Annotated in this window: 64 protein-coding genes and 1 other RNA gene (1 of these 65 only partly in view); 26 read left to right on the top strand and 39 right to left on the bottom strand. The window is 71.1% G+C overall.

Annotation, left to right across the window (positions count from 1 at the left end; genetic code table 11):
- Positions 1-130: 130 nt before the first annotated feature.
- A complete protein-coding gene (gene rph / locus Q1K33_RS00060; protein WP_300399635.1) occupies positions 131-847 on the bottom strand; it encodes a ribonuclease PH in 717 nt (238 codons plus the stop codon).
- 145 nt (positions 848-992) lie between these two features.
- Here rph and Q1K33_RS00065 point away from each other — a divergent pair, with 145 nt between their 5' ends.
- Genes Q1K33_RS00065 through Q1K33_RS00080 form a run of 4 tightly spaced genes read left to right on the top strand, consistent with a single transcriptional unit; the run spans position 993 to position 5,931 of the window.
- Positions 993-1,826, top strand: coding sequence for a lysophospholipid acyltransferase family protein (locus Q1K33_RS00065; RefSeq protein WP_300399636.1), 834 nt, complete (start codon positions 993-995; stop codon positions 1,824-1,826).
- Between the two features lie 6 nt (positions 1,827-1,832).
- On the top strand, positions 1,833-3,500 hold the full coding sequence (locus Q1K33_RS00070) for an AMP-binding protein (RefSeq protein WP_300399637.1): 1,668 nt from the start codon (positions 1,833-1,835) through the stop codon (positions 3,498-3,500).
- The gene (locus Q1K33_RS00075) at positions 3,497-4,924 is read left to right on the top strand and encodes a wax ester/triacylglycerol synthase family O-acyltransferase (protein WP_300399638.1); all 1,428 of its coding nucleotides are present in this window, start codon (positions 3,497-3,499) and stop codon (positions 4,922-4,924) included. The genes Q1K33_RS00070 and Q1K33_RS00075 overlap by 4 nt, the downstream gene beginning before the upstream one ends.
- Positions 4,925-4,929: 5 nt before the next feature.
- On the top strand, positions 4,930-5,931 hold the full coding sequence (locus Q1K33_RS00080; RefSeq protein WP_300399639.1) for an alpha/beta hydrolase: 1,002 nt from the start codon (positions 4,930-4,932) through the stop codon (positions 5,929-5,931).
- Here the strand turns inward: Q1K33_RS00080 and Q1K33_RS00085 are convergent.
- The 5 genes from Q1K33_RS00085 to murI form a co-directional block, all read right to left on the bottom strand.
- Positions 5,815-6,744, bottom strand: coding sequence for an SGNH/GDSL hydrolase family protein (locus Q1K33_RS00085; protein WP_300399640.1), 930 nt, complete (start codon positions 6,742-6,744; stop codon positions 5,815-5,817). The genes Q1K33_RS00080 and Q1K33_RS00085 overlap by 117 nt on opposite strands.
- Positions 6,745-6,858: 114 nt before the next feature.
- Positions 6,859-7,677: an ABC transporter permease gene (locus Q1K33_RS00090; protein ID WP_300399641.1), complete on the bottom strand. Its 819-nt coding sequence runs from the start codon at positions 7,675-7,677 to the stop codon at positions 6,859-6,861.
- Positions 7,674-8,684, bottom strand: coding sequence for an ATP-binding cassette domain-containing protein (locus tag Q1K33_RS00095; RefSeq protein WP_300399642.1), 1,011 nt, complete (start codon positions 8,682-8,684; stop codon positions 7,674-7,676). Before Q1K33_RS00095 ends, Q1K33_RS00090 begins: the two co-directional genes overlap by 4 nt.
- A 28-nt stretch (positions 8,685-8,712) precedes the next feature.
- Positions 8,713-9,480, bottom strand: coding sequence for an MBL fold metallo-hydrolase (locus Q1K33_RS00100; RefSeq protein WP_300399643.1), 768 nt, complete (start codon positions 9,478-9,480; stop codon positions 8,713-8,715).
- The gene (gene murI / locus Q1K33_RS00105) at positions 9,477-10,379 is read right to left on the bottom strand and encodes a glutamate racemase (protein ID WP_300399797.1); all 903 of its coding nucleotides are present in this window, start codon (positions 10,377-10,379) and stop codon (positions 9,477-9,479) included. The genes Q1K33_RS00100 and murI overlap by 4 nt, the downstream gene beginning before the upstream one ends.
- Positions 10,380-10,437: 58 nt before the next feature.
- Here murI and Q1K33_RS00110 point away from each other — a divergent pair, with 58 nt between their 5' ends.
- Positions 10,438-11,508, top strand: a complete 1,071-nt coding sequence (locus Q1K33_RS00110; RefSeq protein ID WP_300399644.1) for an alkaline phosphatase family protein — start codon at positions 10,438-10,440, stop codon at positions 11,506-11,508.
- Positions 11,509-11,564: 56 nt separating this feature from the next.
- On the opposite strand, the gene Q1K33_RS00115 is transcribed toward Q1K33_RS00110, so the two are convergent.
- Entirely contained in the window at positions 11,565-12,689 is a 1,125-nt protein-coding gene (locus tag Q1K33_RS00115; protein ID WP_300399645.1) for a DUF3152 domain-containing protein, read from the bottom strand.
- 46 nt (positions 12,690-12,735) lie between these two features.
- On the opposite strand from Q1K33_RS00115, the gene Q1K33_RS00120 reads away from it, so the two are divergent.
- Entirely contained in the window at positions 12,736-13,575 is an 840-nt protein-coding gene (locus tag Q1K33_RS00120) for a PAS domain-containing protein (protein ID WP_300399646.1), read from the top strand.
- Between the two features lie 19 nt (positions 13,576-13,594).
- Here the strand turns inward: Q1K33_RS00120 and Q1K33_RS00125 are convergent, their stop codons facing one another.
- The 7 genes from Q1K33_RS00125 to clpS all read right to left on the bottom strand — a co-directional run bounded on the left by Q1K33_RS00125 (position 13,595) and on the right by clpS (position 17,300).
- Positions 13,595-14,542, bottom strand: a complete 948-nt coding sequence (locus Q1K33_RS00125) for a cysteine synthase (RefSeq protein ID WP_300399647.1) — start codon at positions 14,540-14,542, stop codon at positions 13,595-13,597.
- Between the two features lie 14 nt (positions 14,543-14,556).
- Positions 14,557-15,141, bottom strand: a complete 585-nt coding sequence (locus tag Q1K33_RS00130) for an NYN domain-containing protein (RefSeq protein WP_300399648.1) — start codon at positions 15,139-15,141, stop codon at positions 14,557-14,559.
- A 23-nt stretch (positions 15,142-15,164) separates the two neighbouring features.
- Positions 15,165-15,437, bottom strand: coding sequence for a MoaD family protein (locus tag Q1K33_RS00135; RefSeq protein ID WP_300399649.1), 273 nt, complete (start codon positions 15,435-15,437; stop codon positions 15,165-15,167).
- A gap of 90 nt (positions 15,438-15,527) precedes the next feature.
- Positions 15,528-15,962, bottom strand: coding sequence for a M67 family metallopeptidase (locus tag Q1K33_RS00140; protein ID WP_300399650.1), 435 nt, complete (start codon positions 15,960-15,962; stop codon positions 15,528-15,530).
- A 77-nt stretch (positions 15,963-16,039) separates the two neighbouring features.
- Positions 16,040-16,357 (bottom strand): hypothetical protein, encoded by a 318-nt coding sequence (locus Q1K33_RS00145; RefSeq protein WP_300399651.1) that lies wholly within the window; start codon positions 16,355-16,357, stop codon positions 16,040-16,042.
- Positions 16,358-16,396: 39 nt separating this feature from the next.
- Entirely contained in the window at positions 16,397-16,981 is a 585-nt protein-coding gene (locus Q1K33_RS00150; RefSeq protein WP_300399652.1) for a DUF2017 domain-containing protein, read from the bottom strand.
- 4 nt (positions 16,982-16,985) lie between these two features.
- Positions 16,986-17,300 (bottom strand): ATP-dependent Clp protease adapter ClpS, encoded by a 315-nt coding sequence (gene clpS, locus Q1K33_RS00155; protein ID WP_300399653.1) that lies wholly within the window; start codon positions 17,298-17,300, stop codon positions 16,986-16,988.
- A gap of 28 nt (positions 17,301-17,328) precedes the next feature.
- Between clpS and Q1K33_RS00160 the strand changes: the two genes are divergently transcribed.
- From Q1K33_RS00160 to Q1K33_RS00170, 3 genes are all read left to right on the top strand, one after another.
- On the top strand, positions 17,329-18,132 hold the full coding sequence (locus tag Q1K33_RS00160) for an enoyl-CoA hydratase-related protein (protein ID WP_300399654.1): 804 nt from the start codon (positions 17,329-17,331) through the stop codon (positions 18,130-18,132).
- Between the two features lie 95 nt (positions 18,133-18,227).
- On the top strand, positions 18,228-18,770 hold the full coding sequence (locus Q1K33_RS00165) for a helix-turn-helix domain-containing protein (protein ID WP_300399655.1): 543 nt from the start codon (positions 18,228-18,230) through the stop codon (positions 18,768-18,770).
- Positions 18,767-20,020, top strand: coding sequence for an MFS transporter (locus tag Q1K33_RS00170; protein ID WP_300399656.1), 1,254 nt, complete (start codon positions 18,767-18,769; stop codon positions 20,018-20,020). The genes Q1K33_RS00165 and Q1K33_RS00170 overlap by 4 nt, the downstream gene beginning before the upstream one ends.
- Here Q1K33_RS00170 and Q1K33_RS00175 read toward each other — a convergent pair.
- Entirely contained in the window at positions 19,992-20,519 is a 528-nt protein-coding gene (locus Q1K33_RS00175) for a DUF1697 domain-containing protein (RefSeq protein ID WP_300399657.1), read from the bottom strand. The genes Q1K33_RS00170 and Q1K33_RS00175 overlap by 29 nt on opposite strands.
- Positions 20,520-20,849: 330 nt before the next feature.
- Here Q1K33_RS00175 and Q1K33_RS00180 point away from each other — a divergent pair, with 330 nt between their 5' ends.
- From Q1K33_RS00180 to Q1K33_RS00190, 3 genes are read left to right on the top strand one after another with little or no spacing between them, the layout of a single operon-like run.
- Positions 20,850-21,530: a slipin family protein gene (locus tag Q1K33_RS00180; RefSeq protein WP_300399658.1), complete on the top strand. Its 681-nt coding sequence runs from the start codon at positions 20,850-20,852 to the stop codon at positions 21,528-21,530.
- 21 nt (positions 21,531-21,551) lie between these two features.
- Entirely contained in the window at positions 21,552-21,869 is a 318-nt protein-coding gene (locus Q1K33_RS00185; RefSeq protein WP_300399659.1) for a helix-turn-helix transcriptional regulator, read from the top strand.
- Complete coding sequence (locus Q1K33_RS00190) at positions 21,866-22,405, top strand: hypothetical protein (protein ID WP_300399660.1); 540 nt, start codon at positions 21,866-21,868, stop codon at positions 22,403-22,405. The genes Q1K33_RS00185 and Q1K33_RS00190 overlap by 4 nt, the downstream gene beginning before the upstream one ends.
- Here the strand turns inward: Q1K33_RS00190 and Q1K33_RS00195 are convergent.
- Positions 22,402-23,103, bottom strand: coding sequence for an RDD family protein (locus Q1K33_RS00195; protein ID WP_300399661.1), 702 nt, complete (start codon positions 23,101-23,103; stop codon positions 22,402-22,404). The genes Q1K33_RS00190 and Q1K33_RS00195 overlap by 4 nt on opposite strands.
- Before the next feature lie 34 nt (positions 23,104-23,137).
- Positions 23,138-24,331: a 4-hydroxyphenylpyruvate dioxygenase gene (hppD, locus tag Q1K33_RS00200; protein ID WP_300399662.1), complete on the bottom strand. Its 1,194-nt coding sequence runs from the start codon at positions 24,329-24,331 to the stop codon at positions 23,138-23,140.
- Between the two features lie 66 nt (positions 24,332-24,397).
- On the opposite strand from hppD, the gene Q1K33_RS00205 reads away from it, so the two are divergent.
- From Q1K33_RS00205 to Q1K33_RS00225, 5 genes are read left to right on the top strand one after another with little or no spacing between them, the layout of a single operon-like run.
- Positions 24,398-24,880: an Lrp/AsnC family transcriptional regulator gene (locus Q1K33_RS00205; protein ID WP_363319606.1), complete on the top strand. Its 483-nt coding sequence runs from the start codon at positions 24,398-24,400 to the stop codon at positions 24,878-24,880.
- A gap of 30 nt (positions 24,881-24,910) precedes the next feature.
- Positions 24,911-25,096 (top strand): hypothetical protein, encoded by a 186-nt coding sequence (locus tag Q1K33_RS00210; RefSeq protein WP_300399663.1) that lies wholly within the window; start codon positions 24,911-24,913, stop codon positions 25,094-25,096.
- A 50-nt stretch (positions 25,097-25,146) separates the two neighbouring features.
- Entirely contained in the window at positions 25,147-26,157 is a 1,011-nt protein-coding gene (locus Q1K33_RS00215) for a hypothetical protein (RefSeq protein ID WP_300399664.1), read from the top strand.
- Positions 26,154-26,903, top strand: a complete 750-nt coding sequence (locus Q1K33_RS00220) for a hypothetical protein (protein ID WP_300399665.1) — start codon at positions 26,154-26,156, stop codon at positions 26,901-26,903. Before Q1K33_RS00215 ends, Q1K33_RS00220 begins: the two co-directional genes overlap by 4 nt.
- Positions 26,904-26,961: 58 nt before the next feature.
- Positions 26,962-27,363: a hypothetical protein gene (locus Q1K33_RS00225; RefSeq protein ID WP_300399666.1), complete on the top strand. Its 402-nt coding sequence runs from the start codon at positions 26,962-26,964 to the stop codon at positions 27,361-27,363.
- 50 nt (positions 27,364-27,413) lie between these two features.
- Here the strand turns inward: Q1K33_RS00225 and Q1K33_RS00230 are convergent, their stop codons facing one another.
- Positions 27,414-27,995 carry a hypothetical protein gene (locus Q1K33_RS00230; RefSeq protein WP_300399667.1) on the bottom strand — a complete coding sequence of 194 codons (582 nt, stop codon included), beginning with the start codon at positions 27,993-27,995 and terminating at the stop codon, positions 27,414-27,416.
- A 37-nt stretch (positions 27,996-28,032) separates the two neighbouring features.
- Positions 28,033-28,557: a PaaI family thioesterase gene (locus Q1K33_RS00235; protein WP_300399668.1), complete on the bottom strand. Its 525-nt coding sequence runs from the start codon at positions 28,555-28,557 to the stop codon at positions 28,033-28,035.
- A 64-nt stretch (positions 28,558-28,621) separates the two neighbouring features.
- On the opposite strand from Q1K33_RS00235, the gene Q1K33_RS00240 reads away from it, so the two are divergent.
- Positions 28,622-29,104, top strand: coding sequence for a helix-turn-helix domain-containing protein (locus Q1K33_RS00240; RefSeq protein ID WP_300399669.1), 483 nt, complete (start codon positions 28,622-28,624; stop codon positions 29,102-29,104).
- 48 nt (positions 29,105-29,152) lie between these two features.
- Here Q1K33_RS00240 and Q1K33_RS00245 read toward each other — a convergent pair whose 3' ends face one another.
- Entirely contained in the window at positions 29,153-29,389 is a 237-nt protein-coding gene (locus Q1K33_RS00245; RefSeq protein ID WP_300399670.1) for a hypothetical protein, read from the bottom strand.
- A gap of 72 nt (positions 29,390-29,461) precedes the next feature.
- Positions 29,462-30,331 (bottom strand): sigma-70 family RNA polymerase sigma factor, encoded by an 870-nt coding sequence (locus Q1K33_RS00250; RefSeq protein WP_300399671.1) that lies wholly within the window; start codon positions 30,329-30,331, stop codon positions 29,462-29,464.
- A gap of 282 nt (positions 30,332-30,613) precedes the next feature.
- Here Q1K33_RS00250 and Q1K33_RS00255 point away from each other — a divergent pair, with 282 nt between their 5' ends.
- The gene (locus Q1K33_RS00255) at positions 30,614-31,339 is read left to right on the top strand and encodes a sigma factor-like helix-turn-helix DNA-binding protein (RefSeq protein WP_300399799.1); all 726 of its coding nucleotides are present in this window, start codon (positions 30,614-30,616) and stop codon (positions 31,337-31,339) included.
- A gap of 97 nt (positions 31,340-31,436) precedes the next feature.
- Here Q1K33_RS00255 and Q1K33_RS00260 read toward each other — a convergent pair whose 3' ends face one another.
- Together Q1K33_RS00260 and Q1K33_RS00265 are read right to left on the bottom strand one after the other, a co-directional pair.
- On the bottom strand, positions 31,437-33,140 hold the full coding sequence (locus Q1K33_RS00260; protein WP_300399800.1) for a DEAD/DEAH box helicase: 1,704 nt from the start codon (positions 33,138-33,140) through the stop codon (positions 31,437-31,439).
- Between the two features lie 107 nt (positions 33,141-33,247).
- Positions 33,248-33,502: a DUF3039 domain-containing protein gene (locus Q1K33_RS00265; protein WP_300399801.1), complete on the bottom strand. Its 255-nt coding sequence runs from the start codon at positions 33,500-33,502 to the stop codon at positions 33,248-33,250.
- Between the two features lie 64 nt (positions 33,503-33,566).
- Here Q1K33_RS00265 and Q1K33_RS00270 point away from each other — a divergent pair, with 64 nt between their 5' ends.
- Positions 33,567-33,728, top strand: coding sequence for a hypothetical protein (locus Q1K33_RS00270; RefSeq protein ID WP_300399672.1), 162 nt, complete (start codon positions 33,567-33,569; stop codon positions 33,726-33,728).
- Between the two features lie 83 nt (positions 33,729-33,811).
- On the opposite strand, the gene Q1K33_RS00275 is transcribed toward Q1K33_RS00270, so the two are convergent.
- A complete protein-coding gene (locus Q1K33_RS00275; protein WP_300399673.1) occupies positions 33,812-34,366 on the bottom strand; it encodes a YqgE/AlgH family protein in 555 nt (184 codons plus the stop codon).
- Positions 34,367-34,433: 67 nt separating this feature from the next.
- Positions 34,434-34,997: a hypothetical protein gene (locus Q1K33_RS00280; protein ID WP_300399674.1), complete on the bottom strand. Its 564-nt coding sequence runs from the start codon at positions 34,995-34,997 to the stop codon at positions 34,434-34,436.
- Between the two features lie 115 nt (positions 34,998-35,112).
- Between Q1K33_RS00280 and Q1K33_RS00285 the strand changes: the two genes are divergently transcribed.
- A complete protein-coding gene (locus Q1K33_RS00285; RefSeq protein ID WP_300399675.1) occupies positions 35,113-35,811 on the top strand; it encodes a TetR/AcrR family transcriptional regulator in 699 nt (232 codons plus the stop codon).
- Between the two features lie 82 nt (positions 35,812-35,893).
- Here Q1K33_RS00285 and Q1K33_RS00290 read toward each other — a convergent pair whose 3' ends face one another.
- The 4 genes from Q1K33_RS00290 to Q1K33_RS00305 all read right to left on the bottom strand — a co-directional run bounded on the left by Q1K33_RS00290 (position 35,894) and on the right by Q1K33_RS00305 (position 39,688).
- Positions 35,894-36,913, bottom strand: a complete 1,020-nt coding sequence (locus tag Q1K33_RS00290) for a DUF3048 domain-containing protein (RefSeq protein ID WP_300399676.1) — start codon at positions 36,911-36,913, stop codon at positions 35,894-35,896.
- Between the two features lie 4 nt (positions 36,914-36,917).
- Entirely contained in the window at positions 36,918-37,688 is a 771-nt protein-coding gene (gene fabG, locus Q1K33_RS00295) for a 3-oxoacyl-ACP reductase FabG (protein ID WP_300399677.1), read from the bottom strand.
- Positions 37,689-37,758: 70 nt separating this feature from the next.
- Entirely contained in the window at positions 37,759-38,181 is a 423-nt protein-coding gene (locus Q1K33_RS00300) for an HIT family protein (protein WP_300399678.1), read from the bottom strand.
- Positions 38,182-38,254: 73 nt separating this feature from the next.
- Positions 38,255-39,688, bottom strand: coding sequence for a M15 family metallopeptidase (locus tag Q1K33_RS00305; protein ID WP_300399679.1), 1,434 nt, complete (start codon positions 39,686-39,688; stop codon positions 38,255-38,257).
- Positions 39,689-39,818: 130 nt separating this feature from the next.
- On the opposite strand from Q1K33_RS00305, the gene Q1K33_RS00310 reads away from it, so the two are divergent.
- Positions 39,819-42,620, top strand: a complete 2,802-nt coding sequence (locus Q1K33_RS00310) for an ATP-binding protein (RefSeq protein WP_300399680.1) — start codon at positions 39,819-39,821, stop codon at positions 42,618-42,620.
- Complete coding sequence (locus tag Q1K33_RS00315) at positions 42,620-42,970, top strand: response regulator (RefSeq protein ID WP_300399681.1); 351 nt, start codon at positions 42,620-42,622, stop codon at positions 42,968-42,970. Before Q1K33_RS00310 ends, Q1K33_RS00315 begins: the two co-directional genes overlap by 1 nt.
- A 7-nt stretch (positions 42,971-42,977) precedes the next feature.
- Here the strand turns inward: Q1K33_RS00315 and Q1K33_RS00320 are convergent, their stop codons facing one another.
- Entirely contained in the window at positions 42,978-43,424 is a 447-nt protein-coding gene (locus Q1K33_RS00320; RefSeq protein WP_300399682.1) for a hypothetical protein, read from the bottom strand.
- A 149-nt stretch (positions 43,425-43,573) separates the two neighbouring features.
- Here Q1K33_RS00320 and Q1K33_RS00325 point away from each other — a divergent pair, with 149 nt between their 5' ends.
- Positions 43,574-44,449, top strand: coding sequence for an AraC family transcriptional regulator (locus Q1K33_RS00325; protein ID WP_300399683.1), 876 nt, complete (start codon positions 43,574-43,576; stop codon positions 44,447-44,449).
- A gap of 237 nt (positions 44,450-44,686) precedes the next feature.
- Here Q1K33_RS00325 and ssrA read toward each other — a convergent pair.
- From ssrA to smpB, 5 genes are all read right to left on the bottom strand, one after another.
- Positions 44,687-45,056, bottom strand: a transfer-messenger RNA (tmRNA) gene (gene ssrA, locus Q1K33_RS00330).
- Positions 45,057-45,157: 101 nt separating this feature from the next.
- A complete protein-coding gene (locus tag Q1K33_RS00335) occupies positions 45,158-45,787 on the bottom strand; it encodes a maleylpyruvate isomerase family mycothiol-dependent enzyme (RefSeq protein ID WP_300399684.1) in 630 nt (209 codons plus the stop codon).
- A gap of 10 nt (positions 45,788-45,797) precedes the next feature.
- Positions 45,798-46,925 (bottom strand): serine hydrolase domain-containing protein, encoded by a 1,128-nt coding sequence (locus Q1K33_RS00340; RefSeq protein WP_300399685.1) that lies wholly within the window; start codon positions 46,923-46,925, stop codon positions 45,798-45,800.
- 67 nt (positions 46,926-46,992) lie between these two features.
- The gene (locus Q1K33_RS00345; RefSeq protein ID WP_300399686.1) at positions 46,993-47,877 is read right to left on the bottom strand and encodes an amidohydrolase family protein; all 885 of its coding nucleotides are present in this window, start codon (positions 47,875-47,877) and stop codon (positions 46,993-46,995) included.
- Positions 47,870-48,367 (bottom strand): SsrA-binding protein SmpB, encoded by a 498-nt coding sequence (gene smpB / locus Q1K33_RS00350; RefSeq protein ID WP_300399687.1) that lies wholly within the window; start codon positions 48,365-48,367, stop codon positions 47,870-47,872. The genes Q1K33_RS00345 and smpB overlap by 8 nt, the downstream gene beginning before the upstream one ends.
- A 96-nt stretch (positions 48,368-48,463) precedes the next feature.
- Here smpB and Q1K33_RS00355 point away from each other — a divergent pair, with 96 nt between their 5' ends.
- A complete protein-coding gene (locus tag Q1K33_RS00355) occupies positions 48,464-48,667 on the top strand; it encodes a hypothetical protein (protein ID WP_300399688.1) in 204 nt (67 codons plus the stop codon).
- 10 nt (positions 48,668-48,677) lie between these two features.
- On the opposite strand, the gene Q1K33_RS00360 is transcribed toward Q1K33_RS00355, so the two are convergent.
- The 3 genes from Q1K33_RS00360 to ftsE all read right to left on the bottom strand — a co-directional run bounded on the left by Q1K33_RS00360 (position 48,678) and on the right by ftsE (position 51,689).
- Entirely contained in the window at positions 48,678-49,895 is a 1,218-nt protein-coding gene (locus Q1K33_RS00360) for a M23 family metallopeptidase (RefSeq protein WP_300399689.1), read from the bottom strand.
- Between the two features lie 119 nt (positions 49,896-50,014).
- A complete protein-coding gene (gene ftsX / locus Q1K33_RS00365; RefSeq protein ID WP_300399690.1) occupies positions 50,015-50,929 on the bottom strand; it encodes a permease-like cell division protein FtsX in 915 nt (304 codons plus the stop codon).
- Positions 50,930-50,999: 70 nt separating this feature from the next.
- Entirely contained in the window at positions 51,000-51,689 is a 690-nt protein-coding gene (ftsE, locus tag Q1K33_RS00370; RefSeq protein ID WP_300399691.1) for a cell division ATP-binding protein FtsE, read from the bottom strand.
- Between the two features lie 74 nt (positions 51,690-51,763).
- On the opposite strand from ftsE, the gene Q1K33_RS00375 reads away from it, so the two are divergent.
- Positions 51,764-52,450 carry a hypothetical protein gene (locus Q1K33_RS00375; protein WP_300399692.1) on the top strand — a complete coding sequence of 229 codons (687 nt, stop codon included), beginning with the start codon at positions 51,764-51,766 and terminating at the stop codon, positions 52,448-52,450.
- A gap of 15 nt (positions 52,451-52,465) precedes the next feature.
- On the opposite strand, the gene prfB is transcribed toward Q1K33_RS00375, so the two are convergent.
- Positions 52,466-53,242: the 3' portion of a peptide chain release factor 2 gene (gene prfB / locus Q1K33_RS00380; RefSeq protein ID WP_300399693.1), read on the bottom strand. The gene runs 342 nt beyond the window's last position; only the last 777 of its 1,119 coding nucleotides appear in the window; the start codon falls outside the window, past its right edge; the stop codon is at positions 52,466-52,468.

The following is a 53,242-nucleotide window of genomic DNA, read 5'->3' on the forward strand; positions in this document are numbered from 1 at the left end:
TGCGGGGTCCCCGCGGCGTTGGTCGGCGGAGGAGCGAAGCGGAGGAGCCGAGGAACGCCGTGGGGTGTTCATGCGGGGTCCCCGCGGCGTTGGTCGGCGGAGGAGCGAAGCGGAGGAGCCGAGGAAGTGTTCACGCGCCGAGGGCCTCCTGCTGCAGGCGGGTCAGGTCGGCGCAGCCCTTCTCGGCCAGGCCGAGCAGCGCGTCCAGCTCGGCGCGGTCGAAGGCCGCCCCCTCGGCGGTGCCCTGGACCTCGACGTACGACCCGGCACCGGTCATCACGACGTTCATGTCGGTCTCGGCACGCACGTCCTCGACGTACGGCAGGTCCAGGCGTGGGACGCCGTCGATGATCCCGACGCTGATCGCCGAGACCGAGCCGGTCAGCGCGCCGGAGACTCCGAGCGAGGCGCAGGCGTCGACGAGGGCGACGTAGGCGCCGGTGATGGCGGCGGTGCGGGTGCCGCCATCGGCCTGGAGGACGTCGCAGTCGAGCTGGATGGTGTTCTCACCCATCGCCTTGTAGTCGACGATCGCGCGCAGCGAGCGGCCGACGAGGCGGCTGATCTCGTGGGTGCGCCCACCGATCCGACCCTTGACCGACTCGCGGTCGGAGCGGGTGTGGGTCGAGCCCGGGAGCATCGCGTACTCGGCGGTGACCCAGCCGAGGCCGGAGCCCTTGCGCCAGCGCGGCACGCCCTCGGAGGCCGAGGCGACGCACAGCACGCGGGTCTTGCCGAACTCGACCAGCACGGAGCCGGCGGCGTGGTCGAGCCAGTTGCGGGTGATGGTGACCGGGCGGAGCTCGTCGTCGGCTCGGCCGTCCTCGCGCGGTGTCGGTGTCGTCATGAGCCCGACCTTAGGCGGTGGAAATCCGGATTCCTTGCCCGCCCCGGGCCCGGAGCGGGATACTCGCCCGCGACGCTCGTCACAGCGGGCAGACCAGGTCAACGGGACACCACCGCACAGCACACCAGGGCACATGGGAGGCCACGTGAGCACGCGCGACCTCGACCACTCCCTCCAGCGGGCGCTCCAGGAGGCCGACCTCGCGATGCGTGACGGCGCCTACGTCGCCACGATCGTCCCCCTGCTGGGTCGACTGATGAAGCTGTACTTCCGCTCCGAGGTCCGTGGCTTCGAAGCCATCCCTCCCGAGGGCGGTGCACTGATCGTCTCCAATCACTCCGGTGGGCTCATGCCGATGGACGTCCCGATCCTGGCGGCGGCCTTCGTCGAGGAGTTCGGCCCGGATCGTCCCCTCTACGTGCTCGCCCACGACATGCTGTTCACCGGCGCCGCCGGCCCCGTCATGCGGCGCTGCGGCTTCATGCCGGCCACCCGCGAGAACGCCGCGGCCATCCTCGACTCCGGCGCCGTCACGATCCTCTTCCCGGGGGGTGACCACGACGTCTTCCGGCCGTCGTCGGCCAAGAACACCATCGACTTCGCGGGTCGCACCGGCTACGTCCGTACGGCGTTGCGCAGCGGGGTGCCGATCGTGCCGGTGGTCAGCATCGGCGGTCACGAGGACCAGCTGCACCTGTGGCGCGGCGAGATCATCGCCAAGCTGCTCCGCCTCGAATCCCTGCTGCGCACCAAGTACTTCCCGATCTCCTTCGGCTTCCCCTTCGGCCTGACCGCGGCCTTCCCGCCCAACCTGCCCCTGCCCACCAAGATCGTCACCGAGGTCCTCGAACCGGTCGACGTGGTCGCACAGTTCGGCGAGGATCCCGACGTGGCCGAGGTCGACGTGGAGATCCGTCGGCGCATGCAGGACGCTCTCGACCAGCTCGCCCGCGAACGCCGCTTCCCCGTGATCGGCTGAGGTCGGATGACGAAGGTCCAGCGACTCCTCGCCCGGCTCCGCTCCCAGCTGTGGGTGGTGAGCATCCTCGTGCGAAGCGGCATGCTGACCGTGCTGCGCCCCGACAAGTACGTCGGCATGGCTCGCGTCGTGCGCACCCAGGGCACCAACGCCACGACCGGCCTCGCCATGGCCGCCGTACGGCGTCCACACGCCGTCGGACTCATCGACGAGCTCGGCTCGCTGACGTGGCGCGAGCTCGACCAGCGCTGCGACGCCCTCGCGGTCGGCCTGCGCGCGGCCGTCGGCGACGACGTGCCGACCGTGGCGCTGCTGTGCCGCAACCACCGCGGGTTCGTCGAGACCCTCAGCGCCAGCGCCCGTCTCGGGGCGCAGGCGCTGCTGCTCAACACCGGCTTCTCCGGGCCCCAGCTGGCCGACGTGATGGTGCGCGAGGCGGGTGCCGTCATCGTGTACGACGAGGAGTTCGCCGGCGTCGTCGCCGACGCCCGGTCCCGGATCCCCGGCCTCGTCGAGGTGATCGCCTGGCAGGACGAGCCGGACACCCGCGGCAGCCGGGACAGGGGCGCCGGCACCCCGCTCACCGTCGCGTCGCTGATCGCCGCCCACACGGGCCAACGACCTCCCGTGCCCGACAGCCCCGGGCGCGTCATCCTGCTGACCTCGGGCACCACCGGCGCCCCCAAGGGCGCCAAGCGCGGCGGCGGCGGTCCCGACGAGCTCGCGGCCACCCTCACCGCCGTCCCGTGGAAGGCGGAGGAGACCATCGTCGTGGCCGCGCCGATGTTCCACGCCTGGGGCTTCGGGCAGCTCGCCATCGCCGGCACGATGACCTGCACCGTCGTGATGCGGCGCAAGTTCGACCCCGAGGCCACGCTCGCCCTCGTCGACGAGCACCGTGCCACCGGGCTGGCCGTCGTCCCGGTCATGCTGGAGCGCATCGTCGACCTGCCGGCCGAGGTGCTCGACCGCTACCGCCTCGACAGCCTGCGGTTCGTCTCCGCCAGCGGCTCGCGGATGCGTCCCGACGCCGTGATCGCGTTCATGGACCGCTTCGGCGACGTCGTGTTCAACGCCTACAACGCCACCGAGGCCGGTCAGATCACCGTCGCCTCCCCCGCCGACCTGCGCCACGCCCCCGACACCGCGGGCCGGGCGGTGCGCGGCACGCTGCTGCGCATCGTCGACGACGCCTGGCAACCCGTCCCTGTGGGTGACGTCGGACGGATCACCGTCAAGGGCGCCTCCGAGTTCGACGGCTACACCGCCGGCGACACCAAGGACTCCGACCCGTCGGCGGCCGGCAAGGGTTTCATGGTCTCCGGCGACGTCGGTCGCCTCGACGCCGAGGGACGCCTCTACGTCGTGGGCCGCGACGACGAGATGATCGTCTCCGGTGGGGAGAACGTCTACCCGCTCGAGGTCGAGAAGACCCTCGGCGAGCACCCGTCGGTCCGCGAGGTCGCGGTCATCGGCGTCCGCGACGAGTCCTACGGCCAGCGCCTGGCGGCCTACGTCGTGCTCGTGCCGGGCGCGCAGGACGGCCCCGACGAGCTCAAGGCGCACGTCAAGGCCCACCTGGCCGGCTACAAGGTGCCGCGCGACGTCGTGCTGCTCGACGAGCTGCCCCGCAACGCGTCGGGCAAGATCATGAAGCGCGAGCTGACCGCATGAGTCGCTCCGGCGTCGAGCGGATGGACGGCGTCGACGCCGGGTTCCTCTACATGGAGACCCCGTCGCAGCACATGCACACGCTCAAGATCGCGGTGCTGGCCCCCAACACCGACCTCACCTTCGACTCCTTCCAGTCCGGGGTGCTCGCCCGCCTGTCCCGGCTCCCGCCGTTGCGGCGCAAGGCCGTGAAGGTGCCGTTCCAGCTCAACCACCCGGTGTGGGTGACCCAGCAACGCGTCGATCCCGCGCGGCACTTCTTCCACCACGTCGTCGGCGGCAGCGGTTCGATGGCGGATCTGGAGCGTCTGATCGGCGAGATCGCCTCCTCCCCCCTGGACCGCTCGGTCCCGCTGTGGGAGCTCCACCTCTGCGAGGGACTCGCCGACGGTGGCGCCGCGATCGTCGGCAAGATGCACCACGCCCTGGCCGACGGCATGGCCGCCAACGCCCTGCTCGGCAACGTGACCGACGTCGCCGGCTCCGAGGCCTTCCTGCCCCGCGAGGCACGCGCCGCGACCCCGGCAGCGGCCGACGAGACCCCGGACGGCCCAACCCTCGTCCGGTCCGCCCTCGTGGACGCCATCCTCCAGATCGCCCTCATCCCCGCGCTCCTCTGGCGGACCCTCACGGGTCTTCGATCGATGCTGCGCTACCGCCGCGCCGAGCGACCCGACGTACCTCGCCCGGTCCTGGACGCCCCTCGTACGTCGTTCAACGGGGCGTTGACCCCACGTCGTGACTTCGCCACGGTCACGCTCCCCCTCGCCGACATCAAGGCAGCCCGCACGGCTCACCCCGGCGCCACGCTGAACGACGTCGTGCTCGCCGTCGTCGGCGGAGCGCTGCGGACCTGGTTGGACGAGCGTGGCGAGCACCCGAGCGCCTCCCTGATGGCCGGGGTCCCCACCGCCACCGACCCGGCGGGCGCCGTACCGCGCCTGCACGGCAACCGCGTCTCCAACCTCTTCACCTCGCTGGCCACCGACGTCGACGACCCGCACGAGCGCCTGCGCGCGATCTCGCGGGTCACCGTGCACTCCAAGGAGATCCAGCGGCAGCTGGGGCCGCAGATGCTCACCGAGTGGACCCAGTTCACGCCACCGGCGCCGTTCAGCGCCTTCATGCGGCTCTACTCGCGGCTGCGCGCCGCGTCGTGGCACGCCGCTCCCTTCAACGTGATCGTCTCCAACGTGCCGGGCCCGCGGGAGCCCGCCCACATCGGCGAGGCCGAGCTGACCGACTTGTTCTCGGTCGGGCCGATCCTCGAAGGGATCGGCCTCAACGTGACAGTCTGGAGCTACGTCGACCGGATGAACTTCTCCCTCCTGACGTGCCCCGACCTGATCGACGACCTCGCTCCCCTGACCGCGCACTTCCGACCCGCCCTGGACGCCCTCCTGTCCCCGGCCACGACCGATAGGTGACGCAGATGCTCCGGATCTCCCGCCGCCACCGCAGGATGACCTACGAGGCTGCCCAGCACGCCTTCCTCCTGGCGACCTACGTGCCGCGCCGCCTCACGGTCGCCGGGCTCCGGTACGGCGCCGGCCGGCTGGTCACCCTGCCCGAGGTCACGTCCGTGCCCGAAGGCCGGATGGTCGACGTCCCGGGACGCGGTCGGATGTTCGTGGTCGACGTCCCGGGCCCCACGCCCGACGCCCCCACCGTGGTGCTGCTCCACGGGCTGGCGACCACGGCCTACCTGTCGTGGTTCGCCGCCCTGGGCGCCGTCGCCGAGCACTACCGCGTCGTCACCTTCGACCTGCGCTGGCACGGCCGCGGGCTGCGAGGCGAGTCGTTCCGGGTGACCGACTGTGCCGATGACGTCGCCGCCGTGCTCGACCACCTCGGGATCGACCAGGCGATCATCGCCGGCTACTCGCTGGGCGGCGCCGTGGCGCAGGAGACCTGGCACCGCCACCCCGAGAAGGTCAGCGGCCTCGTGCTCTGCTCGACGTCGGGCTCGTGGGCCGTGGACCGCGGGGAGCGGCTCTTCTTCCCGGCGCTGGGGGCCGCCATCACGCCGCTGTCTCGCCTCGCGGTCGCCGCCGTCGAGCGGCGCTCCGCCTCCCTTCCCGACCTCCCGTCCTTCGACACGTCCGACCTGGCCGCCTGGGGCCTGGCCGAGCTGCGCAGCACCAGCGGCTGGACGACGCCGCACGTGATGGCCGAGCTCGGGCGCTTCGACTCCTCGTCGTGGATCGGCGACGTGAACGTGCCGACGGCGGTGGTCGTCACCGAGCGCGACGGGGCCATCCCCGCGGCGCGCCAACGCGCCCTGGCCGCGGCCGTCCCGGGCTCGATCGAGCTGAGCTCACCGGGCGGACATGCCTCGCTCTTCCTCGACCACGAGCGCTGGGGCCTGGTCTTCCTGGACGCTCTCGAGCGGGTCGCGGCCCAGCTCCCGGCCTCCGGTCGCCTGGCCGGCTGACGAGACGGCTGACGAACCGGCCGCCGGGGCGATCGAAGGGGCCGTCGGCCGGGTGGGCGGCCGTACGGCGCTGCGCCACACGGCTCGCGCCGCCAACGGTCCGAGGTCGCGGGCGCGCCTGCCCATCCACGGTCCGCCCTCGACCATGACCCAGGCCGCGTCCCGGCGCCAGGTGCGCGTCACCCCACCGGCCGACTCCAGCGACGGCTCCTGCACCTGGAACCCGCGGTCGGTGAGCATCGTGGCGTAGGCCCGCGCCAGTGCCCGGTGACCGCGCTCCGACGGGTGCAGCCGGTCGACCGACCAGCAGGCGCGGTCGAGGATCTCGGGACACCGGTCCAGGTCGAGCCGCACGCCACCGAAGCGCGCGTGCACCTCTTCGTAGGCCGCGTTGACCACGGCCAGGCGCGCGCTGAGCGGACGCCGTACGAACTCGGGGAGACCGACCAGGCTCGGGTGGTCGTGGTAGCGGATCGTCACCAGCAGCGCGCCGACGTCCGTGAGCGCCTCGGCGCACGCGAGCAGGTCGCGACGGGTGACCTCCGGGTCCCAGGTCGCGCGCAGCGTGTCGTTGACCCCCACCAGCATCGTGGCCACGTCGGGCCGGTGCGCCACGGCGTCGGCCAGCTGTCGCTCACGCATCTGGGTCGTGGTGCAGCCGCTGACCGCGGTGTTGCAGTAGGACACGTCGTACGCCGGCGCCAGCGCGTCGACCAGGAGGCGCGACCACCCACGCCACCCTCCCGGCACGGGGTCACCGATACCGACGGTCGTGCTGTCTCCGAGCGCTGCCACCCTCAGGTACGTGGACACGGGACAACGGTGGCGGCCGGGGCTACGTCCACACCTCCGTCGCGTGACGTGTCCCGCAACGTCAGGTGAAGGGCACGCATCACCCCAGATGAGCCCCGCGATGGCCCGGGTCGGCTACTTCACCTCGGCCCTCAGGATCCGGATCACGCCGAGCGCCAGCGGGACGCCCAGCCACAGCAGCCCGGAGGTGAGCAGGTAGCCCCACTCGATGCCCGAGACCGAGAGGTCGTAGAGCGGGCCCTGGGCGAACTCGAAGTCGATCCACGGACGGATGTCGGCGAACGTCTCGAAGTTGGCGGCCAGCACGGCGAACACCGAGACCGGGATCACCCGGTAGGCCACGAAGACCACGATCGAGGCCGGGGTGTTGAGCAACAGGCACGCGATGGCGAAGCCGAGACTCATCGCCAGGACCTGGGTGATCAGGAAGCCACCGAGGAAGGCGCCGCCGAGGTCGAACGACGTCTGGTCCGACTGCACGACCTGACAGATCACCGCGCACACGAGTCCGATCACCACGGCGGTCACCACCGCGACCAGGGTCAGCACGATGCCGGTGAGGTACTTGGCCAGCAGCACCCGCGAGCGGCGAGGCTCGAGCGAGAAGGTGACCATCGCCGTGCGCTGGGTCCACTCGCTGGTCACCAGCATGATCGCCAGCACCGGGAGCACCACAGCGGTGATGTAGCTGGCGAAGAACGCGTAGTCGCCGGCCGACGACTCACCCCCCTCGATCAGGACGACGAGCAGCAAGCCACCCTCCACGATGACGATCAGGATCGCGATCGCGGCGACGAGCCAGAAGCTGGCCAGGGTGTCGACCGCCTTGCGCAGCTCGACCTGCACCAGGCGCACCAGCGGCGTGGGCTGGGTCGCCGCGAGGTCGAGTCCGCGGGGCGTGGCGGCGGGCGGAGGCGGTCCGTAGGCGCTCATCGCGGGGCTCCTGGGTACTGGCCGGGCCGGCCGGGCTGGGTCTGCTGACCAGGCGGTCCGGGCGGGGGCGGGGGCGGGGGTGGACCACCGGGCGCGCCGTACGGCGACCCCTCGCGCTGGGTGCCGGAGGTGAGCTCGAGGAAGAGATCCTCGAGGCCGCCCTCGACCGAGCGCAGGTCGGTGAGGACGATCTGGTGCTCGGCGGCCACGCGGCCGACGTCGACGCTCTCGCACTGCGCGGTGATCCCGTCGGGGCCTCGTGTCACCGCGATCCCGCGCTGGTGCAGGGCGGCGGCCAACCGGTCGTCGTCGAGCGAGGCGACGGTGGTCGTGGCGCTCTTGGTCTGCTGGTTGCTCTGCAGGAGGGACTTCTTGTCGCCCTGCGCCACGATCCGGCCGTGGCCGATGAGGATCATCTCGTCGGCGATCAGCTCGACCTCGTTGAGCAGGTGGCTCGACAGCAGGACGGTGCCGCCGCGGTCGGCATATCCCTTGAGCAGGCCGCGCATCCACCGGATGCCCGCCGGGTCCAGGCCGTTGGCGGGCTCGTCCAGGATCAGCACCTCGGGATCGCCCAGCAACGCGTGGGCGATGCCCAGGCGCTGCTTCATGCCGAGGGAGTAGTTGCGCAGCCGCCGCGTCGACTCGTCGCCGGTCAGCGACACGAGGTGGAGCATCTCCTCGACGCGCGACTTCGGCAGCCCCATGCTCAACGCTCCCAGCGTCAGGATCTCCCGCCCGGTGCGCCCACCGTGCTGGGCGCCGGCGTCGAGGAGCACCCCGACGTGGCGTCCCGGGTTGGGGATGTCGGCGTAGCGATGGCCGCCGATGGTGGCGGTACCGGTGCTGGCCGCGGTCAGCCCGACCAGGATCCGCATGGTCGTGGTCTTGCCGGCGCCGTTGGGGCCAAGGAATCCGGTGACCCGACCGGGCCGGCAGGCGAAGCTGACGTCGTCGACGGCGGTGAACGTGCCGTACCGCCTGGAGAGGTGCTCGACCGTGATCATGGCCGCCACTCTGCCCTACGACCCCGGACTAAAACTCGTAGGTCGCTCCGGCGGAGGCGAGCTCGACCGGACCGGAGTACGCCGTGCGCGCCTCGGCCATCATGGCGTCGCGGTCGAACCACGGCGGCACGTGCGTCAGGACCAGGCGACTGGCCTGCGACCGAGCCGCCACCGAGCCGGCGTCGACGCCGGTGAGGTGGATCCCGGGCGGGTTCTCGTCGGTGTCACGGAACGACGCCTCGCACAGCAGGAGCCGCACGTTGGCCGCGATCCGGTCGAGGCCCTCGCACGGTGCGGTGTCGCCGCTGTAGCCCATCGTCGAGCCGCCGGCGCTGATCCGCATGCCATAGGCCTCGATCGGGTGGTCCACCGGGATCGGCAGGATCGTGAACGGTCCGATCGTGAACGGCCCGTCGTAGGTGTGGAAGTCGAACTCCTCGGTCATGCCGGGGTCCACGGGCAGCTCGTAGGCCCGGGCGACCCGCTCGGCGGTGCCCGCGGGGCCCCAGACCGGGATCGGCGGCTGCGGCCCGGTCGGGTGGTACTTGCGCATCACGTAGTAGCCGCACATGTCGAGGCAGTGGTCGGCGTGGTGGTGGCTGATCAGGACGGCGTCGATCGAGAGCGGGTCGACGTAGCGGTGCAGCTGGCCCAGGGCGCCGTTGCCGAGGTCGAGCAGGATCCGCCAGACCCGCTTGTCCGCTCCGTCGCCGACGTCGGCCTCGAGCAGGTAGCAGCTCGCGGGCGAGTCCGGCCCGGGGTAGGAGCCGGAGCATCCGACGATCGTGAGTCTCACAGCTGTCCTCCTCGAGCGGCTCCGGCGAACTGGGTGGCCGCCACCATCTCAGGTCCGAGGAAGCGTCGTCCGATGGTCTCGAACTCCGCGGGGGACCCGGTCGTCACGAAGCGGTACGTCGGTTCGCCGAGCGACCCCCCGTCGGCCCCGTCGGCCCCGTCGGCCTCGACTGCGCGCATCAGTCCGGTGTCGGCGAGCATCTTGTAGACGTCCTTCGCGCACTCCTCGGCACTGCTGACCAGCGTCACCCCGCCGCCCATGACGTAGGAGATCACGCCGGTGAGCAAGGGGTAGTGCGTGCAGCCGAGGATCAGCGTGTCTACGCCGGCCTCGGTGAGCGGGTCGAGGTAGGTGTGGGCGACCTCGATCAGCTCCTCGCCCCCGGTCACGCCGGCCTCGACGTAGTCGACGAAGGCCGGGCAGGTGCGGGTCATCAGCTGCAGGTGGGGCGCGGCCGCGAAGGCGTCGTCGTAGGCCATCGACTCCGCTGTGGAGGCGGTGCAGATGACCCCGATCCGGCCGTTGCGGGTGGCGGCCACGGCGCGGCGGGTCGCCGGGTAGATGACCTCCACCACCGGTACGTCGTAGCGCTCGCGGGCGTCGCGCAGCATCGCGCCGCTCGCCGAGTTGCAGGCGATGACCAACGCCTTGACCCCCTGGTGCACCAGGTGGTCGAGACACTCCAGGGCGTACTCGCGGACCTCCGCGATCGGCTTGGGTCCGTAGGGCTGACGCGCGGTGTCGCCGACGTACAGCAACGACTCGTGGGGCAGCTGGTCGATGACCGAGCGGGCCACGGTCAGGCCGCCGAAGCCGGAGTCGAAGATGCCGATCGGCGCCTCGCGCTGCTCGGCCGTGGACCGGCCGCCAGCGCGACTCGACAGCGGCGACTGCGTCAGGTGCACGGACCTAACCTACGGCCTACGCGGGCGCCTGGGGCGACGTAGGGTGCGGCGGGTGGTCTTCGTGCGCAGCATCACCTCCGTCGCTCTCCTCGCCGCCCTCGGCATCGCCGTCCCTGCCGTCGCCGGGTCGGCCGTGGTCGCGGCGCAGCCCTCGGGTCCGGTGAGCCCCGTGGGCTCCGACTCGCGGGTGGTCGCCGCCAACCGGCCCGACCCCCAGGTGCTGGCGATCTCGATCGACGCGCTGATGCCGCGGGCCGTCCGACGGCTCGGACGCGACCGCGCTCCGAACCTGTGGCGACTGATCGACGAGGGCGCCTCCACCCTCGAGGCACGCACCCAGGTCGAGCTGACCGTGACCCTGCCCAACCACACGAGCATGGTCACCGGGCGCCGGATCAAGGCCACCAAGGGCGGGCACGGCGTCACCTGGAACGACGACGCACCAGGGCGTCCGCCGACCGTCCAGGCCGCCGCGGGCCACGACGTCGCCTCCCTCTTCAGCACCGCGCACGCAGCCGGTCGGAGCACGGCGCTGTTCGCCACCAAGTCGAAGTTCTCGCTGTTCCAGCGCTCGTGGCCCGACGACCTGGACCGGGTCACGATCAAGGAGGAGAAGGACGCGGTCGTGGTGCGCAAGGTCGTGCGCGACCTGCTCAAGCGCGATCGTGGCGTCACGTTCGTCCACCTCGGCGCCGCCGACAAGGCCGGCCACACGAAAGGCTTCATGAGCCGCGGCTACCTGCGCGCCGTACGACGGCTCGACGGGCTGCTCGGCACCATCCTCGAGGCGACCGACACCGACTCCCGTCTGGACGACCTGACCATCATCCTGACCGCCGACCACGGCGGCGTGCCCGGCACCCGAGACCACGGCGACGCCGGCGCTCGGGACGACTACCGGGTGCCGTTCGCGGTCTGGGGTCCGGGCATCTCCCCCGCAGACCTCTACGACCTCAACCCCGGCTACCGCGACCCCGGCAAGAGCCGACCCGGCCTCAAGGGCAAGCAGCCGGTGCGCAACGGCGACGTCGCCAACCTCGCGCTCGGCCTCCTCGGGCTGGACCCGGTGCCGGGGAGTCGCTTCGGCGTCAAGCGGTCGCTGCTCGTGACCGCGGCCGACTGACTACCTCACCGCATTCCATCGCGCCTGACGCGACCTCGTCCCTCGCGGCCGGCTGCTCACTCCCCCGCCGTCGGCCACGGGTTGAGCCGGCACCCCTGCGTGCCCTTCGACTGCTGCATCATCACCGGCGCCAGCCGACCTGCTCCCGGGCACGACGCGTGACCCTTGCCGAGCCAGTGACCGGTCTCGTGGTTGACGACCATGTGCCGGTAGCCGCGCAGCGACTTGCCGGCGTCGTTCCACGACGGGGTCGCCTGCTGCCAGCGGGTCTGGTTGATGATCACGTAGCGCCCGACGCGGCACGAGTACGTCGAGCTGCACTGGCTGGAGAAGCTCGGCACCGTGCTCGCCTCGGCCAGCACCAAGGAGAACGACCCGCCCTTGGCGACCCTGCTGAACTCCACGCCCTTTCCGCGCCAGCCGCGCGGGTCGTCGAACGTCTGCTGCGAGAGCCGAGCGAACTTCTTCACGCTGGCGGTGATCGTGCCCCGGGTGATCACCGAGTAGGTGACCTTCCGACGCACGTCGACCCGGTGCCTGACGCGCGCCGTGACCGCGGAGGTGGCGCGGGCGCGACGGTAGCCCTCGACGTACGACGTCACCTGGACGCGGACGCGGTGCCCGACGTCCCGGGGGACGAAGCGGTAGCGGCGCGACGTGGCGCCGTTGATCGGCTCGCCGTCGCGCAGCCACCGGTAGCGGACCCGGTCGGGCTCGACACGCCACCGGCCCCGGGTCGCGGTGACCGTGCGGCTGAAGCGAGCGACCCCGCGGACCTTCGGCTGGCGCCGGTTGACCTGGGTGCCGCGTCCGACCTTCGCGGTGGGCTCGGAGGTGGCCGTGACCCGCCCGGCCTCGGCGCCGTCGGGGTGGGTCGCGGTGACCGCGACGCTCAGGCGGTGCCCCAGGTCGGCGGTGCGGACGCTGTAGCCGGCCTCGCGCGCCCTGCCGATCGGCTTGCCGTCGCGCAGCCAGCGGTAGGTCAGGGCGACGTCCTCCGGATCCCACTCCCCCGGGTCCGCGACCAGGGTCCTGCCGTAGCGGGCCGTCCCGACCACGGCAGGTGGCGTCACGTTCGCGACCTCGCCGTCGGCCTCGGCCTTGCTCGGCGCGGCCGATGCGGCCGGGGCTGCCGTGCCCAGGGTGACGATCAGGGCCAGGGTGAGGAGCAGGGCGCGCATGCGTTCACGGTAGCCGCGCGAGCGGCCCGTGGTGGACGATGACCTCATGAGCGCACTGTCCGAGCTGTTGGCCGATCCCGGCGCCTGGCAGCAGCAGGACTCCCTGGTCGCTGCGCTCGCCGACGAGCTGGGTCTCGACGACGACTCCGCGACGCGCATTGCGGAGACCCTCGCCGAGAACGAGCACGCCCGGACGACCGGCCTCGACCAGCTGTGGCAGCTGCGCGAGCGCATGTCCACGGCCCAGTCGTTCGCCACCATGGGCGACTTCGACTTCCACCTCGCGACGAACGTCAACACCTGCTCCGACGAGCTGTTCCGCATCTACGGCTACGACCCCGGCGCGATCGATCCGTCGTACACGCTGTTCTTCGAGCACGTCCACCCCGAGGACCGCGAGACCGTCCGGGCCGCCTACCAGCGCGCGCTCGCCACCGGGGCGCCCTACGAGATGGTCGAGCGGATCCGGCGGGCCGATGGCGAGCTGCGCTACCTGTGGACCAACGGCGAGGTGATCCGCGACGGGGACGGGAAGCCGGTGCGGATGCGCGGCACCAGCATCGACATCACCGACCGCGTCCTCGCCGAGCAGGCCCGCGCCGAGGCGGCGCTGAGACTGGGCGATGCGGGACTGCGACGTCGGCAGGCCTCGGAGATCAACGACAACCTCGTCCAGGGCCTCACCGCGGCGATCTACGCCCTCGAGCTCGACGACATCGAGCGGGTCGGCGGCTACCTGCGCCAGACGTTGGCCTCGGCGAGCCGGATGATGACCGACCTGCTCGAGGAGCAGTACGACGAGCACGACGACCGCGCGCTGGTGCGCTCGGCGCCGGCCAGTCTCGGCGTCGGCCCGGACAACGTCGGCCGGGACGAGGTCGGCTGACCTCGGCGAGGGGCTGCCCTCAGGCCCAGAGCTGGCCCTCGAGGCGGTCCTCGGCCTCGTCGACGGTGCCCTCGTAGGCGCCCGTGGAGAGGTACTTCCAGCCGCCGTCACACACCACGAAGGCGATGTCGGCGCGCTCGCCGGCCTTGACGGCCTTGGCCGCCTGGCCGAGCGCCGCGTGCAGGATCGCGCCGGTCGAGATCCCCGCGAAGATCCCCTCGAGCTCGAGCAGCTCGCGGGTGCGTCGTACGGCGTCACGCGGCCCGACCGAGAACCGGGAGTCGATCAGCTCGGCGTCGTAGAGCTCCGGCACGAAGCCCTCGTCGAGGTTGCGCAGTCCGTAGACCAGCTCGCCGTACCGCGGCTCGGCGGCGACGATCTTGACCTCGGGCTGGTTCTTGCGGAAGAAGCGGCTGACGCCCATCAGGGTGCCGGTGGTGCCGAGCCCGGCGACCACGTGCGTGACCGAGGGCAGGTCGGCCAGGATCTCCGGGCCGGTGCCCTCCTCGTGGGCGAGGGCGTTGGCGGCGTTGCCGTACTGGTAGAGCATCACCCAGTCGGGGTGCTCCTCGGCGACCCGCTTGGCGACCCGAACCGCCTCGTTGGACCCGCCGGCGGCCGGTGAGGAGATGATCTCGGCGCCCCACATCCGCAGCAGCTGGCGGCGCTCGGAGGAGGTGTTCTCCGGCATCACGCACACGATCCGGTAGCCCTTGAGCTTGGCCGCCATCGCCAGCGAGATCCCGGTGTTGCCCGAGGTCGGCTCGAGGATGGTGCAGCCCGGACGCAAGGTGCCGTCCTTCTCCGCCTCCTCGATCATCTTCAACGCCGGACGATCCTTGATGGAGCCGGTCGGGTTGCGGTCCTCGAGCTTGGCCCACAGGCGTACGTCGGGGCTCGGCGAGAGCCGCGGCAACCCCACGAGCGGGGTGTTGCCGACCGAGGCGAGCAGGTTGTCGTACCGCATGGGCCAGTCCCTTCTCAGCGCAGGAAGTAGGTCGGGTCGAAGTCGTCGAGCGGGATGATCCGCACGCGCGGCAGCTCGGCGTTGAAGGCACGCACGTCGTACTCGAGGTCGAAGAGCTCGAGTCCGTCGTCGACCAGGTCGGCGAGGTGGGTGCTGGTGAACTCCCGGAACCCCAGCAGTCCCACGCGCCGCTCGGGCGCGTCGTGCCCGAGCAGCGAGGCGAGCTGCGGGGCGAAGTCGGCGTCGTGGCTGGCGAGCACGACATCGGCGTCGTCACGCTCGAGCAGCGCGGTGAGGGTGCGCTGGATACCGATGTCGACGACCTTCTCGTCGGCTCCACCGGACAGCGGCACCGGCCGGTAGTCCATGGCCAGCAACGCCTGCACGAACGACGTCGGCAGGGTGCCGTGGCTGGCGTTGAGGAAGAAGAGCCCGGTGACCTGCTGGCCCCAGGCCTGCTCGACGTGGGCGGTGACGCGCTCCCACCTCGGGCGCTCCTCGGGGTGGGGCCGGCGACCCAGCACCGAGCCGCCGAGCGTGGCGTCGATGTTCTCGCCGTCGACGAGGACGAAGGTACGGCGACCCGAAGGCTCGGTCACGGACGCGGCCTCGTCATCAGCCCTCATCCCCCCGCGACGGCGGGGAGCACGACGACCTGGTCGCCGTCCTTGAGCTCGGCCTCGAGGCCGCCGATGAAGCGGACGTCCTCGTCGTTGACGTAGATGTTGATGAAGCGACGCAGGTCGCCGTTGTCGACGAGGCGCTCCTTGATGCCCGGGTGGTTGCCCTCGAGGTCGTCGATGACCGCGCTGAGGGTGCCGCCCGCGGCGTCGACGGCCTTCTCGCCGCCGGTGTAGGTGCGCAGGATGGTCGGGATCCGGACCTCGATGGCCATGTGGTGATGCTCCTCAGCTGTCTGGGTTGCCTGGTGCGTGTGGTGGTGCGTGTGGTGCTGGACGGGTGATCGTGCCGGCCGCTGCGGGCCTCAGGTCGTCGGGAGCGCGGCGACCACGGCGACCTCTTCCTCGGTCACCTCGCCGTCCACGATCCTGTAGGACCTGAACTCCACCGGGCCGTCGTTATTCCCGTGCTCACGCGTGCTGACGAGCACGTAGTGCGCTCCGGGCTCGCTCGCGAGGCCGATGTCGGTGACGCTCGGGTAGGCCTCGGTAGCGGTGTGGGAGTGGTAGACGACGACGGGCTCCTCGTCGAGGTCCCACATCTGCTTGTAGAGCGCCAGCAGCTCGGTGGAGTCGAACTCGTAGAACGTCGGGCTCCCGGCGGCGTTGACCATCTCCACCAGGCGGGTGGGACGGTCGCTCCCCTCGGGGCCCGCGACGATGCCGCACGCCTCGTCGGGGTGGTCCCGCTTGGCGTGCGCGACGATGCCGTCGTAGGTGGCTTGGTCGATGGTCAGCACCCAGCCAGCCTAGGGCCCGCCGCCGTCGGACTCACGCCCGCGCCAGCACCTGGGAAGGTTCGGTCGACCCAGCGGGGTCAGCCGACGACCTCCTCGCTGATCTCACCGAGCGTCTTGTCGGGGTCCTCGGCCTCGCACAGGGTGGTGAAGGCGGTGGCGAACTGGTCGTAGGCGGCCTCGCCGCCGAGCTCCTCGAACTGCGCGACCTCGTCGTCGGAGGCCTGGGCCTCGAGGGCCTCGGTGACGAAGGAGATCTTCTCGTCCTGCGAGAAGTCGAGGTACTCCCCGCACTTGGTGCTGTCGTACTCGTCGGCGCACGCGGTCAGGAGTCCGCCGAGAAGGGCGATGGCGCCGAGGGCGACGGCGGGCCGGGCGAGACGGGAGGGAGTGGTCATGGGCGGGAAACTAGCACCACCCGGCTCCACTGCGGCGTGTCAGCGCGAGAGGGACTCGACCAGGGTCTCCTGGAGGTAGCCCACCCAGTCGTAGATGTCGTGGGCCTGCGCACGCGGGTCGTCGTCGGGCAGGGCGAACCAGTACTCCTCGTCACCGTCCTCCACCCCGAGTCGCGTCGCGAGGGCGAGTCGTACGTCGGTGAACGAGCGCATCCAGGTGCGCGCGACGTCGGGCTCGAGCTCGACGTCGATCATCAGGCCGTCCTCCTCGAGCTGGGGCGGCAGGCCCGCCTCCTCGAGGGTGTCGATGACCAGGCAGGCCGCCTGGGCCTTGCCGTCGCGCAGGGAGCCCTCGGTGAACCGGCGGAACTCCGAGGCGGCCTCGTCGTCGTCGCGGTAGGCGCTGGGGAACAACCGCGCCAGGACCGGGTCCTCCGGCTCGCTCGTCGGGCCGGAGAAGTCCATCAGCGCCTCGAACGGGTCACGCGCGTCGTCCGGCACGGCGGCCTCGTTGCGCAGCAGCTCGACGAGCTGGCCGGCGAGGGAGCGCAGCAGGTCGGCCTCGAACCCGGTGAACGTCGCGATGGTGCGCCCGCTTCGGCGGTGTCGCTGGAACCCGCTCACCGCACTACTCCGACTTCTGCAGGGTGGCCCACAGCCCGTACTCGTGCATCGCCTGGACGTCGCGCTCCATCTGCTCGCGCGTGCCGGTGCTGACCACGGACTTGCCCTCCTCGTGGACCTCCATCATCAGCTTCTCCGCCTTCTTCTTGGAGTAGCCGAAGTGCTCCTGGAAGACGTAGCTGACGTAGGACATGAGGTTGACCGGGTCGTTCCAGACGATCGTGACCCAGGGTGTGGCCAGGACCGTGACCTGGTCGGGCTCCAGGGTCGTCTCGAGCCCGGAGTCGACGTCAGGGCTCGCGGTGGCAACGGCTCCCATAGTCACCCATGGTGGCACACTCCCCGCCATGACCGGAGTCGAGGAACCCACCGCACCAGGCCTTCTCTCGCAGGTGCAGGACGACGCCCTGTGGTTGACGATGAACCGACCCGAGGTGTTCAACGCGATGACGGGCGAGATGACGCTCGCGCTGACCGACGCCGTGCGCGCCGCCGCGAGCCTCGACGACGTACGACTGGTCGTGGTGACCGGCGCCGGTGACGCCTTCAGCGCAGGGGCCGACATCTCGGGTGAGGACGCGATCGAGCGCTTCGACGTCCGCGCCATGGACGCGGCCAACGCACTGATCCGTGCCGTCGTCGACTGCCCCAAGCCCGTCCTGGCTGCGGTCAACGGGATGGCCGCCGGCGTCGGCTGCTCGCTGGCGTTGGCCTCCGACATCATCGTGGCGCGCGACTCGGCGTCCTTCCTGCTGGCCTTCGCCCGGATCGGCTTCATGCCCGACGGGGGCACCTCGGCCACGGTCGCGGCCGCCGTCGGCCGCCCACGGGCGATGCGGATGGCCTTGCTGGGCGAGCCTCTGTCCGCGACCGAGGCCTACGCCGCCGGCCTGGTCACCCACCTCGCGTCGACGGAGGAGTACGACGCACTGGTCGCCACGCTCGCGCGCCGCCTGGCCGCGGGGGCTCCGCTGTCCCAGACCGCGACCAAGCGCGCCGTCAACGCCGCCACCCTGACCGGCCCCTGGGGCCTCGAGGACGCCCTCGAGCGCGAGCGCACCGGCCAGACGGTCCTGATGCGCACCGCCGACGCCGCCGAGGGCATGCGCGCCTTCTCCGAGCGCCGCAAGCCGACGTTCCGCGGGGAGTAGCCCCACCACACAGGCGACCCCCCAATAACTGTTTGACAGTACGGCGGCCGGTCGACCAGAATCACCTCCCAACAACTCTTGGGGAGTGATCGAGGGTGGATGAGGCCGAGACCGGCGCTGCGGTGAGCGCGATGCGCGCCGTGGCGCACCCGGTGCGCTTGCAGATGCTCTCGCTGCTGACCGGCACCGAGATGAGCGCGGCCGAGGTGGCGCGCGAGCTGGACCTGACGCATGCCAACGCGTCCTACCACCTGCGCGTCCTCGTGGACGCCGACGAGATCGTCGTCGCGGGCGAGGAGAAGATCCGGGGCGGGGTGGCCAAGCGCTACCGCTACCCGCACGAGCGCCGGGGCGAGCACGCCCGTCCCGACCGGCCCACCTCCGACGACCAGGTCTTCTACGCCCGCGCACTGGGTCAGGAGATCGAGCGCCGCATCCAGCAGCGCCGGACCGATGGCGGGTCCAAGGGCTTCAACAGCGACCTCGAGGGCTGGGTCTCCCCCGACGCCTGGGCGAAGGCCTGCGAGCTGCTCGCGGAGGCCTCCTTCCTGCTCCACGAGGCCAACCGAGCGCCTCGCACCCCCGGCACGATCCACGTCAGCCACACGGCGTGGGCCTTCCAGATGGAGCAGCCATGACCTGGGCCGAGTCGCTCGCGCCGCTGCGCGAGCGCAACTTCCGCTACTACTACGCATCGCGCGTGGTCAACATGATGGGCAACGCGATGGCCTCGGTGGCCCTCGCCTTTGCCGTCCTCAAGATCACCGACGACGACCCCGCCGCGCTCGGCTTCGTGCTCGCGGCGCACTCGATCCCGATGGCGCTGCTGCTCCTGTGGGGCGGCGTGATCGCCGACCGGTTCCCGCGCAACGTCGTCATCCAGGTCTCCAACATCGCCTCGGCGATCACGCAGGGTCTGATCGCGGCCCTGGTCATCACCGGCATCGCCGAGCTGTGGATGCTGGTCGTCCTCAGTGTCGTGCACGGCATCGTCTCGGCGGTCAGCTTCCCGGCGATGGCCAGCATCATGCCGCAGCTGGTGCCGCGCGGTGAGCTCCAGCGCTCCAACGCCCTGATGTCCCTGGCCCGCTCGGCCCTGACGATCCTCGGCCCGACCCTCAGCGCGCTGCTGGTCGTCGGCGTCGGCCCCGGGTGGGCGCTGGCCGTCGACGCCTCCACGTGGCTGGTCTCGGCCGTGCTGCTCGGCTTCGTCGTGCTCCCCGAGCGCGCCCCCAAGGAGCAGGAGGCCGGCACCATCGCCGAGCTGCGCGAAGGCTGGACCTACTTCCGCCGTACGACGTGGTTGTGGGTCGTCGTGCTCGGCTTCGGCGTCCTCAACGCGATCCACATGGGCGCCTGGTTCACCCTCGGCCCCGCCCGCGCCAAGGACACGATCGGCGAGCAGGGCTGGGGGCTGGTCCTCTCCGCGGAGGCCATCGGCCTGCTCGCGATGACCCTGGTGATGCTGCGCGTGCCGCTCCAGCGGCCCCTGCTGTACGGCATGCTCGGCATCTCGCTGCTCGGCGTGCCGATCCTGATCCTGGGCGCCCATCCCCACCTGGCGATCCTGATGATCGCGACCTTCGTCGCCGGCGCCGGCACCGAGGTCTTCTCGATGGGCTGGAACCTCGCGATGCAGGAGCACGTGCCCGACGAGATGCTCTCGCGGGCCTACTCCTACGACGCCCTGGGCTCGTTCGTCGCCATCCCCGTCGGCCAGATCGCCTTCGGCCCGCTGGCCGTCGCGTTCGGCTTCACCGACGTCCTCGTCGTGAGCGGGATCGTCTACATCGTGGTGTGCCTGCTGGTGCTGCTCTCCTCATCCGTACGTCGACTGCCGCGCCTGGTCACGGCGGAGGTCAGCACCACTTCTGCACCAACGCCCTGACCACGGTCACGTTGCGGTTGGTCGCCACCCCGATCTGCTTCTCGATCGGCTTGAGCAGCGTCGCGTCGAGGTAGCCGCCGTCGAGCAGGAGGTGCACGGCGCGCGGCGAGAGCCGCACCCGCTCCTGGCCCGCCGACAGGCCCTCGAGCTCTGCGCGCAGGCTCGCGCTCGGCTCGTCCTTGAGCAACCAGATGTAGTGCTTGCCGTCGTGCCCGTGGGCGAACCGGTCGGCGTCGTCGGCGATCGCGCGCAGCTCGGCCGCCGTGTAGACGATCGTCGGCACCTCGAAGCCGCGATCGTGGCGGTAGGCCTGCTCCAGCGCGGACTCGATCCGGGCTCGCGACCGCATCCGGGTCCCGAGCCGCACGTTGCCGGTGTTGATGTGCGTGGCCACCTCGCTGAACCCCGCGGCCTCGGTCGCCGCGACGATCGCTTCCTTGGGGAACTTGCGGGTCGCGCCGAGGTTGATCGCCCGGAGGAAACCGACGTACGTCGTCATGCGCAGCATGGTGCCACGAGCGGCCGGGCAACCTGTGGAAAGTCGTTCGCGCCCGGTCGGTCGAGCCCGTAGCGTCCCTGCTGTCGAGATCAGCAGCCGGCACGACGTGTCGCGGCCGGTCCTGCGGGTCGTACCTCGACACATCCTCGCGACTCGAAGTCGCCTCATCGCGGGTGACCGGACCTCGACAACGGCGATCCGCCCACCAGCGACCCGCTCGGTCAGCACGACGAACGACGTCCCGTCGGCGGCTCGGGTCACGGTCCGGTCACCCCACCCCTCCCACCTCCCACGCCCCGCGCCCACTCCCACAGAAGGAAGGAAGCGGCCATGTCCCTGACAGCGCGCCTCACCGTCCCCGCCACCCAGTGCTTCCTCGAGTACGTCGACGGAGCCTTCACGCGCGAGCTCGCGCCCGGTCGCCACCGGCGCCCCCGCCGCGCCGTCTACCGCCCCGTCGACCTCCTCGAGCACCTCGACGTCGTCGCGCCCCAGGAGGTGCTCACCACCGACGGCGTCGCGGTCCGGGTCACCGCGGCCGTGCGGTGGGCGGTCGACGACGCGCGCGCGTTCGTCGAGCGCAGCCAGGACCCGTTCGCCGTCGTCTACCTCGCGGTGCAGCTGGCGCTGCGCGAGGCCCTCCTCGACGCCGAGGCCGACGACGTCGTACGCCGTGCTCGGCTACTCCTGGGCGAGTCACTGACCGCGGCCGCACGTGCCACCGGTGGCGAGGTCGGCATCGTGGTCCGTGAGGTGGTCGTCAAGGACGTGCTGCTGCCGCCCGAGCTGCGGGCCGCCTACGCCGAGCTCGTGACGACCAAGGCGCGCGGGCAGGCACAGCTGGAGGCGGCGCGGGCCGAGACGGCGGCGCTGCGTTCGCTGGCCAACGGCGCCAAGCTCCTCGATGACCACCCTGCCCTGGCCCGGCTTCGACTCGTGCAGGCCCTACCGCCCGGAGCGCGCGTCGAGATCCTCGCCGGTGAGGTGGCGACGCCGAGCCGCACGACTTAGCGGATCCGCTAACATGGCCCGATGAATGACGTCGCCGACACCCTGCGCCGGCTCCGCAACGAGAGCGGTCTGACCCAGGCCGCTCTCGCTCGCCGGGCCGGCATCCCGTCGACCGTGCTCAGTGCCTACGAGAACGGCCGCCGCGAGCCGGGGGCCGCCACGATGCTGCAGATCGCCCGAGCCGCCGGCTTCGAGCCGACCTACCGTCGCCGGCCCGATCCGGCCAGGTGCGCGGCGATCCTGGTCGAGGTGCTCGCCCTGGCCGAGGCGCTGCCCTATCGCCCTCGGCCGCTCGTCCTCCCGCGCGCGCCGTGGGGACAGCGAGATGACGTCGCGTGACCCTCGCCGAGCGGCTCCTCGCCCTGTCCGCGGCCCTTTCCCGCGCCGGCATCCCCCACGCCTTCGGCGGAGCCATCGCACTGGCCTACGCACTGGACGAGCCCCGAGCCACCCGCGACCTCGATCTCAACATCTTCCTCGGCACCGGCGCAGCACCCGAGGTGCTGGCTGCCATCGGCGGCCTGGTCCCCCACACCGACCGCGAGCTCGCCGACCTGCGCCGTGACGACCAGGTGCGGCTCTGGTGGGACCAGACCCCGATCGACCTGTTCTTCGCCGCCGCCGACTTTCACTTCGCCGTGGCAGGGCGGTGCCGCACGGTGCCGTTCTCCGACGCCGAGATCAGGGTCCTCGCGCCCGAGGACCTCGCGACCTTCAAGGTGCTCTTCGACCGCACCAAGGACTGGCTGGACCTGCAGATGATGTGGGAGTCGGGCACCCTCGACGTCCCCGTAGTCGGCCGACAGGTCCACGGCCTGGTCGGGGACGACCCCCGCATCGGCCGACTCCAGCAGATCGGGTCCTCGGCCGACTAGCGGCGACGTCGTACGACGTTGGTGTCGGCCCACTTGTCGTGGATGGCCTGGCGGCGCGAGTCCCACAGGGGCCAGAGGCCGTCGACGAGGGAGAAGAGCCCTACCAAGGTCCCGACGAGCGGCACGATGCTGAGCGCCTGCGGCCCGCCCTGCACCAGCCACCGCTTGAGCACGACCGAGAGCGGAAGCCCGTGGGGCGCCTCGCGCTGTCGCACGCGCAGCCCGAGCGCGAGCTTGCCAGGGGTGGCCTGCTTCCAGGTCAGGAACCCGACGACGTAGACGAAGTTCAGCACCACGCCGATCACACCGATGATGGCCAGCGGACCCGCGATCTGGCTCTGGAGCTCGAAGCTGCTCACGGTGGAGGATCCGGTGGCGCTGATCTCGTCGAAGTAGTCGCCGTAGACCTCGAAGACGTCGCGCCACCACGGCAGGGCCAACGGCGTCGCCACCGCGAAGACGATCAACCCGTCCAAGATCACGGCCCCCACGCGCTGCCACCAACCGGCGAGCGGCTCGCCGTCCGGGGTGGTCGCGCGCGGGTCGTGCCCCTGGTGGGCGTCACGCAAGCGCGCCCCGGTGTCGCCGGGTGGTCCGGAGGGATACGGGCTGGTGTGCTCGGTCCAGCGGTCGCCGTCCCAGTAGCGCAGCACCGGCTGCTGATGGTCGGGGTACCACCCTGCGGGAGTCTGGGTCACGGCCGCATCGTGCCACCCACGTGCCCACGCAAACTCACAGGTTGCCGCGCAGCTCCTGCTCACGCTCGATGGCCTCGAAGAGCGCCTTGAAGTTGCCCTTGCCGAAGCCGAGCGAGCCGTGCCGCTCGATGAACTCGTAGAAGACCGTCGGCCGGTCCCCCATCGGCTTGGTGAAGATCTGCAGCAGGTAGCCGTCCTCGTCGCGGTCGACGAGGATCTTGCGCTTCTTCAGCTCCTCGATCGGCACCCGCACCTCGCCGATCCGCGCCCGCAGCGCGGGATCGTCGTAGTAGGAGTCGGGGGTGTCGAGGAACTCGATCCCGTTGTCGCGCAGAATGTCGACGCTGCGCAGGATGTCACCGGTGGCCAGGGCGATGTGCTGGCAGCCGGCGCCGTCGTAGAACTCGAGGTACTCGTCGATCTGCGACTTCTTCGCCGCGATCGCCGGCTCGTTGAGCGGGAACTTCACGCGGTGGTTGCCGCTGGCCACGACCTTGCTCATCAGCGCCGAGTAGTCGGTCGCGATGTCGTCGCCGATGAACTCGGCCATGTTCGTGAAACCCATGACCTTGTTGTAGAAGGTCACCCACTCGTCCATCCGGCCGAGCTCGACGTTGCCCACGCAGTGGTCGACGGCCTGGAAGAGGCGCTTGGGCTGGCCGTCGCGGCGCGTGGCGCTCGACTGGCGGGCGACGTAGCCGGGCAGGTAGGGGCCGGCGTACCGGCTGCGGTCGACGAGGGTGTGGCGGGTCTCGCCGTACGTCGCGATCGCGCCGGTCCGCACGGTGCCGTGCTCGTCGGTGACGTCGTGCGGCTCGACCAGCACCGTCGCGCCCATCGCCCGCGCGTGCTCGATGCAGCGGTCGACGTCGGGCACCTCGAGGGCCAGGTCGACGACCCCGTCGCCGTGCTTGCGGTGGTGCTCGTGCAGCGGGCTGTCAGGCGTGACGCCGCCGGTGAAGACGAACCGCGCGCTGCCCGAGCGCAGGACGAAGGACTTCGAGTCACGGGTCCCGGTCTCGGGGCCCCGGTAGGCCTCGAGCTCCATGCCCAGCGCGAGCTGGTAGAACGCCGCGGTCTGCGTCGCGTTGCCGACCACGAAGCCGACCGCGTCCATCGCGGTCACCGGGAACGGGTCGCGGGTGGCGTCGTACTCCACCAGCCCGACCAGCTCCTTGAGCTGGTCGAGGGTGAGGTCGGCGCGGAGCTCGTCGGGCGTCAAAGTCATGCCCTGAGATTCACGCAGAGCGACACTCTGTGCAACAGTGCGGCGCAGGACTGGACAATCTGCCCAATGATGGAGGACATCGTGGACGACGTGGACCGCAAGCTGATCAGTCTGTTCGCGGCCGAGCCGCGCGTCGGCGTCCTCGAGGCATCTCGTCGACTCGGGGTGGCCCGCGGCACGGTGCAGGCGCGCCTGGACAAGCTCAGCTCGTCGGGCGTGATCACCGGGTGGGGTCCCGATCTCTCCCCCGACGCCCTCGGCTTCGGCGTGACCGCCTTCCTGACCCTGGAGATCAGCCAGTCGGCCGGGCACGAGCGGGTCGCCGATCAGCTGGCCGGCATCCCGGAGGTGCTCGAGGCCTACACGATCACCGGCGCCGGCGACCTCTGGTGCCGGGTCGTCTCGCGCTCCAACGCCGACCTGCAACGGGTCATCGACACCGTCCTGGCGATCGAGGGCGTCCAGCGGGCTTCGACGGTGATGGCGCTGGCCACCCAGGTGCCGTTCCGGGTGCTGCCCCTGCTCGAGGCCTCCACCACCACGCCCTGAGCCCGAGGACCGCCGTGCCACGATCGGGGCATGGTTCTCGGTATCGTCATCGCCCTCGGAGTCGTCATCGTCGGCTTCTACCTGGTCCTCTACGTCCGCAACGGACCCCACGACCGGACCCGCGAGCAGCGCCGCCAGGACGTCACCGCCGAGCGGCTCGAGAAGCGGTTCCAGAAGCGGCAGCGCGACGAGGACCGACCACCCACGCACGAATGATCTGGACGGTCGGGGTGTCACGACACCGCGACCTGGGTAGGTGCCTCGTCATGACCGACGACGATCTGTTCGTTGACCCGGACGGGCTGCTGGCCGGCGCCGAGGTGGCTCGACGACAGCACGCCCACCTCCGGAGGACCTCCGACTACATCAGCGACGCCTGCAGCCAGTTCGGCGCCTTCTCCGGTGTGCTGAATCTCTTCGAGGGCCAGTACCGCGAGGCGGTCGCCGCAGCCCAGGACGGCCTGCGGGACTCCCGCACGGTGGCCGATCGCGTCGAGGAGGCCACGCTCCTCTCCCGCACCGAGTACCTCGACACCGACCGCGCGGCGTACGACAGCTTCAAGCGGCACTTCAAGGACGTCGACGGGTTGCCGCCGTACGTCGTCCCGGGCAGCGGCAACAGCATCCCCGGCGGTCCCTACAGCGACCCGGTGGCGGATCCCGGCGACGTGGACGGGCCGGGCTTCGACGGCCTCCCCGGCCTCCCTCCCGGAGTCAGCGGTCCGGCCGGACGCTTCCACGAGTCGCCCGACGGTGGAGACCTGCCCGGCATCGTCGACCCCCAGGCGGCGCTGGAGGACGAGATCCTCTCCCGGATCCGGGACCGGCACACGCGCGAGGAGTACCTCGCCCTGCGCGAGCAGGGCGTGCCCGCCGACGACGCCTACGTCCGCGCCAGCCAGCGCAGCCCCGACGACATCGCTTCCGACCGGGTGCACGGCACCATCGAGACCCGCGCCGAGGGCGCCTACGACCGGGCCTACGACCAGGCCATCGCCGAGGGTCGCAGCCCGCAGGAGGCGCGCGACGCGGCCTCCGACGCGGCGGCCGACTCCCGCTCCACCGACTCGCGCGACCACCAGAACCGCACCGAGATCCTCGACGACGGGCGGACCCTGCTCGACACCTACCAGGGCGTCAACGACGTCGTCGACAACGTCCAGGACATCGGCGCCGGGGTCGAGCAGCTCGACGAGACCCTCGATGACATCGACGACTACGACGACTACGAGGACTCGGCGCCCGACCGGTCGAGCCAGCAATGGGCCGGCCGATGAGCGCCATCTACGAGATGTACGACGCCAGCTCGCCGGTGGCCGGCGGGCGACCCGACGGCGGGATGGGCGACTACATCGAAGGACTCAAGGACGACTGCGGCTTCATCATCCCCAAGATCGACTGGGCGGTGGAGAAGCTCACCGGCTGGAGTCTGCTCGAGGCACTGCTCGTGAAGATCGCCGGGGACTTCAACGCCCTCGCCTCCATGCAGCTCGCGTGGGGCCAGGTCGGGCTGTCGCTCGGTGCCACCGGCGACAACTATGCCTCTCTCTCCGGTCAGCTGCCCGGCGTCTGGGAAGGCCTCGGCGGGGTGAGCGCCCAGACCCGGCTGACCGACGTGGCGACGATGCACGGGGACCAGCAGGAGGCCTGCACCCACCTGCAGGACCAGCTCGGTCACGTGCTGGAGGTCGCCCAGGCCACCGCGGAGGTGGTCGCGGCCGCCATCAACTTCATCGACGACGTGATCCAGGAGATCCTGCTCGACGCTGCCATCCCGGTGGTGGGGTGGGCCAAGGGTGCCTTCAGCGCGCCGGGCAAGGCGAAGAAGGTGATCGACCTGATCCACCGTGGCCTGGAGGCGATCGAGAAGTTCACCGCGGCCTGCCGGGCCGTGGTGACGGTTCTCAAGTACGTCAACGCCGGGCTCGGCGTCCTCAGCACCACGCTCGACTTCGGCAACGTCGTGGCCAGCGGCACCGCCGGCGGCCACGTCGACGAGACGGCGGACCGCGGCTTCGGCTGATCCGTCCCGGTTGCGCCACGTCCCCGCACCGACCCCCCACCGCGAGAGAGAGACGCCCGTGCCCCAAGACCCCCGACTCGCAGCAGCAGCCGCCCAGGCACGCGAGCAGAGCGCAGCGGCCGTGTCGTCCCTGCGCGCAATGACCGCCGAGATCCGCCGCGAGCAGTCCGCGTTCAGGCGCGAGCGCGAGCAGCGCAGCAGCGATCGCGCCGAGCAGGCCCGCAACGGAGAGCTCGGCCCGGAGATGCAGCAGGTCCAGCGTCGAGTCGATGCCGGAGCCACGACGTGGGACGACGTGCTGCAGGGTCGTGACGACCACCCGTCCGCGGGGCGGGTGCGCGAGAACGTGCAGCGCAACCTGACGACGCTCGGCGAACAGCTGCGCGCCGACCCCGAGTTCGTCGAGGCGGACGAGGCAGCCCAGGAGACCGAGGAGCGGATCCGGCGCGAGAGCCGCTGACCGTTGCTCGGCCGCGGCCCGTGGACCAGCGACCGGAGTCGTTCGACCGGCTACGGCCGGCGTCGCACCACGCGGCGCCGCAGGGTGGGTGAGGCGACCACCTCGTAGCCGGCCTCGACGAAGACCTGCAGCAGCCCGACCGACGCCTCGTCCCAGATGACGCTCTTGCCCGGCGCCGGCTCGATCGGGTAGCCCTCCAGCACCCGCGCGCCGACCTGCTGGCCGTACTCCACGGTGGCGCAGGCCAGCTCGTAGGTCAGCCCCGCCTGGCGGAACCCCTTGCGCACCACGAAGCAGGTCACCGACCACACGCCCTCGAGGTCCGGGTCCATCCGCATCCAGGCCTGCTTGCGGCTCCACAGCCGCGGGTAGTCCTCCCGCGGCTCGACCGCCGCCCAGCCGGCGGGCTCGCCGTCGACGTACCCGATCAGCCCGGACGTCGGCCCGGGCGTGCCGCACGCGGTCTGCTCCAGCAGCGCGGCGTCGCGCTGCTCCTGGGTGGTGTCGCGCCAGATCCAGCCGGCGACCTTCATCGCCTGGCACCGGCACTTGTGCGCGCCCCCGGTGGCGAAGACTGCCTCGACGTCCTCGGGCGACGCCTGGTTGGCCGGGCGCCAGGAGAAGTCGGGCATGCGGCGACCCTACTGGCGCTGCCGCGCCACGGCTCCGCTACGAGAAGATCATGCAGGACGACGTCGCATGGGCGACCAGCTTGCCCGCCTCGTCGCGCAGCTCCGCCTGGGCGAGCGCCGTACGGCGTCCGCGCTGGAGCACGGTGCCCTCGCAGCGCAGCAGCCCGGAGTCGACGGTGACCGCGCGGAGGAACTTCGTGGTCAGGTCGAGCGAGGTGTAGCCCTCCCCCACCGCGAGCGTCGAGTGGACCGAGCAGCCCGCGGCGGTGTCGAGCAGCGTGGCGATCATCCCGCCGTGCATGCCGCCGAGCGGGTTGTAGTGGAACTCCTGGGCCCGCATCTCGACCACGACGTGGCCCTTCTCGGCGGTGAAGCCGCAGACGTCGATCGTGTCCATCACCGGCGGTCGGGGCATCAGGCCCTGCTCGATGGAGCGCAGCTGCTCGAGGCCGGTCATCGTCGCCAGTGCGGTGAAGTCCCCCTGGCCGGGACGCTGCCACGTCACGGTCCGGCTGGCGGTGGCGAACTGGTGCGTGTCGTCGGTCGGCTGGGTCTGCGTCATGGACTCAGCATGTGGGCGACCATCTGGGTCTGTCAATCAGACTCAGGTTGACTATCCTGTGACCATGCCCACGTCCAGCCCGCCCGCCATGGCCTACTCGACCGAGAACTGCACCGTCGGTCGCACGATGGCGATCCTCGGCGAGCGATCGACGTTCATGGTGCTGCGCGACGTGTGCAACGGCATCCGGCGCTTCGACGACATGCGGCGCCACAGCGGCATCCCCCGCCAGGTGCTCAGCAACCGGCTGAGCCTGCTCGTCGAGCACGGCATCCTGCACCGGGTCCCCTACCGCGACCCCGGTGAGCGCGAGCGGCACGAGTACCGCCTCACGCCGAAGGGCTTCGACCTCTACCCCGTGCTCGTCGCGATCGCGGCCTGGGGCGATCGCTACCTGGCCGATCCGGAGGGCCCGCCGGTGGAGTTCGCGCATCGCGACTGCGGGGCCGTGGCCCGCGTCGAGGTGGTGTGCGAGGCCGGGCACCGGATCGACGACGTACGACGGATCGCGCCGCAGCCGGGGCCAGGCGTGAAGCCGGCCCCGTAGCCGGGCCACCGCCGGGCCACCGCCGGGCCACCGTCGGCCACAGCTGGCTCAGTCCTCCGGGAGGTCGGCGAAGGTCGCCTTGGCGGCCTTGTACCACCCCATCGACTTCTTGGGGTGCCGCCAACGGCCCTTCATGTCGTCGCGCGCGGGCTGGTGGCTGGCGTCGCCGGCCTTCTCGGCCTCCTTGAGATGGCGGTCCTGGGCGTTGATGACGTCGTCGGCACTCTCGCCGTGGTGCTCCAGGTCGCAGGGTCCGCCGAGCTGGCGGCAGGTCATCGTCTTCATGGTTGCTCCTTGCAGTGGGACGGTCGGTCAGTGAGGTGACGGCTGGCGAGGGCCGAGTGTGACGCGCACCGATCACCCGCGTCTGGTGCCGCCGTCGCGGCGCACGACGTCGGCCAGCACGTCGGGATCGGCGCGGAAGACGATGCCGGCGACCCGCCCGTCGACGACCGTGAAGTCGAAGAGGACGCGAGCGGTGCCGCGGTCGTACCAGGCTGCGCCCGGGCGGTCGCCCGCGAAGACGGCCAGCGCCGCGTGGGCGCTGCCGTTGAGGAACTCCGCCACCTCCCGGCGGCCCTCGATCCGCTCCGGGGTGCCGACCACGACGGCGGCAGCGTCGGCGGTCATGGTGGCGTCGGGCGCGAGCAGGCTGAGCAGCCGCTCGAACTCGCCGGCCTTCGCCGCCGCCATGAACGCGTCGACTACCTCCCAGTCCGTCGTGTGCGCGACCTCGTGGGCGGGCGCCGACACCTTGGTGCGTGCTCGCGAGGCGAGCTTGCGAGCAGCTGCGGGCGTGGTGTCGAGGATGGTCGCGATCGTCGGGAACTCGACGCCGAAGCTGTCGTGCAGCACGAACGCCACCCGCTCGCGTGGTGAGAGTCGCTCCAGGACCACCTGCAGGGCCAGACCCACCGTGTCGGCCAGGGCGACGTCGCCGGCCGGGTCACTCGCCCACGCGACCTCGGTGCCGTCGTGGAGCTCCTCGACGCCGTCGATCGGCGCGGGGATCCGTGCGCGAAGCCGGTCCAGGCAGAGCCTGGTCGTCACCGTGGTCAGCCAGGCCGGCAGGCTCTCGATCGGTGCACCGTCGGCCGCGTCCGTGCGGTGCAGCCGCAGCCACGCCTGCTGGACGACGTCCTCGGCCTCGGCGTGGTCGCCCAGCACCCGGGTCGCGATGCCGAGCAGTCGCGGTCGCTCGTGCTCGAAGCCCTCCGTGCGGTCCATGGTCCCAGCCTTCCACCGATCGGGTGCCTGTTCCTGAATGACGAACGAGAACACACCTTCGTGACCGAGCCGGACCTGCGACCCCCGTGCACCTACCGAGGTCTGCCTCCCGGTGCCGCAGCCTCATGTAACGCTCGGACATGTAGGGGTGAACCTCGGCCCCGACCAACTGGAGGACTCATGCGCTCGACGCTGTGGACCGCGAAGCACGACCGCTTGGTGCACGACGCGACTCCGGACGTGCCAGACCCGACCGACGCTGAGGCCACCCGGATCTGGAACATGGTGCAGTCGCGGATCGAGACTGGTCCCGTACGTCGTCGTCGGCGTGCTCGCGTCGTCGTGGGAGGTGCCGTTGCCGCGGCCGTCCTCGGCACCACCGCCGTCGCAGCCGCCGACCTCTACTCCACCCACACCGGCCGCGGGCCGGTTGACGCCGAGGACCTGAGGCTGGGTGGCCCCGGCGAGCGCCTCGACTTTGGCGCTCCGGACTTTGCGGACCGCCATCGACCCATCTCCCACCAATTCGGAGACGAGCAGAAAAGCGCACCCCGCCCCGGTTCAGCTCTCCGGACGCGAGCCAGTTCTACTACCTGGTCGAGCTGGGCACGGCCGTCGAAGGAGAGCGCCTCGGACCGGTGGCCGGACTGTTGGCGCGCAACAACGCCTATTGCCGACCCGAGCTGGTCCCCGAAGCGCGAGCGCGGCCTCACCAGCGACCTGGCAGCACAACCGGGACCGACCCGTCGACCGGCCGCCGACGATCCGGCGGCCGACGTCGTCCGCGCCGCCATCGGGCGCCTCAAGCCGAGCGATCGTGAGCTGCTCCGCCTGACCTCCTGGGAAGGCCTCACCCCGGCCGAGATCGCCGTCGCACTCGGCGTCCGCCCGGCGACCGCGCGCGTACGACTGCACCGCGCTCGTCAGGCGCTCGCTTCGGACCCAGACGTCCGCGCACTCGTAGAAGCTGGCGACCGGGCCGGTCTCTCCACCAGCCGGTGCGACTAGCGAAACGCTGATCACTGCGGACCGGCCGACTCTGGCAATCATCCCCGCGACGCTGGTGGTCATCGCCGTCGGGTCAGCACTGAGCCGGCGCGCCGACCTACGAGGTCTTCTTGACCGCCCACGTCCGTACGGCGTCGATGCGGGCGCGCAGCTGGTCGGCGTTGGCCACGGCCGAGGCCGGCCCGCCGCACTCCTTGCGCAGTGCCGAGTGGGTCACGCCGTGCGGCTGGCCGGTGCGATGGAACCACGCCGCGACCAGGCCGTTGAGCTCGCGACGCAGCACGGCGAGCTGCTCGTGGGTCGAGACCTCGGCGACGGTGTCGGCGGGCCGCGTCTCCCCGTGAGACGCGCCGGACTTGGCGGCGGCGCGGGCCTGCGCCTTCGCGCTCTCCGCGGTGCGGGTCTTGAGGAGCTCACGCATCTGGTCGGGCTCGAGCAGCCCGGGGATGCCGAGGAAGTCCATCTCCTCCTCCGAACCGTACTGGTCGCCGTCGTAGAGGACGTGGTCGAAGGTCGCCTCCGAGCCGAGCGCCTCGAAGGGCAGCGCGTCGGCGTCGCCGTCCCCGTCGCCCGCCTCGGCCTGCGCCATCAGCTCCTTCTCGGCGGCGAAGATGTCGTCCTCGTCGGTGATCTTGCGTCCGAGCACGTGGTCGCGCGCCACCTCCATCTCGGAGGCGTGCGTGAGCAGCACCGGCACCGACGGCAGGAAGATCGACGCGGTCTCGCCGCGGGTGCGCGCGCGCACGAAGCGGCCGATCGCCTGGGCGAAGAACAGCGGCGTCGAGGTGGTCGTGGCGAAGACGCCGACCGCGAGGCGGGGGACGTCGACCCCCTCAGAGACCATGCGTACGGCGACCAGCCAACGCGAGTCGGCATGGGTGAAGTCGCTGATCTTCTTCGACGAGCCCTTCTCGTCGGAGAGGACCACCGTCGGCGCCTCGCCGCTGATCGCCTTGAGCGTCTTGGCGTAGGCGCGGGCCGACTCCTGGTCGGTGGCGATCACCATCCCGCCCGCGTCGGGCACGTGGCGGCGTACCTCCGTGAGCCGCTTGTCGGCGGCGGCCAGCACGGACGGCACCCACGAGCCCGAGGGGTCCAGCGCGGTGCGCAGCGCCTGGTTGGTCATGTCCTTGGTGAGCGGCTCACCGAGCCGTGCCGCGACCTCGTCACCGGCGCTGGTGCGCCACGACATCTCCCCGGAGTAGGCGAGGAAGAGCACCGGCCGCACGACGTGGTCCGACAGTGCCTCGGCGTAGCCGTAGGTGTAGTCGGCCACCGACCGCGGGATGCCGTCGGCGCCGGGGGCATAGGTGACGAACGGGATCGGGTTGACGTCGGAGCGGAACGGCGTGCCGGTCAGCGCCAGGCGCTTGGTCGCGGGCTCGAACGCCTCGCGCACGCCCTCACCCCACGACAGCGCGTCGCCGGCGTGGTGCACCTCGTCGAGGATGACCAACGTCTTGAACCGCTCGGTGCGCACGCGCAGGGCCAGGGGGTTGACCCCCACGCCCGCGTAGGTGACGGCGATGCCGAGGTAGTCGCTGGAGATCTTGCCCTTGCCGGCGGAGTACGTCGGATCGATCGGGATGCCGGCGCGCGCGGCGGCCTCGGCCCACTGCAGCTTGAGATGCTCGGTCGGAGCCACGACGGTGACCCGGTCGATGACCCGGCGCCCGATCAGGTCGGCGGCCACCGACAGCGCGAACGTCGTCTTGCCGGCGCCGGGCGTGGCCACCGCGAGGAAGTCGCGGGGAGAGCGCTCGAGGTAGTCGCGCATCGCCGCGGTCTGCCAGGCGCGCAGGGACGGCGCGGTGCCCCAGGCGGCGCGTTCGGGCCAGGCGGGGGTGAGCGCAGGAGTGAGGTGCGGGTCTTCGTGGACGGAGGTGCCGGGGGAAGGGGCGCCGTCCGTCACTCGCCCGATCCCGAGTCGTCGTTGAGCTGCTCCCAGGCTTCCTTGCAGTCAGGACACACAGGGAACTTCTCCGGCGCCCGGCTGGGCACCCAGACCTTGCCGCACAGGGCGACGACCGGCGTGCCCATGACCATCGCCTCGGTGAGCTTGTCCTTCTCGACGTAGTGGCTGAACTTCTCGTGGTCGCCCTCGTCCGTCGGGACGGTGCGCTCCTCCTCACGAGTCTTGAGGTCGGTATCGCCGAAGCCGATGATGCCGGAGGAGGAGGTCACCGGCAGGAGTCTAGAGGGTTGTCAGGCTCGATTCGACTTCGCCGTGGCCTGGCCCACGACCGCGCAGGTCAGCAGGTCACAGCGCCGGCGCCAGCACCGCGACGAGCGAGGCCAGGGCCACGTCCGGCAGCAGGAGGGCACCGGGACCGGATCCGGCCAGGGCGTGCGGGCCCGCGAGCCCGCGGGTGCGGAGCAGGAGCGGTGAGGTGGACCGACCGACCGACCGGGAGAGCCTGCGGGACGGACGTGACCTCGACGCGGATCCGCCCGGACACTCAGCGAGCTACTTCAGTTGAGCTCGGGATCACTCGGCCGGGTCGAGTGCAGCGCCAGGTCGCCCGGCTGGCGACGCAGGACATCGCGCCACAGGGTGCCGGTGTCGACCCGGAAGATGTCGGCCGCACTGCCGGGTACGACGTACCAGCTGCCCTCGGCGATCTCGGCCTCGAGCTGACCGCTCCCCCACCCGGAGTAGCCGGCGAAGATCCGCAGGCCCGCGAGCTCGGGGCCGGCCAGCTCGACGGGGGTGTCCAGGTCGAGCAGGGCGAGACGGTCCCGCACCGAGCGGAAGCCGAGGACGTCGTCATCCCCGCTGCGCAGCGCCACGGCGATCGCACCGTCGGTCTCGACGGGACCGCCCTGGAAGAGCACCTCGGGCTCGGCCACGACGTCGGCCCAGGGAGGCAGCACCTGGCCGACCGCCAGTCCGGTGGGGCGGTTGAGCACGAGCCCGAGCACACCGTCGTCGGCGACGTCGATGAGCAGCACGACCGTGGCGGCGAAGTTGGGGTCGCGCAGCGCCGGCGTCGCCACCAGCAGCATCCCTGCACGCACCTCGGTCACGCATCCATCATGACGCGTGACCGAGGCCGCGGATGCACCCCGTGGGAGGACGGGGTGGTTCAGGGCCTCAGGCGGCGAGCACGGAGCGCAGTCGCTCCATGAACGACGGGCGCTGCGCCGCCAGCTGGTGCACGGTCGGCACGGGACGGGCGGCACGCGTGGCGCGCGCCGACTCCTCGATCCGGGCACCGATCGGCGCGCCGGCGAGGTCGCCGATCCCGGACTGGCCCGCCATCGTCGCCATCAGGACCCGCTCCTTGACGGTCGCGCGGGCCATCGCCCAGCCCATCTCGTCGTCGAGGGGGTGGCTGCGGTAGTGGTCCAGCAGCGCGCGGACGCCGGGCAGCTCGTCGTACGTCGCGATCCAGGCGGCCACGACGGCACGCTCGAGGTCCATCGGCTGCGAGAGCAGCTGCTGCTCGACGTGTCCGGACAGGCGGGTGTGCCACTTGAGCTGCAGGGCTCCGAGCAGGGTCAGCTCGTCGCCGAAGGTCTCGGCCACGCCGTCGACGTCCATCGGCAGTCGGGCGTCGAGGTGGGCGTTGGCGGTCTCGATCACCGCGCGCAGGGTCTCACCGCGGTTGTGGAAGGACTTCCAGGTCATGGTCAGCTCCTCGTTGATCACACTCACATACTGTGAGTACGTACTCCGAGTATGACTCCGACCGAGGGTCTTTCAACAGTTCATCAACCGTGATCCTGCCCACCATGATCTGCACCACATGAGCGCGTCATAGGGTGGAGCAATGGCCAAGTCGTCGGTGAGCAAGCTGGTGCCCAAGGTGCCGAGCCTCCCGAGCGTGCCGGGGGCCGGACGGCGCGCGGCGTACTCCGCCTCCACCCAGCGCGCCCTGGTCGACGTGGCCGAGGTGCTGTTCACCGACCACGGCTACGCCAACACGTCGCTCGACGCGATCGTCGCCGGAGCCCAGGTGACCAAGGGCGCGCTCTACCACCACTTCTCCGGCAAGCAGGCGCTCTTCGAGGCCGTCTTCGAGCGCGTCGAGGCGGAGTCGTCGAAGTCGATCCAGAAGGCCATCAAGAACCAGAAGGACCCGTGGGTCAAGGCCCGCAGCGGGCTGCGCGCGTTCCTCGCCGTCGTCCAGGAGCCGCGCTACCGCCGCATCGTCGTCCAGGAGGGCCCCTCCGTCCTGGGCTACGAGCGCTACCGCGAGCAGGAGGAGCGCTCCACCTTCGCCACGGTCGTGGAGATCCTGCGAGCCGTCCTCGAGGCCGGGCAGTGGGAGCTCGACGAGGACATGGTGCAGACCTTCGCGCGGATCTTCTTCGGCGCGATGTCCTCCGCGGGCGAGTCCGTGGCCGGCTCCGACGACGCCGAGGCCGCTGCCGAGCGCGTCGAGGTCGCGATCGGGTTCATCATCGCCGGGTTCCAGGCGCTCGCCGACGGCGGTGTCGAGATGCCGACCGGGATCGTCCCGGACTGACGACGCGCGCTGACAGGCGCCGCTGCGGTGACCGGCCGGTTCGCGCTGGGCACTCCTCGACCACCGCGCCTGGTCATCACACCTAGCCCAACCCGACCGTCACGCTGCCCGCCAGCGGCACCAGCTCGATCCAGGTCCGCCCCCGCGGCACGGTCAGGGGCACCGCGCCCCCTTCGGCGTCTTGGCGCGACAGGACCAGCGGGGCGCCCAGGTCCTCCTTGCTCCACGTGGCGCGCACCTCACGACCACCGTGGAAGAGCACCGCGTCGCCGTCCCCGGTCAGCACCGTCTCGGGCACGGTGTTGCCCGCGGGGTCGAGGTAGCCGGCATCGCCGACCACGACACGCAGGACCAGCACCGAGTCGGCCGGGAACTCGTCGCCGGCGGCGGCCAGGGAGCCGGTGTCGGCGTACCTGCCCTCGCGGTAGACCCAGTTCGTCGTGTGTGCCGGCGAGAAGCGCACCGCGACCGAGGTGGCGGGCTGGCCCTTCGGCAGGTCCCGAGCAGGACCGAACGGCAGGTAGTCGACCGGCCGGCTGCGATCGCGGCCCTCGCTCAGCGCTGCGGCGACCTCGGAGAGATCGGTCATCAGGTTGTACGGCGCCCGCCGCGCCGCGTCGCGGAAGAACCCGGCACTCCCCTCGGTCACGTAGGGGACCCCGGCCTCGGCGAGGCGGGCGATCGTCTGGCGCGCCGCGCCGCTGGTCACCATCGTGGCGTCGGCGGGCGAGACGATCCCGATGTCGGAGGCCCGCATCGAGCGGACCGGGCCCACCTCGCCGGGGACGTCGGAGTAGTAGAACGCCGCGAGCCGGGTGACCCCACCCTCGACCAGCTCCTCGACGACCAGGTCGGCCGAGGACAGGCCGCGCTGCGGGGCGCTGGAGGCGGTGTTGTCCATCTTGAGCACCAGGACCGGGTGCTTGCGCGCCGTCGAGCCGTCCCCGACCCGCAGCCCGGTCAGAGGCCAGGTCTGCGGAGGCGTGCGCTGCTGCGGCTCGCCGGCCTCGTCCGGCGTGGCCGAGCAGCCCGCGAGCGCCAGCGCAGCGCCGAGCAGCAGCCCGACCAGCAGGCGTGCCCGGCGCGTGCGCCGACGCGTCACGAGATCAGCCGAGCTTGGCGCCGCCGTCGACGTACAGGGTCTGCCCGGTGATGTAGGACGCCTCGTCGCTGCAGAGGAAGGCCGCTGCTGCCGCGATGTCCTCGGGGAAGCCGACCCGCTTGACCGGGTTGGCCTCCGCGTTGAGCTTGCGGAACTCGTCGACGTCCATCTTCAACCGGGCAGCCGTCGCGTCGGTCATCTCGGTGGCGATGAAGCCGGGAGCGATCGCGTTGGTGTTGATGCCGAAGGGCCCCAGCTCGATGCCGAGGGTGCGCGTCAGCCCCTGCACGCCCATCTTGGCGGCCGAGTAGTTGGCCTGCCCACGGTTGCCGAGCGCGGAGACGCTCGAGAGGTTGAGGATCTTGCCGTACTTCTGCTCCACGAAGTGCTTCTGGGCGGCCTTGGTCATGTTGAAGGCGCCCTTGAGGTGCACGTTCATCACGAGGTCCCAGTCGTCCTCGGTCAGCTTGAAGAGGAGGTTGTCGCGGGTGATGCCGGCGTTGTTGACCAGCACGTGGATGCCGCCGAGCTCGGAGACGACCTTCTCCACCGCGCCCGAGGCGGCCTCGGTGTTGCTCACGTCGCAGGCGATCCCGACGTGCTTGACCCCGTCACCGACCACCGGCAGCTTGGCCGCGGCCTCCGCGGCCTTGGTCTCGTCGAGGTCGAGGATCGCGACGGACGCGCCCTCCTCGGCGAACCTCGTGGCGATCCCGAACCCGATGCCCTGAGCGGCTCCGGTGACCACGGCTACCCGACCGTCGTAACGACCCATCTGACTGACTCCTCTGTGCTGATGACTGGTGCTGATGACTGGTGCTGATGACTGGTGCAGTCCTCTCACACTAGAGGTCGGAGTCGGCCTGCCCGAGCACCGCCCGCAGCCCGGCGGCGTGCTCCTCCGCCTCCCCGTCCCCGTAGCGCGTGCGCGGCCAGAAGAAGCCGCGCAGCCCATCGCCCTTGGTGCGGGGTACGACGTGCAGGTGCAGGTGCGGCACGGACTGGCTGACGGTGTTGTTCATCGCCACGAAGCTGCCCTGTGCGCCGAGTGCGACGACGGCGGAGCACAGCCGCTGAGCGGCCTCGAGGAATCCGTCGCGCTGGTCGGCCGGCAGGTCCGGCAGGGTCACGTGGTGCTCGCGCGGCACCAGCAGGACGTGGCCCTTGAAGACCGGGCGGACGTCGAGGAACGCCATCACCGCGGGCTCGTCGAGCACCACGAAGGCCTCGGACTCGCCCTGGACGATGGCGCAGAAGACACAGCTCACGTACCGAACCTACGCGGCGCCCACCTCGTCTCGCAGGAGCGTCACGACGCCACCGCAGCCCCCGGTCACGGCCTCAGTCGCACGCCGCTCCGCCGCACCGTCGCGCCGGCGGTGCAGCGACCGCCCGACCGTGGCCGCCACCCACGTCGAAGTGCTGGGTGTCGCCGTTGCCGTAGGTCCACCGGAAGCCTGCCCTCGTGAGGATCTGCACGACGCGGTGGTCGCGCGAGCGCCAGGCGACCCGTGGGTGGGAGTGGCTCTGCCACCAGGCGTTGGGCACCAGCCCCGTGGGCGAGCGGTAGGGGTTCTCCCAGGTGTTGACGTCCAGCGAGCGGCCGTAGGAGTGCGGCGACCGGACGCCGGGCCGGTTGACGACCTGACGGCAGTTGAAGGCCGAGGTGTTGCCGGCGGCCATCGAGCGGTAGTCGTCGGCTCCCTGCAGCTTCGCCGACCAGCCGAAGCGGTCGACGCGGTACATCGACCGGATCGGCAGCTCGGCCTTGAACATCCCCACGAGTGCGCGCCGCATCGCCGGCATCGCTGCGACGGAGGCTACGAGCTCGCCGCGGTGCCGGTAGCCGTCGTACCCCCAGTAGTTGATGCGCAGCAGCCGCAGCCCCGCGCGGCCGACAGGACAGCCGGCGTGCCAGGAGCGTCCGGTCATCGAGCCCCACACGCCGTCGGGGATCCCGGTGACGACGGGGTGGGCACCCTTGCCGGTGCCGCGGCGCTGCTGCGGGACGTGGACCCGGGGAGACGGCGCGGCCCTGGGCAGGCGCACGGGAGCCACCGGCGGGAGGTTGTCGATGCGCAGCACCTCGCTGCGGTCGCGCCTGACCCAGTCCTGCCCGAGGCTGACCACACGCCAGCGGGTGTCGGCCCGAGGACGCACCTTGATCCGGGCCCTCCCCTTGCCCCCCGTGGTGACGGTGCGGACCTCGCGCCACGTCTTGCCGTTGCCCCCGGCCTTGCCCGCGAGCCGCCGCAGCACCCGCACGTCACCACGCACCGTCTCACCTGATCGGGTCCGGGACAGGACCCGCAGCTTGACCCGCCGGCCGTCGACGACGGTGGCCTGGCCGGTGAGCCGTACGACGCCCTCGCGCCGCGCCAGGGTGGCGACCACGACGCCGCTGGTGCTGGGCGCGTGCGTCTCGTCGCCGTCGTACGACGCCCGGAAGCGGTTGTCGCCGGAGGACCTGGACATCGTCCGCTCGACCTCCACGGTGCCGTCCTCGCCGGTGACCACCTCCCCGGCCGGGCGCCAGGACCCGTCGACGCGTCGCTCGATCCTCACCGACGCCTGCGGCAACGGCTCCGGGCCACCGCTCAGCCCGGTCACGGTGAGCGTCGTGTCGCGGCCGGCGTAGGTCTTCGTGGCGCTCAGGGCGAGGGTCGTGGGTGCCGGCTCCTGAGGCGCCTGCGGCTCCTCGGCGGAGGCCGGGGGGACGGGCGAGACGAGAGCAGCGAGCAGGCAGAGGCTGCCCATCCGAGAGAGGTGTCGCATGGCCCGATGATGCCTGCCGGGTGGGCGCGGACTCGTGGCGCGACGCGCCACGGACTCCTCACAGAAAGCTGACGACCTCCCCACCCGAAGTGGCAGCATTTCGATGACCGAAAATGACACGATGTGCGACATGTCCTCTCCGACGGCTGTGGACGGGTCTCGCGACCCCATCTTCGCCTGCTCCGGGGAGATGGCCGAGCGCTGCGCCACCTTCGACTGGTCGTCGACACCCCTGGGTGAGCCCTCGACCTGGCCGGCGAGCATGCGGGCGGTGGTCGGCATGGTGCTGCGCAGCCACTTCCCGATGACCGTCACCTGGGGCGACGAGTTCGTGATGATCTACAACGACGGCTACATCCCCACGCTCGGCAGCAAGCACCCCTCCGCGCTGGGCGGCAACCTCTCCCACGAGTTCGCGGAGATCTGGGACGAGATCGGACCGCGCCAGCGCGCGATCCTGGCCGGTGGGGAGGCCGAGTCCGACGAGGACGTGCGGTTCGTCCTGGAGCGCGGCTCGGGCTTGGAGGAGACGTTCTACTCGTTCTGCTGGTCGCACGTCTCCCTGGACGGCCAGGGTCCCGGTCCCGGAGGTGTCCTCACGGTCCTGACCGAGCGCACCGTCGAGGTCGTCGGTTCCCGCAGGCTTGCCCTGCTGAACGCGCTCGCCGTAGGCGCCGCGGCCGCGGTCGAACCCGACGAGGCCGTCGAGCGCACCTTGCTCGTCCTCGCGGAGGCCGGTGACGACCTGGTGCACGGCGCCTACTACGGCGCCGACGCGGCGGGATCGCTGACCAGGGGTCCGCGATTCGGTACGGCGACCCAGGGCGCCTCGCGCAGCGGGGACGACGAGGCAGCACAGCGAGTGGTCGAGACCTGCTGGTCGACAGCCGAGCTGACCGAGGCGCAGCTGGAGACGGGTCCCGCCATCGCCCTCCCGGTGCGCGCCAGCAGCCGGCTCGTCGGAGTGCTGCTGCTCGGGCTGCACCCGCTGCGACCGCTCGACGAAGCACATCGTCAGTGGCTGGCTCTGGTCGGCGACCAGGTGAGTCAGGCCATGGGCGCGGCCGCCTCCCGTGCCGACGAGCACGCACGGGTCGAGGCTCTGGCCCAGCTCGACGCGGCGAAGTCCGAGTTCCTCTCCACCGTGAGCCACGAGCTTCGTACGCCGCTCACACTGCTCCTCGGCCCTCTGGACGATGCCCTGGCCGATGCCAACCCGACGCTGGCCCCCGCCCAGGTCTCGAGCATGCACCAGAGTGCACACCGGCTGCTGCGACTGGTCAACGGCCTGCTCGACGCGGCCCAGCGTGATGTCGAGCCGCGCGTCGCAATGAACGAGTCCGTCGCTGTCAGTGCCCTGACCCGAGACCTGGTCCTCCCCTTCGAGGTGGCCGCACTGCGAGGCGGTCTGACGCTCACGACCGCCATCGACGACGTGGGCGTGCTGTCGGTCGACCCGTCGCTCTGGGAGAGCATCGTGATCAACCTGACGGCCAACGCCGTCAAGTACACGCCGTACGGCTGGGTCGAGGTCGAGCTCGACGCCGATGCGGAGCACGTGAGGTTCGAGGTGCGCGACAGCGGGATCGGCATCCGCGAGGACGACCAGTCCCGGATCTTCGACCGCTTCCAGCGCATCGAGACGCCCTCCTCCGTGAGCGTCGAAGGCACCGGGCTGGGTCTCGCCGTGGTCGCGGAGGCCGTGCGCACCCTGGGCGGCACCATCGAGGTCACCTCCACGCCCGGTGAGGGGTCCACCTTCACCGTGCGCCTGCCCCGGGTGGTGGCGTCGCTCCCGGAGACAGCCGGACCGCGGTCGACGATCGCCGCCGAGGTGCTCGCCCGCGACGTCACCACGACCACCGAGAGCACTGGCTTGGCCGCAGCCGGCGAGCAGCCTGCGGCCGGCCGGCCGCGGATCCTCGTGGTCGACGACAACGAGGGCATCCGCAGCCGGGTGGTCGGGGTCCTGGCAGATCTCGGGTCGACGGTGACGGCGCGCGACGGGATCGAGGCCCTCGAGATCCTGGCCGACCTGCAGGTCGACCTGGTCGTCACCGACATGACCATGCCGCGCCTCAACGGACTCGGACTCATCGAGCGCCTCCGCGCCGACCCCCAGCACACGGGGGTCCCGGTCATCGCACTCTCGGCGCGTGCCGGCAGCGACGCCGCGACCTCCGCGTTGGTCGCCGGCGCCGACGACTACGTCGTCAAGCCGTTCACCGCCGCCGAGCTCCTCGCTCGTTGTCGCTCCACCCTCGAGCTGACCCGCCTGCGCACCGAGCAGGCCTCGACCGCGGCACGAGCGGCCATGCTCGCGGAGTTCAGCCACGACCTGCAGACGCCGATGTCGGTCGTGATGTCTGCCCTCGAGATGCTCTCGCTGTCGGGGATCGACGACGGTGCCCGCTCGGATGCCGTCGTCCGGGCCCGCGACAGGATGGTGGTGCTGGACCGACTCGTGCGTCAGTTCCTCGACGGGTCCCGGATCGCCGCCGGCCTCCCGCTGCTTCCGGTCACGGCCTCGGTGGACCTCGGCGACCTCGTCCGACGCGCCCTGCTCGACCAGCGCGGCGTGACCGTGGAGCCCGTGGCCGGCAAGCCCGTGCGCGTGATGTGCGATCCCCGCCGTACCGAGCAGATCCTGCGCACCCTCGCCATCCGCGCCCGTGACGCCGGCGAGGGCTCGGTGGGCGTGCGCTGGACGGCGGTGGTGCGTGACCCCGTCGCGGAGCGCGACGCAGGTGGGGTGGACGTCGAGGTGTACGGCGGTGGCGCACCGTCTCCGGGACTCGCTCCCCCGCAGGGCAGCGACCTCGACCTCCTCGTCTCCGGCGCCGCCGCGGCGGCGCAGGGCGGCGCGCTCAGCCTGGGACCGACGACCTCGCACGGGACCCACTTCGTGCTGCGACTGATGGAGGCCAACTGATGAACGTGCTCGTTGCCGACGACGACGAGGACATCCGCTTCGTGGTCTCCGCTCTGCTCTCACGCCGCGGTTGGAGCGTCACGACGACCACCAGCGGCGAGGAGACGATCGCCACCCTGCGTGAGGCGAGCTTCGACGTCCTCGTCCTCGACCAGAACATGCCGCCCGGCTCCGGGCTCGAGGTCGCCGACGACCTTCGCGGACGCGGCGACCAGACGCCGATCGTGCTGTTCACCGGTTTCAGCGCCACCCTCGACCGGGCGCGCACCGAGAGCGCCGGCGTCGTCGTGATGGAGAAGACCGATGTGACGAGCCTGGCCGACGAGGTCGCTGCGCTCGGCGGCGTCTGAGCCCGGCTCAGCCGAACGGGCAGCCGCCGGTGGCGCCGTTCTCGCGCAGCGTCATCGGAGCGGTGTCGTAGGTCGCCCACGCCCCCGACTCGCTCTCCACGCACAGCGTGAACTCGACGGCGGCGTCGTCGTAGACGTACCCGGCGATCGTGTTCCCTGCCGCCAGGGTCAGACCGGCGTCACCGAGGGTCTCGACGACCTCGGCGGTGGTGCGCGGGTACGGCGAGCCGCGGTAGAAGCTCTCGAGCGAGACCGCCGCGGTCTCGACGTCGCGCTTGACCGACTCCAGTCCGGCCGGGTCGGCCGGTTCACTCGGGCCGCTCGGTTCGCTCGGTTCGCTCGGGGCGCTCGGGGCGCTCGGAGTGGTCTCCTGGCCTGCCGGGACGGGCTCCTCGTCCGCACCGCAGGCGGCGAGCCACACGACAGCGAGCAGGATGACGCCCACGAGCTTCATGGACGTGAGCCTACGTACCGCAGCGGCCCGACGAGACGTGGGCCGGCGTGGGGAGACGGCGGATCACGAGGTGATCGATACGGGCCGCGATGATCGGGCGCGCCGGGCCAGGGCGCGGCAGTCTGGAACGCGACAGAAGGGACTCCGCGATGATCGCCGTACTCAACCTCGCCGTGGAAGACGTCGAGTCGCAGCTCGCGAGCGACCCGGCCGCTCACGTCGCTGTCGCCGTCATCGCCGCGAGATCGGGCACCACCGAGCACCACCTGCGCCGGATGTTCGCGTCGCTGGCCGGGATGCCGCTCTCGGAGTACGTGCGGCGGCGCCGGATGGCCGCGGCGGCCGCCGAGCTGGTGAACGCCGAGGACAGCCTGCTCACCGTCGCCGTCCGCTACGGCTACGGCTCGACCGAGGCGTTCGGCCGTGCGTTCAGGGCCGTTCACGGCGTCAGCCCGGGCGACGTACGGCGTGACGGGGGTCCCCTCCGCACACAACCGCGGATCAGGTTCCACCTGACCGTCGAAGGGAGCATTCCGATGGACACCCGCATCACCACCCTGCCCGCCATCCGCCTGGTCGGTCACGCCACGCGCGTGCCGCTGGTCCACGACGGCATCAACCCCCACATCGCCGACCATGTCGCCTCCATCGAGGTGCAGCAGACGGTGCGGCTCAAGAGTCTCAACGACACCGAGCCATCGGGCGTGCTCGGTGTCAGTGACGACCTCGACCCCGACCGTACCGAGGGCAGCGAGTGCACCTTCCTCCATGGCGTGGCGACCACTGCCGACCCGCCGGAAGGGCTCGACGTGATCGAGGTGCCGGCCGGCACCTGGGCCGTGTTCCGGACCGAGGGCCCACACCCCGCCGCCCTGCAGGAGGTCTGGGCCGCGACAGCCACGACCTGGTTCCCGTCCCAGCCCTGGCGGCTTCGCCCCGGGCCGGAGATCGTGGCGACGCTCGCCCTGGACGCCGAAGCGGCGACCGCGACCTGTGAGCTCTGGCTGCCCGTCGAGGCCGGATAGCGCGAGGTCGGGAGAGTCTTGGAGACTTCTGGAAGCGTCTCAGGCTGGTGTTCGAGAGGTCGAGAACGGGCAGGTCTCCGGACGCTCTTACGGGCCCGCCGGCACCACCTGCGGAGCACGACAGCCGCCCCGACCTGGTCGGGGCGGCTGTGGTTCAAGAGGGCTGGCTCTCGGTGGTGTGACCCACCGGGACCGGCAATTCTACGAAGATCTCCGCGTAATTCTGCGAAGACCCCTGGGTGGAGCTGGCGGGAATCGAACCCGCGTCCTCGAGCGCCGAACCAGGTCTTCTCCGGGTGCAGTCAGTGATGTCGTTTTCTCGGCCCCGGCGCTCGCACTGACACGTCGCCGACAGGCCCAGTCAGGATTGAGTCCCGATCACCCCTCCTGACAGAGAGTGATCAGCAAGTCTCCTAGTCGACGCCAGGATCCGGGACGGAGACGGATGCCCGGTCTGACGCTTCGGTCACTGCTCAGGCAGCGAGAGCGAAGGAACTGCGATTGGTGTTGGCAGTTATAGGTTTCCAACGATCGTTTACGAGATGACGTTGGCTTCTCGACCCGCTTCCCCTGGAACTAACGTCCCAAGTCGAAACCGATCAGCCCCTCTTGAGTTGTCTCGGACAGTCTAGCGGGAAGCACGGACAGAGCCCACCTGGTTGCTCTGGGGACGTGCGCAGCCGGCTCATGCCCGCCCCGGCCGCGCGCTCAGCGGCGCGCGTAGGCACGCAGCGCGTCGGCCCCCGGCCCGTCGAGGCGCTGCAGGCGCGGCGTACGGCCCAGGATCGCGAGGGCGAGGTCGGCGGCGGTGCCGGAGACGACGTCGCCGGTGCCGTGCTGCCACTCGAGGTCGGTGGCCTGGTACCAGAGGTCCGGGGCCGCCGCGGGGAGGAATCCGACGGTGGCCTTCTTGGTCATCAGGAAGTCGAGCGCCGGGCGCCACCGCTCGACCGGTCGCTCGTCGTCGAGGCCGAGCGGGATCCACATGTCGAGCTGGTGCACCATCGCGTCGGTGTAGGGACCACGCACGCCCACGACCGGTGGCACCTGGCGTGCGTCGGCCTTCTCGCGCAGGCCAGCGACCACGCGCTCCGGCGAGAGCTGGGCGCGGTTGGCGACAAGACGCTCCTGCAGCCGGTCGACGTTGCCGCGCGCCCGGAGCATCGCCACGGCCACCTCGCGGAGCGTGAAGTCACAGCTGACGAGCAGGTGCGTGGCCGTCTCGTGCACGGTCCACGAGGAGCACAGCGACGGGGTGCTCCACTGCTCGGGAGTGAGGGTGTCGAGCCGGGCTGCGATCGCGCGGCGCTCGTCGGCCAGGGCGGCGTACAGGTCCATCGGGTCTCCTTCAGGCCGTGTCCAGGCAGTCGAACGTCGTACGCACGTAGCCGTCGGTGCGCGGCGAGCTCACCAGGTGGTTGACGAGTCGGTTGGGAGCGTAGGCGATCGTCGTGCGCGAGTCGGCGTCGTTGACCACGATCGCTCCCCCGTAGCCGGTCCACCAGCACATCCGGCCGCTCGGCAGCGCGGGGGCCGACGTCGTGGGCAGGCCGTAGCCGAGGCCGAAGGTCAGCGGGACGTCGAGCACGAGGTCGGTGCCGGTGGACTGCACCTCCCAGACCCGGTCCAGGAGGCCGGCAGAGAGCAGCCGTACGCCGTCCACCTCGCCGCCGTGCGACAGCGCCGACTGCGCCCGAGCGATGCCGCGCGCCGTCCCGTGGCCGCCGGCGCCCCCGACGGCCGAGCGTCGCCACGGCGCGCCGTTGCAGGTACGCGTGCTGAGCGAGGGGTTGAGCACCGTGCGGAGCAGGAACTCGGTCGGCGGCCTGTCGGGGTCCAGGTCGGCCGGAGGCGGAGCGATCAGGTCGGCGCAGTCGCCGAGCAGGTCCGGGGGCACCCCCAGGTGGAAGCCGCCACCGAGCGGTCCCACGACGTCCTCGTGCAGCACGTCCGCCAGCGCACGCCCGGTCGCTCCCCGCACGATCGCGTCGAGCAGGTGGCCGTGGTCGATCATCTGGTAGGCCGGTGCCGAGCCCGGCTCGTACCAGGGTGTCTCGGCGGCCAGGAGCGCCTCGCTGTGCTCGAGGTCGATCAGCTCCCCGACGGTGAGCGGTGCGCTCCACCCGGGGACCCCGGAGGTGTGGCCGAGCACCTGACGCACCAGCACGTCGCCCTTGCCTGCGGCGGCGAAGTCCGGCCAGTAGCGAGCGACGGGGGCGTCGAGGTCGATCCCACCGCGCTCGGCGAGCACCAGCACCGCCAACCCCACCATCGTCTTGGTCACCGACCAGACCTGCACGAGCGTGTCGCGCGTCCAGGCGACACCGGGTCGCGCCTCGCCGCCCCACAGGTCGACCACCAGCTCGCCGTCGTGGACGACCGCCAGCGAGGCGCCGGCGTCGGTCCCGTCGGCGAGGTTGCGATCCAGCAGGCCCCTCAGTGGGGCGAAGTCGTCAGCGCAGGTCCCGTCAGCCACTCGCTCACCCTAGGTGCACCTCGACGCCGGCCATGCCCGCCCGGGCGGGGCCGGGCGGGGCCGGGGCTCACAGCCCGATCAGGTCGCGCCCGTTCTCCCAGCAGACGGCGCGCAGCCAGTCGTCGCCCAGGTCGAGGCCGGCCAGGCCGGTGAGCTGCTCGACGTACGGGTAGGGGATCGTCGGGAAGTCCGAGCCCAGCAGGATCTTGGGCTGGAGGTCGCGCAGCCGGGGCACCAGGTCGGCGGGGTAGGAAGCCCCGAAGAACTCTGTGAACATCATCGTCGTGTCGAGGCGGACCGACTCGTAGCGCTCGGCGAGAGCGAGGAACTCCGCGCACTCCGGAGCGCCCATGTGGGCCACGACGAGGGAGAGCCGCGGGAAGCGGGAGAGCAGTCGCCTCATCGAGCCCGGTCCGGTGAAGTCGTTGCCGACGGGTCCGGAGCCGGCGTGCACCACCACCGGCGTACCGGCGTCCGACAGCACGCCCCACACGGGATCCAACAGGGGGTCGTCGAGGTGGAACTCCCCCACCTGCAGGTGGATCTTGAAGATCTCGACGCCGGCGTGGACCTCCGCCGCGACGTAGCCCCCCGCCTCCGGCTCCGGGTAGAACGTCGCCGAGGAGACGACCTCCGGCACGCCCGCGGCGAATTCGCGCGACCAGTCGTTGAGGTAGGTCGCCACGCCCGGCTTGTGGGCGTAGGGCAGCGTCGAGAACCGGCGTACACCGAAGTCGCGCAGGATCGCGACGCGCTCCTCGTGCGACTCGCGGTAGCGGATCGGCCACTCGCGCCCGATCTTGGGTCCGGCCGCGTCGAAGACCGCCCAGACCGCGCGCTGGATGTTGGGCGGCAGGAAGTGGACGTGGACGTCGAAGAGCCCGGGCAGCCCCAGCCCCTCCCAGAACGACCGCACGGCGGCGGCGTCCGGGTGCGCAGGACGCTCAGTCATCCATGCCCTTGAGCCGGCGGCCGATCGCCTGCTCGGTCTCGCGGGTGGCCTGACGCTCGGCCAGGGAGTGGCGCTTGTCCCAGGACTTCTTGCCCTTCGCCAGGCCGATCTCGATCTTGGCGCGGCCGTCGACGAAGTAGAGCGACAGCGGGATGACCGTCAGTCCCTTCTCGGTGACCCGACGCTCGATCTTGTCGATCTCGATCCGGTTGAGCAGGAGCTTGCGCTTGCGCCGAGCGGAGTGATTGGTCCAGCTGCCCTGGGAGTACTCCGGGATGTGGACGCCGTGCAGCCAGGCCTCACCCCCGTCGATGTCGACGAAGCCGTCGACCAGGGAGGCCCGCCCCTGCCGAAGGGACTTGACCTCGGTGCCGACCAGGACCAGGCCGGCCTCGAAGGTGTCGTCGATGGCGTAGTCGTGACGCGCCTTCTTGTTGGCGGCGATCACGGTGCGCTTGGGAGCGTTCGCCTTCCCTGCTTGCTTGGCCATCCCACGATTCTCGCAGGCCGGAGCAACCGGCTTTCACCCGTGCCCGGTGCCGTGCCCGGTGCTACCGTGCGGGTCCGCAACTCGGAGGTGGAAGTCATGTGGCTCTTCTTGCTCGTGCTCGTACCGGTCGCCGTCGTCCTGCTGCTCGCCGCGCGCTCCGACTACCGGCTCAAGAAGCGCGGCAAGCGCCACGGCACCTTGTCGCGCGACGGCATCGGCAAGGCGCATGGCGACTCGACCCAGTACGGCGGCCCGACGCCCTACAACCCGCAGGGCAACGACATGGGCGGCCTCCCCTGACCGGCTCCCGTCAGAGGTAGGTCATCGGATTGACGGCCGTGCCGTTGGCCATCACCGTGAAGTGCAGGTGGCAGCCGGTCGACCACCCGGTGGAGCCGGCATAGCCGACCACGTCGCCGCGCGACACTCGCTGGCCCTTCGTGGCCTTGAACCCCGAGAGGTGGTTGTAGATCAGCACGAGGTTCTTGCCGTTGACGATCCCGACGTTGAGGAAGAGCCGGTTGCCGTAGACGTCGTCGTAGTAGGTGTCGATCACGGTGCCGGCCGCCGAGGCCACCAGCGCCTGACCGCACGAGACACCGAAGTCGGTGCCGTTGTGGAGACCGTAGTAGCCGTAGATCGGGTGGACCCGATAGCCGTACGGCGAGGTCACCGGCCCGTTGGTCGGGTAGCCGAGGAAGCCACCAGCCTTGCCGGTGAAGCCACCTCCCTGCTGCGCCTGCTTGGCCGCCTCGCGGCGGGCCAGGCGGACCAAGCGCTCCTGGATCGCGGCCTCGCGCTTCTCCAGTGCCTGCAGCCGGGCGCGGTCCTGAGCCTTGACCTGGAGCGCCTTCTTCTTCTTGGTCTCCGTCGAGGAGACCAGGCGGGCGACCTTGGCCTCCGCGGCCGTGGCGTCGTCGTAGAGGTCGCTGATCTTCGTGACCTGGCGCTGTGCCTGCGCGCGGTTGTCGGCGATGGCGTTCTTGGCCATCAGGACCTTCTGCTGCTTCTCCGCGAGACGCTGCTCGGCCAGCTCGAAGGCGTCGAGCTGCTGGGTGCCCCGCCCGACGATGACCTTGTCGGCGACGTCCTGACGTTGCAGGTCCTCGAGGGTGGCTGAGTTGAAGAACGCCCCGATCGCGCGCAGCTGCGGGTCGCCGTACGCGTAGAGCTTGAGGATGCTGTCGCGCACGTCGAGCCGCTGGTCGGCGACGTCCTGCTGACCATCGGCGAGCTCGAGGTCGGCGGCCGCGAGCGCCGCCTTGGCCTGCACGAGCTCCTCCTCGAGGCGCTGCTCGACCGCCTGCGCGTCGGCGAGCCGGCTGCGCACGTTGCCGAGGCGGGCCTGGGCGCTGGACAGCCTGCCCTGTGCCCGGTCGAGCGCACGGCCGGCCCGCATCGCCTCGCGGCTGGACTCCTTCAGGTCGCCGGCTGCCCGGGCGACCTGTCCCTGGACCTCGCGACGGCGTTCCTTGAGAGCGCCCGCGTCGTCGTCGGCGTGGGCGAGAGGCAGGGTGAGGGTTGCCACCGACACGGCACCGACCACAAGGACGGCAAGAGCATGTCGAGCGGCGCCGGGGAAGGAGCGCACTGGTGAGCCTTACTGCGTTCGGGGAAGTGAACGAGCCCCACGGTAGGTCCTCGACGTCAGAGTCTGAGGTATTTGCGTGTCAGCAGGAGTGTCGGGACCACGGTGAGGATCGGCGCGACGACCACCAGGACCAGCGACGTCTCGGCCCACTCGGCCCAGCCGATGAACGGGAGTGCCCGGACGACCTCGGACAGCCCGCCGATCAGGGCGAACTGGGTGAACGCCGCCACGGCTCCCACCGCCAGGGCGACGCCGAGCAGTGCGGTCACCAGCGCCTCGAGCAGGAACGGCAGGGCGATGAAGATGCGCGAGGCTCCCACCAGGCGCATGATCTCGATCTCCTTGCGCCTCGCCAGGGCCGTGAGGCGGATCGTGTTGGCGACCAGCAGGATCGAGGCGAGGAGCAGCGCCGCCGCGGCGCCCCACGAGCTGTACTGCAGGACGTCGATCAGGGTGAAGATCGGCTTGACCTCGTCCTTGGCCAGGGTGATGTAGCTGACCCCGTCGAGGTTGGCGACCGCGTCGACGGTGCCGTCGAAGTCGTTGGGGTCCTCCAAGGTGATCCGCACCGCCTGCGGAGCGTCCTCGACGGTGAAGACGGGATCCGGCCCCTCGAACTGCTCGGGGCCCAGGAGCGCCTTGAGCTTCTCCAGCGACTCGGCCTTCGACTCGAAGCGGAAGTCGGCGACCTCGGGGTTGTCGTCGATCGCGGTGGCGATCGCGGACTTCTGCTCCTCGGTGACCTCGCTGGTGCAGGAGGCGTTCTGCGGGTCGTCGGGCAGGCACAGCACGACCTGGATCTGCAGCTCGCTGCCGATGACGTCGACGGTCAGCTCGGCCTGCTTGCTCATCATCAGGCCGATGCCGGCCAGGCTCAGCGAGACGAACAGGGTCAGGACGACGGCCAGGTGCATCGAGGCGTTGCGGCGCAGGCCTTGGCGCAGGTTGGTGCTCACGTGGCGCAGCTGCATGGGGCGGGGGTTCTTTCCAGACGGGGGGAGGGCGTGGTGCGACGAGGGGTGTGCGGCGGGCGAGCCGCGCCTAGTGCTGGAAGCCGTAGACGCCGGTCGCCTCGTCGCGCACGACCCGTCCGTGGTCGAGCTCGATGACGCGCTTGCGCATCTGGTCCACGACGCCGTGGTCGTGGGTGGCCATCAGCACGGTGGTGCCGGTGGCGTTGATCCGGTCGAGCAGCTTCATGATGCCGACCGACGTGGCGGGGTCGAGGTTGCCGGTCGGCTCGTCGGCGATCAGGATCATCGGGTGGTTGACCATCGCGCGGGCGATGGCGACCCGCTGCTGCTCGCCGCCGGAGAGCTCCTCGGGCATCCGGTTGGCCTTGTCGGAGAGGCCGACCAGCTCGAGGGTCTCGGGGACGGTGCGCTTGATGTCGCGACCCGAGCGACCGATGACCTGGAGCGCGAAGGCGACGTTCTCGCTGACGTTCTTGTTCGGCAGGAGCCGGAAGTCCTGGAAGACGGTGCCGATCTGGCGGCGCAGCCGCGGCACCTTCCAGGTCGCCAGGCGGTTGATCTCCTTGCCGGCGACGTAGACGCGACCGGTGGTGGGCCGCATCTCGCGCAGCAGCAGCCGCAGCGCGGTCGACTTGCCCGACCCGGAGGCGCCGACGAGGAAGACGAACTCGCCCTTGTCGACGTTGATGGTCACCTGGTTGAGCGCGGGCTTGTCGGGCCCCGCGTAGGACTTGGTGACTTTCTCGAAGCGGATCACCGGCCTGACGGTACGCGACGTACCTGGGATGCGGCTGAACGCCGGCCGCGGCCCGGGTCGATACATTGGCGGGCGTGTCCCCCCGCCCCGATGCCGTACGCCGTCTCGCCCCGCTGGCGGTCGTCGCAGCGCTGGTCGTGGTCGTCGTGGCCGTGCTCCTGGTCACGCTGGGCGACTCCGACGAAGCCGGCGACGCGCCCGCGGGTGGCGACTCCCCCGGGGCGGACGTGACGACGTCGAGTCCCCCGGTGCCGACGCCCCTGGAGGACGTCGACACCAGCGTGCTCACCGTGCCGCGGGAGAGCTTCTGCGAGCTGGTCGCGCCCGAGAGCCTCTCCGCCGCCCTCGGCGGGGAGCCGGACGACGTACGGACCTATGCCAACGGCGAGTCGACCGTGATCGCCTCGGGCGTCGAGGACATCGCCCACGAGTACGGCTGCCGCTGGAAGCGCGGGCGCACCGTCGCCCGCGCCTGGGTCTTCGCCCCGCCGGTGACCCCCGACTCAGCGCAGGATCTCGCGAAGACCGCCCGCGGCGAGGAGGGATGCTCGGTCAAGCGCAGCGCGCCCGACTTCGGCGACCCCTCGGTGGCGCTGACCTGCCGGGCCGGCAAGAGCGTCGAGGCGTCGTACCGCGGGCTGTTCGGTGACGCCTGGCTGGCGTGCTCGCTCAACGCTCCCGGCTCACGCCAGGACGTGCTCGCCCGGACCGGCGACTGGTGCGTCGCGGTCGCCGAGGCGGCCTCCCAGCCGCCCGCGTGATGCCGCGCTGAGCGGCTAGTTCTCCTCGGCCTTCTCGCTGTTGCGGCGCCACCGGATGCCGGCCTCGAGGAAGCCGTCGAGGTCACCGTCGAAGACCGCGGTCGGGTTGCCGACCTCGTAGCCGGTGCGCAGGTCCTTGACCACCTGGTAGGGGTTGAGCACGTAGTTGCGCATCTGGTCGCCCCAGCTGGCCTGCACGTCGCCGCGCATCGAGTCGAGGTGTGCCTTCTCCTCGGCCTTCTTGCGCGCGAGCAGCTTGGCCTTGAGGACCACCATCGCGCTGGCCTTGTTCTGCAGCTGGCTCTTCTCGTTCTGACAGCTGACCACCGTGCCCGTGGGCAGGTGGGTGAGCCGGACGGCGGAGTCGGTCGTGTTGACCGACTGACCACCCGGACCGCCGGAGCGGTAGACGTCGACGCGGATCTCCTCGTCGGGCACGTCGATCTCGTCGGTCTGCTCGAGCACCGGCACGACCTCGACCGCCGCGAAGCTGGTCTGGCGGCGGCCCTGGTTGTCGAAGGGGCTGATCCGCACGAGGCGATGGGTGCCGGACTCCACGGACAGCGTGCCGTAGGCGTAGGGGGCGTGGATCGCGAAGGTGGCCGACTTGAGGCCCGCCTCCTCGGCGTACGACGTCTCGAAGACCTCGACCTTGTAGTCGTGCTGCTCGGCCCAGCGGACGTACATCCGCATGAGCGTCTCGGCGAAGTCGGCGGCGTCCACGCCTCCGGCGCCGGAGCGGATGGAGACCAGCGCCTCGCGCATGTCGTACTCGCCGTTGAGCAGGGTGCG

Origin of the sequence: Nocardioides sp. (assembly GCF_029937575.1) — a bacterium.
Classification (GTDB): Bacteria; Actinomycetota; Actinomycetes; order Propionibacteriales; family Nocardioidaceae; genus Nocardioides.

What these genes read in the sequence shown, in the direction of transcription:
- Q1K33_RS00170 (WP_300399656.1), top strand. Translation starts at nt 18,767, where the DNA reads ATGACCTGGGCCGAGTCGCTCGCGCCGCTGCGCGAGCGCAACTTCCGC.
- Q1K33_RS00305 (WP_300399679.1), bottom strand. Translation starts at nt 39,688, where the DNA reads ATGCGACACCTCTCTCGGATGGGCAGCCTCTGCCTGCTCGCTGCTCTC.
- Q1K33_RS00230 (WP_300399667.1), bottom strand. Translation starts at nt 27,995, where the DNA reads ATGCCCGACTTCTCCTGGCGCCCGGCCAACCAGGCGTCGCCCGAGGAC.
- Q1K33_RS00235 (WP_300399668.1), bottom strand. Translation starts at nt 28,557, where the DNA reads ATGACGCAGACCCAGCCGACCGACGACACGCACCAGTTCGCCACCGCC.
- Q1K33_RS00240 (WP_300399669.1), top strand. Translation starts at nt 28,622, where the DNA reads ATGCCCACGTCCAGCCCGCCCGCCATGGCCTACTCGACCGAGAACTGC.
- Q1K33_RS00320 (WP_300399682.1), bottom strand. Translation starts at nt 43,424, where the DNA reads ATGAAGCTCGTGGGCGTCATCCTGCTCGCTGTCGTGTGGCTCGCCGCC.
- hppD (WP_300399662.1), bottom strand. Translation starts at nt 24,331, where the DNA reads ATGACTTTGACGCCCGACGAGCTCCGCGCCGACCTCACCCTCGACCAG.
- fabG (WP_300399677.1), bottom strand. Translation starts at nt 37,688, where the DNA reads ATGGGTCGTTACGACGGTCGGGTAGCCGTGGTCACCGGAGCCGCTCAG.
- Q1K33_RS00215 (WP_300399664.1), top strand. Translation starts at nt 25,147, where the DNA reads ATGACCGACGACGATCTGTTCGTTGACCCGGACGGGCTGCTGGCCGGC.
- Q1K33_RS00185 (WP_300399659.1), top strand. Translation starts at nt 21,552, where the DNA reads ATGAATGACGTCGCCGACACCCTGCGCCGGCTCCGCAACGAGAGCGGT.
- Q1K33_RS00075 (WP_300399638.1), top strand. Translation starts at nt 3,497, where the DNA reads ATGAGTCGCTCCGGCGTCGAGCGGATGGACGGCGTCGACGCCGGGTTC.
- Q1K33_RS00145 (WP_300399651.1), bottom strand. Translation starts at nt 16,357, where the DNA reads ATGACCACTCCCTCCCGTCTCGCCCGGCCCGCCGTCGCCCTCGGCGCC.
- clpS (WP_300399653.1), bottom strand. Translation starts at nt 17,300, where the DNA reads ATGGGAGCCGTTGCCACCGCGAGCCCTGACGTCGACTCCGGGCTCGAG.
- Q1K33_RS00245 (WP_300399670.1), bottom strand. Translation starts at nt 29,389, where the DNA reads ATGAAGACGATGACCTGCCGCCAGCTCGGCGGACCCTGCGACCTGGAG.
- Q1K33_RS00135 (WP_300399649.1), bottom strand. Translation starts at nt 15,437, where the DNA reads ATGGCCATCGAGGTCCGGATCCCGACCATCCTGCGCACCTACACCGGC.
- Q1K33_RS00250 (WP_300399671.1), bottom strand. Translation starts at nt 30,331, where the DNA reads ATGGACCGCACGGAGGGCTTCGAGCACGAGCGACCGCGACTGCTCGGC.
- Q1K33_RS00285 (WP_300399675.1), top strand. Translation starts at nt 35,113, where the DNA reads ATGGCCAAGTCGTCGGTGAGCAAGCTGGTGCCCAAGGTGCCGAGCCTC.
- ftsX (WP_300399690.1), bottom strand. Translation starts at nt 50,929, where the DNA reads ATGCAGCTGCGCCACGTGAGCACCAACCTGCGCCAAGGCCTGCGCCGC.
- Q1K33_RS00310 (WP_300399680.1), top strand. Translation starts at nt 39,819, where the DNA reads ATGTCCTCTCCGACGGCTGTGGACGGGTCTCGCGACCCCATCTTCGCC.
- Q1K33_RS00125 (WP_300399647.1), bottom strand. Translation starts at nt 14,542, where the DNA reads ATGCGGTACGACAACCTGCTCGCCTCGGTCGGCAACACCCCGCTCGTG.
- Q1K33_RS00255 (WP_300399799.1), top strand. Translation starts at nt 30,614, where the DNA reads ATGGTGCAGTCGCGGATCGAGACTGGTCCCGTACGTCGTCGTCGGCGT.
- Q1K33_RS00220 (WP_300399665.1), top strand. Translation starts at nt 26,154, where the DNA reads ATGAGCGCCATCTACGAGATGTACGACGCCAGCTCGCCGGTGGCCGGC.
- Q1K33_RS00070 (WP_300399637.1), top strand. Translation starts at nt 1,833, where the DNA reads ATGACGAAGGTCCAGCGACTCCTCGCCCGGCTCCGCTCCCAGCTGTGG.
- Q1K33_RS00315 (WP_300399681.1), top strand. Translation starts at nt 42,620, where the DNA reads ATGAACGTGCTCGTTGCCGACGACGACGAGGACATCCGCTTCGTGGTC.
- Q1K33_RS00095 (WP_300399642.1), bottom strand. Translation starts at nt 8,684, where the DNA reads ATGATCACGGTCGAGCACCTCTCCAGGCGGTACGGCACGTTCACCGCC.
- Q1K33_RS00160 (WP_300399654.1), top strand. Translation starts at nt 17,329, where the DNA reads ATGACCGGAGTCGAGGAACCCACCGCACCAGGCCTTCTCTCGCAGGTG.
- Q1K33_RS00090 (WP_300399641.1), bottom strand. Translation starts at nt 7,677, where the DNA reads ATGAGCGCCTACGGACCGCCTCCGCCCGCCGCCACGCCCCGCGGACTC.
- Q1K33_RS00180 (WP_300399658.1), top strand. Translation starts at nt 20,850, where the DNA reads ATGTCCCTGACAGCGCGCCTCACCGTCCCCGCCACCCAGTGCTTCCTC.
- smpB (WP_300399687.1), bottom strand. Translation starts at nt 48,367, where the DNA reads ATGGCCAAGCAAGCAGGGAAGGCGAACGCTCCCAAGCGCACCGTGATC.
- Q1K33_RS00205 (WP_363319606.1), top strand. Translation starts at nt 24,398, where the DNA reads ATGATGGAGGACATCGTGGACGACGTGGACCGCAAGCTGATCAGTCTG.
- Q1K33_RS00080 (WP_300399639.1), top strand. Translation starts at nt 4,930, where the DNA reads ATGCTCCGGATCTCCCGCCGCCACCGCAGGATGACCTACGAGGCTGCC.
- Q1K33_RS00115 (WP_300399645.1), bottom strand. Translation starts at nt 12,689, where the DNA reads ATGCGCGCCCTGCTCCTCACCCTGGCCCTGATCGTCACCCTGGGCACG.
- Q1K33_RS00210 (WP_300399663.1), top strand. Translation starts at nt 24,911, where the DNA reads ATGGTTCTCGGTATCGTCATCGCCCTCGGAGTCGTCATCGTCGGCTTC.
- Q1K33_RS00325 (WP_300399683.1), top strand. Translation starts at nt 43,574, where the DNA reads ATGATCGCCGTACTCAACCTCGCCGTGGAAGACGTCGAGTCGCAGCTC.
- Q1K33_RS00120 (WP_300399646.1), top strand. Translation starts at nt 12,736, where the DNA reads ATGAGCGCACTGTCCGAGCTGTTGGCCGATCCCGGCGCCTGGCAGCAG.
- Q1K33_RS00175 (WP_300399657.1), bottom strand. Translation starts at nt 20,519, where the DNA reads ATGACGACGTACGTCGGTTTCCTCCGGGCGATCAACCTCGGCGCGACC.
- Q1K33_RS00345 (WP_300399686.1), bottom strand. Translation starts at nt 47,877, where the DNA reads ATGACTGAGCGTCCTGCGCACCCGGACGCCGCCGCCGTGCGGTCGTTC.
- rph (WP_300399635.1), bottom strand. Translation starts at nt 847, where the DNA reads ATGACGACACCGACACCGCGCGAGGACGGCCGAGCCGACGACGAGCTC.
- Q1K33_RS00355 (WP_300399688.1), top strand. Translation starts at nt 48,464, where the DNA reads ATGTGGCTCTTCTTGCTCGTGCTCGTACCGGTCGCCGTCGTCCTGCTG.
- Q1K33_RS00335 (WP_300399684.1), bottom strand. Translation starts at nt 45,787, where the DNA reads ATGGACCTGTACGCCGCCCTGGCCGACGAGCGCCGCGCGATCGCAGCC.